The 57671-nt window shown below is 46.0% G+C and carries 39 protein-coding genes and 1 tRNA gene (1 of these 40 running past the window's edge); 16 read left to right on the top strand and 24 right to left on the bottom strand.

The genetic code is table 11. The features are described 5' to 3' along the window. The 4 genes from F0364_RS08990 to F0364_RS08975 form a co-directional block, all read right to left on the bottom strand. Nucleotides 1-1602, bottom strand: the 5' portion of a protein-coding gene (locus tag F0364_RS08990) for a hypothetical protein (protein ID WP_153797441.1). It extends 1785 nt beyond the left edge of the window; the window shows 1602 of its 3387 coding nt (coding positions 1-1602); its start codon is at nt 1600-1602; its stop codon lies beyond the left edge, outside the window. 21 nt (nt 1603-1623) lie between these two features. Continuing rightward, nucleotides 1624-2976 (bottom strand): hypothetical protein, encoded by a 1353-nt coding sequence (locus F0364_RS08985; RefSeq protein ID WP_153797440.1) that lies wholly within the window; start codon nt 2974-2976, stop codon nt 1624-1626. Between the two features lie 48 nt (nt 2977-3024). Further along, nucleotides 3025-4296: a hypothetical protein gene (locus F0364_RS08980; RefSeq protein ID WP_153797439.1), complete on the bottom strand. Its 1272-nt coding sequence runs from the start codon at nt 4294-4296 to the stop codon at nt 3025-3027. A gap of 566 nt (nt 4297-4862) precedes the next feature. Further along, a complete protein-coding gene (locus tag F0364_RS08975; RefSeq protein WP_153797438.1) occupies nt 4863-5585 on the bottom strand; it encodes a hypothetical protein in 723 nt (240 codons plus the stop codon). A 433-nt stretch (nt 5586-6018) separates the two neighbouring features. Here F0364_RS08975 and F0364_RS08970 point away from each other — a divergent pair, with 433 nt between their 5' ends. Beyond that, complete coding sequence (locus F0364_RS08970; protein WP_153797437.1) at nt 6019-6378, top strand: hypothetical protein; 360 nt, start codon at nt 6019-6021, stop codon at nt 6376-6378. A gap of 342 nt (nt 6379-6720) precedes the next feature. Next, a complete protein-coding gene (locus tag F0364_RS08965; protein ID WP_153797436.1) occupies nt 6721-7995 on the top strand; it encodes an amidohydrolase family protein in 1275 nt (424 codons plus the stop codon). 55 nt (nt 7996-8050) lie between these two features. Here the strand turns inward: F0364_RS08965 and F0364_RS08960 are convergent, their stop codons facing one another. Further along, nucleotides 8051-8347: a protease inhibitor I42 family protein gene (locus tag F0364_RS08960; protein WP_153797435.1), complete on the bottom strand. Its 297-nt coding sequence runs from the start codon at nt 8345-8347 to the stop codon at nt 8051-8053. 160 nt (nt 8348-8507) lie between these two features. Then, on the bottom strand, nt 8508-9413 hold the full coding sequence (locus F0364_RS08955; RefSeq protein ID WP_153797434.1) for a C1 family peptidase: 906 nt from the start codon (nt 9411-9413) through the stop codon (nt 8508-8510). 304 nt (nt 9414-9717) lie between these two features. Between F0364_RS08955 and F0364_RS08950 the strand changes: the two genes are divergently transcribed. From F0364_RS08950 to F0364_RS08930, 5 genes are all read left to right on the top strand, one after another. Further along, complete coding sequence (locus F0364_RS08950; protein WP_153797433.1) at nt 9718-10107, top strand: hypothetical protein; 390 nt, start codon at nt 9718-9720, stop codon at nt 10105-10107. A gap of 349 nt (nt 10108-10456) precedes the next feature. Beyond that, the gene (locus F0364_RS08945; protein WP_153797432.1) at nt 10457-11749 is read left to right on the top strand and encodes a TolC family protein; all 1293 of its coding nucleotides are present in this window, start codon (nt 10457-10459) and stop codon (nt 11747-11749) included. 25 nt (nt 11750-11774) lie between these two features. Next, nucleotides 11775-12875: an efflux RND transporter periplasmic adaptor subunit gene (locus F0364_RS08940; RefSeq protein ID WP_153797431.1), complete on the top strand. Its 1101-nt coding sequence runs from the start codon at nt 11775-11777 to the stop codon at nt 12873-12875. Nucleotides 12876-13170: 295 nt separating this feature from the next. Continuing rightward, nucleotides 13171-16296 (top strand): efflux RND transporter permease subunit, encoded by a 3126-nt coding sequence (locus tag F0364_RS08935; RefSeq protein WP_153797430.1) that lies wholly within the window; start codon nt 13171-13173, stop codon nt 16294-16296. 390 nt (nt 16297-16686) lie between these two features. Then, a complete protein-coding gene (locus F0364_RS08930; RefSeq protein WP_153797429.1) occupies nt 16687-18006 on the top strand; it encodes a carbohydrate porin in 1320 nt (439 codons plus the stop codon). A gap of 211 nt (nt 18007-18217) precedes the next feature. Here the strand turns inward: F0364_RS08930 and porU2 are convergent, their stop codons facing one another. Beyond that, complete coding sequence (porU2, locus tag F0364_RS08925) at nt 18218-23125, bottom strand: putative type IX secretion system sortase PorU2 (RefSeq protein ID WP_153797428.1); 4908 nt, start codon at nt 23123-23125, stop codon at nt 18218-18220. Between the two features lie 174 nt (nt 23126-23299). Between porU2 and tyrS the strand changes: the two genes are divergently transcribed. Together tyrS and F0364_RS29425 are read left to right on the top strand one after the other, a co-directional pair. Beyond that, the gene (gene tyrS, locus F0364_RS08920) at nt 23300-24577 is read left to right on the top strand and encodes a tyrosine--tRNA ligase (RefSeq protein ID WP_153797427.1); all 1278 of its coding nucleotides are present in this window, start codon (nt 23300-23302) and stop codon (nt 24575-24577) included. Between the two features lie 946 nt (nt 24578-25523). Continuing rightward, on the top strand, nt 25524-25658 hold the full coding sequence (locus tag F0364_RS29425; protein ID WP_153797458.1) for a glycerophosphodiester phosphodiesterase family protein: 135 nt from the start codon (nt 25524-25526) through the stop codon (nt 25656-25658). A gap of 63 nt (nt 25659-25721) precedes the next feature. Here the strand turns inward: F0364_RS29425 and F0364_RS08910 are convergent, their stop codons facing one another. Then, nucleotides 25722-26102, bottom strand: a complete 381-nt coding sequence (locus F0364_RS08910; RefSeq protein ID WP_153797426.1) for a VOC family protein — start codon at nt 26100-26102, stop codon at nt 25722-25724. Between the two features lie 22 nt (nt 26103-26124). Continuing rightward, nucleotides 26125-26373 (bottom strand): hypothetical protein, encoded by a 249-nt coding sequence (locus F0364_RS08905; RefSeq protein WP_153797425.1) that lies wholly within the window; start codon nt 26371-26373, stop codon nt 26125-26127. 634 nt (nt 26374-27007) lie between these two features. Here F0364_RS08905 and F0364_RS08900 point away from each other — a divergent pair. Further along, nucleotides 27008-27448 (top strand): hypothetical protein, encoded by a 441-nt coding sequence (locus F0364_RS08900; RefSeq protein ID WP_153797424.1) that lies wholly within the window; start codon nt 27008-27010, stop codon nt 27446-27448. Between the two features lie 76 nt (nt 27449-27524). Here the strand turns inward: F0364_RS08900 and F0364_RS08895 are convergent, their stop codons facing one another. From F0364_RS08895 to F0364_RS08870, 6 genes are all read right to left on the bottom strand, one after another. Continuing rightward, nucleotides 27525-29765, bottom strand: coding sequence for a Tex family protein (locus F0364_RS08895; protein ID WP_153797423.1), 2241 nt, complete (start codon nt 29763-29765; stop codon nt 27525-27527). Nucleotides 29766-29923: 158 nt separating this feature from the next. Further along, nucleotides 29924-30610, bottom strand: coding sequence for a zinc metallopeptidase (locus F0364_RS08890; protein WP_153797422.1), 687 nt, complete (start codon nt 30608-30610; stop codon nt 29924-29926). Between the two features lie 856 nt (nt 30611-31466). Then, nucleotides 31467-33098: an NADP-dependent glyceraldehyde-3-phosphate dehydrogenase gene (locus F0364_RS08885; protein WP_153797421.1), complete on the bottom strand. Its 1632-nt coding sequence runs from the start codon at nt 33096-33098 to the stop codon at nt 31467-31469. Nucleotides 33099-33365: 267 nt separating this feature from the next. Beyond that, on the bottom strand, nt 33366-34292 hold the full coding sequence (locus F0364_RS08880; RefSeq protein ID WP_153797420.1) for a sugar phosphate isomerase/epimerase family protein: 927 nt from the start codon (nt 34290-34292) through the stop codon (nt 33366-33368). A 709-nt stretch (nt 34293-35001) separates the two neighbouring features. Beyond that, on the bottom strand, nt 35002-37236 hold the full coding sequence (locus F0364_RS08875; protein WP_153797419.1) for an outer membrane protein assembly factor BamB family protein: 2235 nt from the start codon (nt 37234-37236) through the stop codon (nt 35002-35004). Between the two features lie 440 nt (nt 37237-37676). Beyond that, entirely contained in the window at nt 37677-38405 is a 729-nt protein-coding gene (locus F0364_RS08870; protein ID WP_153797418.1) for an SDR family NAD(P)-dependent oxidoreductase, read from the bottom strand. A gap of 124 nt (nt 38406-38529) precedes the next feature. On the opposite strand from F0364_RS08870, the gene F0364_RS08865 reads away from it, so the two are divergent. Beyond that, a complete protein-coding gene (locus tag F0364_RS08865) occupies nt 38530-38727 on the top strand; it encodes a hypothetical protein (RefSeq protein WP_153797417.1) in 198 nt (65 codons plus the stop codon). Between the two features lie 413 nt (nt 38728-39140). On the opposite strand, the gene F0364_RS08860 is transcribed toward F0364_RS08865, so the two are convergent. The 4 genes from F0364_RS08860 to F0364_RS08845 all read right to left on the bottom strand — a co-directional run bounded on the left by F0364_RS08860 (nt 39141) and on the right by F0364_RS08845 (nt 43399). Beyond that, entirely contained in the window at nt 39141-39866 is a 726-nt protein-coding gene (locus F0364_RS08860) for a pyridoxine 5'-phosphate synthase (protein WP_153797416.1), read from the bottom strand. Nucleotides 39867-39940: 74 nt separating this feature from the next. Further along, nucleotides 39941-41041 carry an endo-1,4-beta-xylanase gene (locus tag F0364_RS08855; RefSeq protein WP_153797415.1) on the bottom strand — a complete coding sequence of 367 codons (1101 nt, stop codon included), beginning with the start codon at nt 41039-41041 and terminating at the stop codon, nt 39941-39943. A gap of 416 nt (nt 41042-41457) precedes the next feature. Then, the gene (locus tag F0364_RS08850) at nt 41458-42969 is read right to left on the bottom strand and encodes a glycoside hydrolase (protein WP_207632581.1); all 1512 of its coding nucleotides are present in this window, start codon (nt 42967-42969) and stop codon (nt 41458-41460) included. A gap of 356 nt (nt 42970-43325) precedes the next feature. Further along, nucleotides 43326-43399: transfer RNA gene (locus F0364_RS08845), tRNA-Arg, on the bottom strand. A gap of 253 nt (nt 43400-43652) precedes the next feature. Here F0364_RS08845 and F0364_RS08840 point away from each other — a divergent pair. From F0364_RS08840 to F0364_RS08825, 4 genes are all read left to right on the top strand, one after another. Next, entirely contained in the window at nt 43653-46787 is a 3135-nt protein-coding gene (locus F0364_RS08840) for a SusC/RagA family TonB-linked outer membrane protein (protein WP_153797413.1), read from the top strand. A gap of 11 nt (nt 46788-46798) precedes the next feature. After that, complete coding sequence (locus tag F0364_RS08835) at nt 46799-48214, top strand: SusD/RagB family nutrient-binding outer membrane lipoprotein (RefSeq protein WP_153797412.1); 1416 nt, start codon at nt 46799-46801, stop codon at nt 48212-48214. A gap of 443 nt (nt 48215-48657) precedes the next feature. Then, complete coding sequence (locus tag F0364_RS08830) at nt 48658-49110, top strand: DUF6934 family protein (protein ID WP_207632580.1); 453 nt, start codon at nt 48658-48660, stop codon at nt 49108-49110. Between the two features lie 686 nt (nt 49111-49796). Continuing rightward, nucleotides 49797-50192, top strand: coding sequence for a hypothetical protein (locus tag F0364_RS08825; RefSeq protein ID WP_153797411.1), 396 nt, complete (start codon nt 49797-49799; stop codon nt 50190-50192). A gap of 58 nt (nt 50193-50250) precedes the next feature. Here F0364_RS08825 and F0364_RS08820 read toward each other — a convergent pair whose 3' ends face one another. The 3 genes from F0364_RS08820 to F0364_RS08810 form a co-directional block, all read right to left on the bottom strand. Next, a complete protein-coding gene (locus F0364_RS08820; protein WP_153797410.1) occupies nt 50251-51366 on the bottom strand; it encodes a Gfo/Idh/MocA family protein in 1116 nt (371 codons plus the stop codon). Between the two features lie 247 nt (nt 51367-51613). After that, nucleotides 51614-52249, bottom strand: a complete 636-nt coding sequence (locus tag F0364_RS08815) for a gluconate 2-dehydrogenase subunit 3 family protein (RefSeq protein ID WP_153797409.1) — start codon at nt 52247-52249, stop codon at nt 51614-51616. A gap of 24 nt (nt 52250-52273) precedes the next feature. Beyond that, the gene (locus F0364_RS08810) at nt 52274-54013 is read right to left on the bottom strand and encodes a GMC oxidoreductase (protein ID WP_153797408.1); all 1740 of its coding nucleotides are present in this window, start codon (nt 54011-54013) and stop codon (nt 52274-52276) included. 362 nt (nt 54014-54375) lie between these two features. Here F0364_RS08810 and F0364_RS08805 point away from each other — a divergent pair, with 362 nt between their 5' ends. Beyond that, nucleotides 54376-54861, top strand: coding sequence for a hypothetical protein (locus tag F0364_RS08805; RefSeq protein ID WP_153797407.1), 486 nt, complete (start codon nt 54376-54378; stop codon nt 54859-54861). 135 nt (nt 54862-54996) lie between these two features. Here the strand turns inward: F0364_RS08805 and F0364_RS08800 are convergent, their stop codons facing one another. Together F0364_RS08800 and F0364_RS08795 are read right to left on the bottom strand one after the other, a co-directional pair. Next, nucleotides 54997-56265, bottom strand: a complete 1269-nt coding sequence (locus tag F0364_RS08800; RefSeq protein ID WP_153797406.1) for an MFS transporter — start codon at nt 56263-56265, stop codon at nt 54997-54999. A gap of 68 nt (nt 56266-56333) precedes the next feature. Beyond that, the gene (locus tag F0364_RS08795; protein WP_153797405.1) at nt 56334-56924 is read right to left on the bottom strand and encodes a TetR/AcrR family transcriptional regulator; all 591 of its coding nucleotides are present in this window, start codon (nt 56922-56924) and stop codon (nt 56334-56336) included. Between the last annotated feature and the right edge of the window lie 747 nt (nt 56925-57671).

The raw sequence follows: 57671 nt of genomic DNA, 5'->3' as shown, positions 1-57671 counted from the left end.
TGTTGGAACCATAGTGGACTGATGAGGCTCATACTCAAAAGTTGTGCGGCCACCGGTAGGATAAACAACACCTGTCAATATCATGGCTTGAACTGATGTAGCACTGCACTCCCTGTTAAAGCCAATCTGGTTGATATTTAAAGACGAGGATGGAATGGCATTACCTACACCACCAAGGCCGGAATAAGGGATCAGGTGGCTAAAGGAATAGCCATTGGTATGATTGGATACATCGTTATAATACCCCCAATGATCCTGGCCATAAGAATACTTATCCGGAACAACCGTATTATAGTTAAACCGGTAAGGAGGCTGATATGTATCCAGGTTAGCACTTACTGAATCCAGCCTGAGCCTGCTGTTGGAGCATGCAAGGTAACCGCTGGTTGTAAGCGGTGACGGCAAATTGTAAAACAAACCTGCTAAGTAAGTACTCCAGGGCTTGAAACTGGTTTGAAAATAACTGTAATTAAAAGTTGTTGTTTTCTTTACAGCCGAGGTAATTTTATCCGATACCTTTATCTGGGATATCTTCCTGGCGCCGGGACCATATAAATCTGTTCTGGTACTGAGCAGAAAATCAACGACCGCATCAGCGCTTTCAACCCGTGTTAGATAGTACGTAGATTGAAGTACTACATTTTGTGTATAATCATTGGCAACATTGGCAGGACCTCCCGTTGCCAGCCAGTTTACCGAACTACTCATCGTAAAGGCAGGCACTATATAGCCATAATTATTGTAAGTAAACTGGATATAATCTCCCGTTGGGTGTTCTGCTTTTGTGAGTAGCCAAGCGGTTGTTGTGGTAGCCGGCACAACGGGATTACCGGATAATGTGTTGGTGGAGGTTTCTGCCTGGTTGAAATAATATTTAACACCACTGTTGTCTGTTATTGTCCAACCGGTAATATTATTGTTTGCGTCAAGGGTATACACGATCTGTGCCAGGCTTTTCTCCCCAATAAATTTTATCGTGTTGGATACTTTGTCAACATAATACGTTAATGAGTGCCCCATGAAGTTTGCGCGGAAAATATCCGGCTCCCCAGTCCCATACTGCGTCATTTCCTGAACCGCCGCAAGATGATCAAAACTGGTATTAGTAGAACATTCCGGCTGGCCGCTTTCGCAAAGTGTAGAAGGTGTTAATACAGCGTTCTCACCATTGGAGCCTACCCTTGTAAAAATCCGTTGCATACCGGTAGCCAGGTTTGCCGGACTGGTAAGTCCGCGGGTAGTTCCATTAAAATCAGCGCATCCTCTTGTTTCCACGGTTATACGTCCCCCGGCATTTAAATCCCAGCCCAGCCCAACCCACGAAGCTTCTTGGTTTACACGTATGCCTGTTGCCTGGTACGATAGAGTTATGGGCAATTCCAAAAACCTGCTTTTCAGCGTATAAATGGGTATAGCAATATTGGTAGCACCGGTAAATTCATTCACCTGGGTGGCGCCATACTTTTCAAAGCCTGCGGATTCCGGTGATCTCGGCGTATTTACATTAATATAGCTTTGATTGGGGTCTATATTGGTATGCTGCGAATAACCGGCACAGGCGAAAAACACAAAAAGAGAAGATAAAACTATCCTGGTCATCATAATAAATTAAATGGGTACGGCTTATCTTTTGTTTCCTTTAAGTTCATCCAGTTGCTGTTGTTGCTGTTCCAGTAACTTCCTGATGGATAAAATAGCAGCATCCTGTCCTTCCTTGTTTTTCAGGTCCGTCTTTAGCTGGCTGATTACTTTATCCTGGTCAATGATATATAAGGTCAGTTCCTCTATCTTTTTAAGCAGGACTGCCTGCGTATCTCCCAGGTCAACACCACTGTTATTTACGTCCTGTGCAGAAGGCACACCCGGCAAATGTTTGTTTTGAAGAATAAAGGCTTCTACCTTGTTAAGCGGCATCAGATTATATCCTTTTTCAAAAACATAATCAGGCCACCAGTTAGCATAAGCCCTTACAACAGCTTTGGTAAATAAAGCAGTGCCATTAACAGCGAGTTTGTAATCAGACAGATCTCCGGGATTACTGATTGTTCCGATTAAGACCTGCCCAGTAGCAAGCATATTACCACTTACGTGAAGTTTTTGAGTGGGCGAAGTTGTCCCTATCCCAACATTTCCAGCACCTGTCACTCTAAAAGCAGCTGCAAAAGGAGTAGTTGCATCAACTGTACCAATCAGGAAATTACCTGCCGGCGCTATTCCCAGGCTAAGGGAACCGTCAGAAAAAATTTCATTTCCATCCATAATCATATTTCCACCCATGCTAATCCTGAACGCTGCTTTGGAAGCATCATATAAACCTCCCAATGTACCAGAACCATTCACTTGTAGTTTACTCACCGGATCAGTAGTGCCAACCCCTATTTTTCCTTCGGTTGTAAAAACTGTAGGTTTCGCATTGGAATACCCGCCGGGATAGATGAAGAAATCGCCGCTGTTGGTACCAATATCTGCTATTCCAGTTGAACTTCCGGTACGCTCAAATCTTTGCTGTATGGTCGCGTTGTATGCCGCCACATGAAGTCTTATAGCTGGGGTGGTTGTACCAATACCAACATTCCCGTTATTATCAATGCGCATTCTTTCAGCCAGTGTAGTTGTACCATTGGCTACCGTTTCAAAACCCAATGCAGCGCCTCTGGCCGTTAATACATCCCATGGTTCGGTTGTACGCAAACGGATAAGCGCTCCTTCATACCTGGGACCGCTTCCTGTTGCATAAGAACCAAAATAGATGCCGCCGGCTGTTGTACCTACGGTAGAAATATTGCCACCGGTTGCAGTTCGCAATAGACTAAGGGTGTATGCATTGGAGGAAGCGACACTTAATGGCTCTGTAGGTACTACAGATGTTCCAGTACCAATACCCACATTACCAGTAGGGTTAAGATTGTTCTGGGCATTAACGTTAAAAAACGCACCCGTAATAAACAATAGGGACAGAAATGACGCTTTTTTCATTTTATTTGTTTTGATATGCTTAGTTGATTTTTGCTTATTGTTACATTTTTACAACCCCCAACCCACCCTAAACTTCAGCGCCTGCCCCCTCGGCACCTGTTGACCAGCTAATACGTCAAAAAGCAACTGTATACGCCCCTCTTTCTTTTTGCCTATCTTATACTTTTTCGTGATGCCGAATAAAGCGCTCCGTTGCCAGAGGTCCAGGTTTTTTATCTGCCGGAAGTTTTCAAACTCTTTCAGGTACTGGTATTCAAAGCCGCCGCTTAACCACAGACCTCCCCCGGCCCCTCCAAAGGAGGGGAGTTTGGCATCCAGGTACGAACGCAGGCTTATCCCCTGGTGGCTAAGGCTGATATGGTTCCAGCCACGGCCCAGGCCCAGCTTGTAACCACCGCCTACGCCAAAGGATATCTTATCACTTAGTTTGTAGCCCACCATTAACGCTATGTCCATAGTGGCAGGCAGGTAATTGGTAGTACCGCTGGTTTGTATGCTCAGTTGGTGTTCTATGCGCTTGAGGAAGCTTTTAGTCTTTTGACCGTTGGGCTTAAAATCCGGCATGGCATCATCGCTGCTGCCGCCCCCCAGTTTGTTAAGTTTGTCTTTTAACTTGTTAAGCTGGCCTTGTGCGGCCTGTACCTGTTGTTGCAGTAGTTGCTCAGTACCTCCCCCAACCCCTCCAACGGAGGAGAGAGAAGTTCCCAATACCTGTTGTAGCTGTTGCTGCACCTGGGCACGGGTTTGGAGACCCCCTCCAACTCCCCCCGCTGTGGGGAGGGTTGAACCCGGCAAACGGAACAACTGCGACAGGTAACTGTTTTTCTGGAAAAATGATTTGAAGGCGGGTATCTCCCTTATGGCGGCGATGGCTTTCTCTTCCAGTTTTTTGCGGTCTTTGATGAGGGCTTTGTATTCTTTCAGCCTTTCGCTGTAGTAGAATACTTCCTTATTGATGCCTTTGAGGTTTTTTGCCAGGTTTGTATATTGCGAAAGTTGCTCTTGTAGTTGTTGCTGCCTTTGACGGATAAAGTCTTTTATCTCGCTGGCTTTCTGCAGCTTGCCCTGTAACTCTTTTAGCTGGTTGCTTACAGCGGCTACCTTTTTCAGCTTGTCTGCAGGCAGGCCGGGTATCTTTTCCAGGTAGTTCATCGCAGTGCCAAGCGAATCCATTCCAGGCAAGTACTCTTTGAGAGGATAGGAAATGGATTTATCCAGTGGCGCCTGTAACCTGTTTTGCAGTTGCTGGTATTGCTCCTGTGTGCCGCTGAACAGTTCCACGGCTTTAGCGCTGTCTTTGGCTGCGAGCTTTTTACGCAACTTCTCTTCCTGCCTTTGCAGGCGGCGTAATAATTTGGAAGACTGTTTATCTACAGAGGAAGTAAGGCCGGCATATTTGCCTTCGATGGCATTTAATGACTTTGCTGAAATATTTTCCGGTGGAATATGTTGGGAAGAATCTGTGCCCTGGCTGTAAGCAGGTACTGCAATGGAAAGCAGAATAACAATTACAGTTATTACTGCCGCAGGAAAAGGATTACAGTTAGAATTTTTCAGACAAATTGATTTAGTGGTTGCTGTTTTCTAATGGTACTAATCGCTGATAAAGTAAATTGAAATTTTTAAACTTTCCAAAATTGCTGTTTTAATTTTTCATTTTTAATTCCGGCATGCTTTTTAAGAAAGGCCATTTTCTTAAAGAACCAGTGCCAGGCTGAGTGTATTCCTGTGTCAGGTTTAGCTTGTCGAATGCCAGGCTGAGTGTATTCCTATGCCAGGCTGAGCTTGTCGAATGCCAGGCTGAGCTTGTCGAAACCGGACCAGGTAATATAACCTTACTACCCCGCATCCGACAAGCTCAGGCTGACACATCTTAACAACTGTTATCAAATGCTTTCCTTACCCCCTGTTTCACTATCACCAGAGGAACCTTTGCCCCTTTTTCTTACAGGCGGGTACAGTAAGGTAAAATCGAAGAATGCCATACACTGTTCTTCATCCCCGCCGAATTGCTGGGCTACCTCATGCACAATGCTGTTTAATATTTTTTCCACGTTTTCACGGGCGCCCCTGCGGTTAATGCCCGATTCGCTTACAGAGGCTTTTACTTTGGAAACATCGCCCGTAGCATCCCGCCATTGCTGGTCAAATACCTGTAATTGTGTGGCCAGCTCCTGCCCCAGTTGTGCAATGTAAATGGACGATTCTTCATTTACGCGTTTTACCAGGCCGGCCATTTTTGTAATGGTGGCCTTGCTGTACTCAGATACGCCATTGGGATAGAAAGACAGGTAGCCAGGTGATGCAAAACCGCCCAGCAAATGCGCCAGCAAACCTTCTTTTTCACTCATTAAAACTTTAAAGCGCTGTATTATTTCCCTGCGCTGCTGGGTTTTGCCTTTACGGCTGTTTACCGCATTGTCTGTGCTCCTTAACTCCGCCCCAAGGTTAAGCAACGCTGCCTCAAGTTGCGCCGTGTGCGCAGCATAAGCGCTGCTGTTGTCTGAATTTTGCAGCCGGATAACCACATCGTTACCAAAATTGTACAAGCGGGTTTCTGTGATTCTTGTACTGGAAAATAAATTACCGAAAACATTCTTTTTTTTCATTTGAATGGATTTAAACATTGATTACAAATAAAAAGTTGATTGCCCGGCAGAGGATGGATGGATAAAACAGGTACGATTGGTTGAGGGTTAAGGTATAGATTTGAAGCTAAGCTACCACTAATTATTTTTCTACCGGATGCGGTTGATTTTTTTTAAGCTTAAATAAATAAAGTCTCAGTATTTTTTGGGGTACTTGTACAATAAATTATTGACTGCCAATATTCCTCAAAAAATACACCCTTCTTAAAAAAAGCTTAGCAATTAGCCCAACCTGGTTTTACAACAATTTAGTGACTACAGCAGTAAATATGTTTACGGGTTGCCGCGTTACACTCCGGCTGTCCGCCGGTAATTTTCATCCAGGGCTTTTTATTAAACAGGTTGGTATAACCAGGGCAGGTACTGTAATTTTTACCGCGGCCTTGCAAAAACTTTGTTTTGCAGCATTGCACAAATAAACAATGGCATAAATACAAGTTTTTACGGCATTGTTGCAACAAACAATGCTATAAATACAAGTTTTTATGCCATTGTACAAATGAACAATGCTACAAATACAAGTTTTTACGGCATTGTTACAACGAACAATGCTATAAATAAAAGTTTTTGTGCCATTGTACAAATGAACAATGCTACAAATACAAGTTTTTATGACATTGTTACAATGAACAATGCTATAAATAAAAGTTTTTATGACATTGTTACAATAAACAATACAGAAACAGGCAAAGTAAGTGCATTATACACCCTGTGGTGCGGCGAATACTTTGTGAGTGGAATATCTACAACTTAAAACATTGCCCGCAGATAATTTTTCGTTTGCCTTAATACTAATCCCATTTAAAACAACAGGGCCGGTTAAAACCGGCCCGTTTTTGTTCAATCAAAACAATAATTCTTCTGATGTATGCTTTATGATAATTAGTACGCTGCCGCACTTTGCGCCAGGGATAGGAGCAAGTACCCCGCAAAGCCCGTCCTGCAAGGCGGGCTGCGGAGTACTGCGGATAGCCCGGCCCTTCGGGGGCGCCCTTATTGTGGCGCCCGGCCCATAAATCTCTCTGTCTTTACAATGCCAGGCATTTCTTACCCTACTATCCATAGTTTTGTATAGCAACACCAGCACAACACAATTATGATAAAAATATCTTTCTTACTGCTTTCAGTTATCTTATTGCATATCACATTAAACAGTAATGGCCAGCAGGCTTACACAGCTTTTACCGGCGCTACCATTATTGACGGTACAGGCAACCAGCCTGTAACCAACGGCACGCTGCTGGTACAGCATGGGCGTATCATCGCCATCGGTAAAGCAGGAGAAGTTAAGATTCCGCAGGGGGCTGTTGTAAAAAATGTACAGGGCAAAACCATTATGCCCGGCATCATTAACGGTCATGGCCATGTGGGGGAATCGAAAGGTATTGACGGCGGGCATTATAACTACGCCAACATTGTTGATAACCTGGCTATTTATGCCCGCTACGGCATAACAAGTGTGGTTAGCCTGGGTGGCGATAAAAAAGAGGCCGAGCCTTTGCGTGCCATACATGATTCTGCCGCTACCGGCAGGGCAAGGTTATTTATTGCCGGTGAAATTATCAACGGCAATAACGTACAGGAAGCGCTAACCGTTGTTGACGCTAATAACAGCATGGGTGTTGACATTATGAAAATACGGGTGGATGACCAGCTTGGCACATCGCCTAAAATGCCGGCGGCTATTTACTGGCCTGTTATAAGAAGGGCACATGCATTGGGCTATAAAATCGCCTCTCACCTTTACTACCTGGAAGATGCCCGTGACCTGTTGAATGCGGGTACGGATATGCTGGCGCACAGTGTTCGCGACAAGCCGGTTGACGATGCGTTTATCGCACTGCTGAAAGTAAAAAAAGCCAGCTACTGCCCTACCCTTACACGGGAGCTGTCCACCTTTGTGTATGGCGATACTGCGGCATTTTTTGCAGACCCTTTTTTCCAAAAAGAATATGCCGCGGCTATAATACAACCTTTACTCAACCCCGCACGCCAGCAGCAAATACGCAACAGTAAGGCAGCCATTACCTACAAACAACAATTGCCTGTTGCCTTGGCCAACTTAAAAAAACTGCAGGACAATGACATACCCATTGTGTTTGGTACAGACAGTGGCGTACCTACCCGCTTTATGGGTTACTTTGAACATGTTGAAATGCAGATGATGGCAGAAGCAGGGCTTACGCCCATCCAAATCATTGTATCGGCTACAAAAAATGCCGCGGAGAACCTGGGGTTAAAAGGTTTGGGCATGCTGGCACCCGGCAATTGGGCTGATTTTTTGGTATTGGACGCAAACCCGCTAGACGATATTAAGAATACTAAGCAAATTGCAGCGGTGTATGTAAATGGGGTGGAGGTGAAGAGATAGCCAGCCTTACAGATAAAAGTTAACCTAAACTGTTCTACGGTATTGCAAATAAACTCTATTCAATCACTTTAACCTTGATGCTTTCCTGTTTCAAAGGCTTTGCTTTTGATTCCCATGGGCGTTTATACTCAAATGTAATAGTCGCGGTTCCGCATTTTTCACCTTCAACCGAAAATGTAAATATAGCGGGCGAACCTGCAATATTAGTCTCACTCGCTTTTGCTTCAATACTGTTAGAAACAGCAACAATGCCAGGCGGTTGAGTAGTTGCCACCCAGGCAAATCCAGAAGAAGCATTGCCTTGTAAATTGATAGTAAACTGTTCACCTTGCTTTATTGTGCGATTGTTCATGCGCAATTAATTAAGCTCAAAAGTCAACAATTGCCATTACATATGCAAATACCCCGGCAAACATTATTCATTTGCCGGGAATGTTATTTAATGCACTGTAAGAAATTTTCTTACCTGTCTTTACGGGGTTAAGCTGACAGCATTAAGAAACGGCATTAAACTATAATTGATCGAGCCTGAAATTGCCTGTATCCAGAAAATCCGCAGATATAATAGACCAGAAATCTTCTGCCAGGCCTCTTAAAACATACTCATAGGGCAAATATCCATACCCACTTTCCCCCCAGGATATTCCCCATGAATTTCTGATCAAAAATGCTCCGGTGGTTTTATTGTTTCCGTTCTGAATTTCTATTGCATCATCATACCCTACCACCATTACGGCGTGTCCTCCAACCCTTGACTCTCCTATATTGGGATATGGAATTTTTCCGGTTGCGCCAGCGCTATAAATGGAGCTGTAAACAGAAAAGCCGAACATGGATGGTAAACCGGAAGCAGCATACTTTTTAATATTCTCGAGTATCGCGGGTTTATCAAGTTCAGGGGTATCTAACCTAAAGTATTTTATGGATTTATAGTTGGCTGCAAAAGCATAACAAAAACTGGAAGGCTCAATTTCAAACGGATCAGAGGGGATGCCGTTTTCTCCGGTTCTATAATCTGAATAAGGCCAATATTCTTCAGGGCAAATACCAAAGCCGGCAAGTGTTTTCATAGCTGTACGCAGGTACGCCCCAGTGTCGCCTGCCCACCTGAGTAGGTTTCGTGTTACCTTGTAAACAAACAAAGCAGACCCATCCAGGTATGTATTGAAAGCCCGCTTTTGAAAGTATTCAATCATGCCTACCGCGGCCTGGGCGGTACACGACCCAATTTGCCCCTGGTCTTCAACAGGCGAACAATACTCTCTTAAATCTACCGAGGTGGCTAATTTAAAAGCTTTTGCTTTGGCACTCTTTTTTAGTGAACTGGTTATTAGTTTCACTTCAGGGGTTTCGGGTGTAAAATCCCTGAAATCAGGCAGGTCTGGAATCCATCCAAACGAAAGTTTTTTACGTTCCATTTTTTATAGTTGTTTAGTAATAAATAAATCAAATGCACTTGCATGATGTAAATCAGTGCATTCCCCTGTCAAAGGGCCCTGTGTGGGAATATTTAGATTTACAGTAACAAAATTGGCTTTTGGAAAAGGCGGAGACAACAGTGCTTTAGCGGTTTCTAAAAGGAGTATTTAGGTTAACTTAACCTGGGAAAACACGCTTTTAAATATCAGTTGGTTATTAACGTTAAAGATTCCCTATCGTTTAACAACATCTTAAACATTCGCAATCAAATTTCATCTGTACTTTGCACTCGCAAAACTGGACATGAATAAACTGGCAACATATTGCGGCAGGTTCCTGGTTATCATAGTAGCCATGCAAATCATCAACATCGGCCTGTATGCGCAGGACTTTAAGCCGATGACCGCTGCAACGCCGGGCGAAGAGACCAACATCATCAATTCCATCACAGAATACATTGCCGAATCCGTTTTACAAAAAGCCAACAGCTTCCCGGAAAAACGCAATGGCCCCCATAACCAAAGCCACAAACATCACTTAAGCATCAAGCAACACAACATAAAACTAATTAACAGGGAAAACCACTTACAACCCATTCAATCCCTATCGGTTGCCGTTGCTGTTTCCGCCAATGCACAAACACCTTATCACAATTTTGTGCGTGATATAACTCCTCCCCCTCCCAAGGCTTAACGCTTCTTCTCTATCGTAAGGAATGCGTGTAAGCAGCATTTGGCACTTAGCTGAATTACTACTATTAAGCTTCGTTGAGCAATTTGCGTGACAAAGCAGCAAATTGGAACACTTGTACTGTAACGCTTTACTGAGCAACAAATACAGTATCCGGCATTAAAATGTAATTCGGTTATGGCTGTCAGCCTGAGCTTGTCGAAGGCGGATTCATAAAAACAGGGTTTAATAAACCGGTTTCGACAATGCTTCGATAAACTCAGCAGGACAAGCTCGACCTGACATTGTTTCCAGGGCCCCGCATTCCGCATTTGGACAGACTTCATCACGTTATCTCTAAATTTTTCAGGACATGAAACAGTTCTTGCATCAGCCTGCCATACGCAGGGTACTGATGGTGCTGATGCTGGCGGCGGCATACTGCAGCGCTTCAGCGCAAACAGACACATCCATACTTAAACTTAGCGAGGTTGAGAAAATATTTTTAGACAGCAATCTTAGTGTATTGGCAGCCCACTATAATGTTGACGCTAACAAAGCCTATATACAACAGGCCAAATTGTGGGATAACCCCATACTTACTACCGATCAGAACATCTATGCTGACGGTAAATTTTTTGAGCACGGTAAAAATGCAGCAGGCCAACCTGCAGGCCAGTTTTTTGTACAGGTACAGCAACTGATAAAAACAGCAGGCAAACGCAGTAAATTAGTTGACCTGGCCACAACCAATGCAAAACTCAGTGAACTGCAACTGCAGCAAGTTCTTCATAATCTCAGGTACCAGCTTCGCCAGGACTATTATACGCTGGTACAGCAACTGGCAGATAAAGCCTTGTACAACAGCCAGCTTGAGCAGCTAACCCGTTTGCAGACTGCCATGAAAGCACAACTGCAAAATGGCAACATTGCACAGAAAGACTACCTGCGCATACAGGCAGTGGTGATAGCATTGCAGCAGGATATTACAGACCTCAACAGATCCATACTGGATGCGGAAGCTGATTTAAAAACGCTGCTGCGTTTTAATACTGCCGGCTTTATTGTACCGGCGGATACCACACAACCGGAACCGCAACTGGCGGGCAGCATAGAAGAAACGGTTGCCTCCGCCAAACAAAACAATCCCGGTTACCTGTTGCAGCAAACCCAATTGCTTTACCAGCAACAGAACCTGGTGTACCAAAAAGCACTGCGTTCCCCGGACCTTACTGTTGGCCCGGAGTATGACCATAACTCCAATTATGCGCCGCATTATGTAGGCCTCACCATATCACTTCCGCTTCCTTTATTCAACAAAAACCAGGGAAATATAAAAGCAGCAGAATACAGCATCAAGCAGCAGGAAGCTGTTACATCTGAAGCGGAAAACATTTTAAGCAATAACATAAGCAACGCCTGGCAAAAGCTGCAACTAAGCATTCAGCAAAACAATGCCACACAAAAAGAATTCTACGGCAGCTACGGCAACATATTCAACAATATGCTGCAGAGCTACCGGCAGAAACAAATAAGCCTGCTGGAATTTCTTGACTTTTTTGATGCGTACAAAGAAGCACAGTTAAGGCTTCAGCAGCAGCAGCTAAACCTGCGGCTGGCCAAAGAAGAATTAAACTACCAGGCAGGAACAGATATTATACCATAACAAACCCTTATTTAAAAGAACAATTATGAAAGCGATAAATATATTTCCAGGTTTGGTTCTTTTGCTGCTCTGCTTTGCATCCTGCAAAGAGCCCGAGCCTGCGCCGGAAGAAAAAAAACAATTCTGTTTAAGCGATACCATGCAGCACATGATTGCCATTGATTCGGTAAGGATGTGCCGCATTGATGATGAAATACAATTAAGCGGTGAAGTAAGTTTTGATGAAAACAAAGTGGTAAAAATATTCCCCCGCAGCAGCGGCCAGGTGGTTGAATGTAAAGTAACACTTGGCGATAAAGTACAGGCCGGCCAGGTATTGGCCATCATTAAAAGCGCGGATGTTGCCGGCAATTATGCGGATATGAGCAGCGCGGATGCAGATGTGGCCATCGCCAAAAGGCAGATGGACAACCAGGAATCCTTATACAAAGGCGGCATCGCCAGCGAAAGGGAATACACGGAGGCCAAACAGAATTACGGGAAGGCACTGGCAGCAAAAAGAAAGATAGAATCCCTCATCAACATCAACGGCGGCAGGGGGGCACAGCCCGGCGGCAATTACATCATCACCTCTCCCATTACCGGCTACATTGTTGAGAAGAAAGTAAATGCCGGCAACTTCATCCGCCAGGATGAAAGCGATAACCTGTTCACCATTTCCGATTTGAAAGAAGTATGGGTGATGGCCAATGTTTTTGAAACTGATATACCAAGGGTAAAGGACGGCATGCCTGTTAAGGTAACTACACTGGCTTACCCCGACAAAGTGTTTACCGGCACGGTGGATAAAAGCAGCGAAGTACTTGACCCCGTTAACAAAGTAATGAAAGTGCGTGTAAGGCTAAGCAACGATGCACTTGTATTAAAACCGGAAATGTTTACCACCGTTACCGTAACCAATGAGCAGGAAGGTTCGGCATTATGCGTGCCATCAGGCGGCATTGTGGAAGAAAGCGGCAAGACTTACCTGGTGATCTACAAAAACAATTGCGACCTGAGTGTAAAAGAAGTGAGCGTATTAAAAGTCGTGGGTGATAAAACTTACCTGTCTGATGGTGTTCAGGCCGGCGAAAAAATCATTACCAGGAACGCTTTGCTGATTTATGATGAGTTCACTGATAATTAGCCTTCGACAAGCTCAGGCTGACATGGCCTTCGACAAGCTTAAGCAGACAGCTTGTTTACAGGTTGCTGCACAATGGGGAGTAAAGAACAGAACCCTTCGTTAGCTCAGGGCAGGCTACTGCGGCAATTGGTGAAGAGAATTGCCGCAGTACAAGAGTGCGACGCAAGAAAAGCATCATAGTAGTAAGTCAGCCGGGCCCATAAAAATTATTCAACATGTATTCATTGAATACCATTATTCACCGCTTCATGCCTTTGCTGAGTTGGCAGGTGCAGGAAGCTCAACATAAAGCTTTATGGTAAAGCTTATCAAGCAAATCATTCATTTTTCACTGCGGCACAGGTACCTGGTATTTTTTTTAACCGCGGTGCTGGCGGTTATTGGTTTTGTGAGTTACGAGAACACACCGATAGAAACTTTTCCGGATGTAACCAATACGCAAATCATCATCATCTCGCAGTGGCCGGGCAGAAGCGCTGAAGAGGTGGAGAAATTCATTACCATTCCGCTGGAAACATCCCTGAACAGCGTACAGAAGAAAGTAAACCTGCGCACAACCTCCGCATTTGGCCTGAGCTACATACGCATCATTTTCGACGATGATGTTGACGATGCGTTTGCCCGGCAGCAAGTGTTAAGCAGGCTAGGCAATGCAGACCTGCCGGATGGCGTAAAGCCAGATGTGCAGCCGCCGTATGGCCCTACAGGGGAAATATACCGCTACACGCTGAAGAGCAAAACAAAAAGCATACGCGACCTTAACACCATTCAGCAATGGGTGCTTGACAGGCAGTTTAAATCCATACCCGGCGTGGCGGATGTAAACAGCTTTGGCGGCGAAGAAAAAAGTTATGAAGTAAGCGTTAACCCCGAATACCTGATCAAGTACGGGCTTACCTCCCTTGATGTTTACAATGCGGTAGCAAAAAGCAATGTTAATGTTGGCGGCGATGTAATAGAAAAGAATGGCCAGGCCTATGTTGTACGTGGTATTGGCCTGCTGAATAATATTGATGAGATTAACAGCATAATCGTTACCAAAATAAATGGCGTACCTATTCTTATACGCAATGTTGCCACGGTAAGAGAAACCGGCAAGCCACGGCTGGGGCAGGTTTCAAGGGATAACCAGGAAGATGTGATTGAAGGCATTATTGTAATGCGCAAGGGAGAAAACCCTGCGCCGGTACTGGCAGCGATTGAAGCGAAAGTAAAAGACCTGAATGAAAATGTACTGCCGCAGGGTGTAAAGATTGACACGTTTTATGACCGTACCAACCTGATGGATTTTTGTACGGAAACAGTTATTCATAACCTGCTGGAAGGCATTGTACTGGTTACGGTTATCGTGTTCCTTTTCATGGCCGACTGGCGCACTACACTTACCGTTAGTATCATTATTCCGCTGTCGCTGCTGTTTGCTTTTATGTGCATGCGCTTAAAGGGCATGACGGCCAACCTGCTCTCCATGGGTGCTGTTGACTTTGGTATTATCATAGACGGCGCCGTTGTAATGGTGGAAGGCTTGTTTGTAGCGCTTGACCACCGCGCCAAAGAAGTAGGCATGGAGAAGTTTAACAAGCTGGCAAAGTTGGGGTTGTTTAAACAGGTGGGCACCGAAATGGGTAAGGCAATATTTTTCTCCAAGCTCATTATACTTACCTGCCTGATACCCATTTTTTCTTTCCAGAAAGTAGAAGGCAAAATGTTTTCTCCGCTGGCGTATACATTGGGTTTCGCTTTATTGGGCGCACTCATTTTTACGCTTACGCTGGTGCCTGCTTTATCCAGCATACTGCTTAAGAAAAATGTAAGGGAAAAGCATAACCCGGTTGTACTGTTTTTTGAAAGAGGCATTACCAGGCTATTTAATAAAACATACAGATACCCCGTTACAAGCCTTGTGGTGGCGCTATGCATCATGGCAGTTACTTTCTTTTCCGCCAGGTTTTTAGGCACTGAATTTTTGCCCGACCTGGATGAAGGCGCCCTTTGGGTGGAAAGTGAACTGCCCATGAGTGCCAGCCTGCCGCAGGCAGTAGAGATTTCCAACAAGATGATACAGATCATCCGTGAGTTCCCGGAAGTGAAACAAACACTCTCGCAAATGGGCCGCACCAACGACGGAACTGACCCGAAGGGCTTCTTTAATGTACAGGTACAGGTGGACTTAAAGCCCCGCAAAGAATGGCGAAGCGGATTATCGGAGGAAGCCTTGATTGACAGCATGGATATGCAGCTACGAAAAATTCCGGGTGTGATATACAACTATTCACAGCCCATACGCGATAACGTGGAAGAAGCTGTTGCCGGTGTTAACGCGGCTATGGCCGTTAAGATTTTCGGCCCTGATTTTAACACACTGGACAGCCTTGCAGACAAAGTAAAGGATGCCATTAAAGATGTACGCGGCATTGAGGATCTGGGTATTCTGCGCAACCTGGGCCAGCCGGAATTCCGTATTGCATTAGACCAGCAGAAGATGGCGTTATACGGCGTTAATACAGCCGATGCACAGGCTGTGATAGAAATGGCGATTGGCGGTAAAGCAGCATCGCAATTGTATGAAGGGGAACGGAAATTTGACATCCGCGTACGTTACCAGAAAGATTTCCGGGACACGGAGGAGAAGATCAACCGCCTGATGGTGCCGACACAGGATGGTTCTAAAGTTCCCATCAGCGAAATAGCGGGTATTAAAACACTTACCGGCCCCGCCTTCATTTACCGCGATAACAACAGCCGTTATATCGCCGTAAAATTTTCAGTGCGTGAAAGAGACCTGGGCAGCACCATTGCCGAAGCGCAGCAAAAAATGCAGCAGAAAATAAAGCTGCCCAAAGGTTACAGCGCCACATGGAACGGCCAGTTTGAAAACCAGCAGCGTGCCACCAAAACACTTGCACGTGTGGTACCGCTTTGCCTGCTCGGCATCTTCCTTATCCTGTTTGTAACATTTGGTAATGTAAAAGATGCGGTACTAACCATCATGAACGTGCCTTTCGCTTTAATCGGCGGCATCCTCGCATTGCATATAACAGGCATCAACTTCAGCATCAGCGCGGGCATCGGTTTCATTGCGCTGTTTGGTGTTTGCATTCAGAATGGTGTAATACTTATCAGCGTGTTCCGCAAAAACCTGGAGGCAAAAATCCCGTTGCACGAAGCCATACTTGAAGGTGTACGTTCACGCATACGCCCCGTGGTAATGACGGCCCTGATGGCTGCAATAGGCTTACTGCCTGCGGCGCTCAGTCATGGCATCGGCAGCGAAACGCAAAAACCGTTGGCGGTTGTGGTAATTGGTGGTTTGATTACTTCCACCATCCTCACGCTGCTGATACTGCCCATCATTTATTCACTAGTGTTTCGCTTTGTGCATAAAAGAGAAAACATGAAGTTGTTGAAAAAGATAAACTGAAGAAAGTTATGAAGTCAGGAATTCAATAAGACATAAAGACAATAAGGAGAAACAATTCTTGCCGGTTGATTTCGCGGCTCAATCGCTCCTTGACTTCCTGACTCCCTGACTTTTTTGACTCTTTGAGTTTTTGACTTATTGTCTCTTTGACTTAATGACCTTATTAAAAATACTGGTGCGTCCTATGCATCAGAGTCATGTCCAAAGGCGGGGCGATTCTTCGTCCTGCCGATTTTTACCATCAGGGATTTGCTTTTAGGTAGTTAGGGTTGTCCCAACGTTCGGGACTACTATTAAGCGCCGGTTGTGTCACTCACTTGTACGCTTTGTCCGCTATGCAGCAATGTGCAACCGGTTTTGTTTAAACAATATTCATTAAATGCATCTGCAATGAAAGCCATAGTTAGTTTCTTTATTACTATCAGCCTGGCAGCAACATGCGCAGCCCAGCAGGATTCAGCGGTTAATAAAAAATTTTCCATTCACTGGCAGGCTACTGCCATACCGCAATATCATTTCGGCTTTAAATCTCCCTACAGCGGGTTAAACAGCCTGCAGGCATCAGAACCATTAAAAACATCTTTTACTACAACACTATACCTGGCTTATAAACCGTTTCGCAGCACCTACCTGGTATTCGATCCCGAAGCTGCGGGTGGTAAAGGTTTAAGCAAAACGCTCGGTGTGGCTGGCTTTCCCAACGGAGAAATATACCGTGTAGGAGATCCGGCTCCTAAGCCTTATATAGCACGGCTGTATGTCGAGCAACGCTTTCCGTTATCGGATAAAAAAGAAGCTGTAGAGGGCGGTTTAAATGCCATCCAGGAAACAACCAACAAAGAGTATATATCTGTATTGGCCGGCAAATTCAGCCTTACAGACTTTTTTGATAATGGCGCCATCAGCCACGACCCCCGCACCCAATACCTCAACTGGGGCTTAATGGGCAGCGGCGCATGGGATTACCCGGCCAATGTGCGTGGCTATACACTGGGGCTTGTAATCCAGGCTTTGTATCATGATTTTGCGTTGCGTTATGCCATTACCAGCATGCCCACCGAAGCCAACGGCGCCAGCCTGCAATGGAAGTACAATAAAGCCATGGGCCAGGTGCTGGAACTGGAGAAAGAACATCTCTGGCAAAAAGATGACACACATTTCGGCACGTTACACGCCGGTGTTTTTTGGAATAAAGCAAGAATGGGCAATTACGAAACATCCATAAAAAACAGCTTGCCATCGTACGCCCCGGATATTACCGACAGCCGCGTATATGGCCGCGATAAATTTGGTTTTTATGGCAGCATAGACAATCATTTTGGCAAATTCCATCATTTCATCAAAGCCAGTTGGAACGACGGCAAAAACGAAACCTGGGCCTTCACTGAAATTGACAGAAGCTTTGCTACCGGCGTAAGCCTGGATGGTTCCCTGTGGAAAAGAAACAACGACCATTTCGGCATGGCTATTTTGGCCAACCGTTTATCCAAACCTCACCGGGATTACATTGCTGCAGGCGGTTACGGATTTCTTATTGGCGACGGCAAACTAAATTATGCGCCGGAAGAAATAGCGGAGTGTTATTACTCTTTCAACTTTTTTAAGTGGCTGTACATCAGCCCTGACTATCAATTCATTCTTCACCCGGCCTATAATAAAGACAGAGGCCCGGTTAATGTTGCAGGGTTAAGGGTGCATGTGGAGATCTAATCCAGCACGGGGAGAGAAAGATGATATGTTCTTAGATTTTTTTCCTGTGGGTAGGCTGTTGAGTAGTATTCCTGACGTACAAGTGACACAAGGGACGCTTAATAGTAGTCCCGACGTTCGGGACAGCTAAGTACAAAAAGATTCGTAACAAAAGACCGGCCTGCATTACTGCAGCCGGCCTTTTTGTTTCACCCTAAAAACATATTTTAACTTAATAATGGTGTTTTTGCACTTTGAATGTTTTTATCTCGTTCCCGTCATCCACCTGTACAATATAAGTTCCCGAAGCAAGATTGGCTACGTTTAAAGAGACATTGTTAACAAAGGTTTGCTGCCGCAGCATTTGTCCCTGCACGTTGAACAGCCTTACAACAGACCTGCCGTTATCCTGCCTGGCCACTGAAACATTCAGGTATTGGCTGAATGGATTAGGATAAGCCATTGTTGCAGTTACCTGGCCCAGGCTTACTATTTCGATGTTGGAGTAAGTGGTCATGCCATCCTTATCAACCATTTTAAGACGGTAGTAATTTTTGCCGCTTACAGGGCTGGTATGCAGAAGGCTGTATGCATACTTTCCGGCCACATTGTTGTGTTCAGCGTTTACTGTTCCGATAGCGGAGAATGATCTTCCGTTGCTGCTAAAGAGAACCTCGTAATGGTCAAGGTTTTTCTCGTCAGTTACTTCCCACTTCACCTGAACATTTTTACCTGCGGGAACAGCTTTGAAACTTGCAAGCTTAACAGGAAGTGTATAGTCTCTTTCAATTTTTACATACTGGTACAGGTAATTATTGAAATAATACTGCTCAGCTTCGGCTTTATCGGGGTTTACATGCAGGTAAAGATTGTATACACCTTCAAGCGCAGATATATCTATTGCAAAGGAGATAAGCGCAGTGTCGCCTGCAGCCAGCACCCTGGTTGGCTTTACGACATATTCAATCGCGTTGCCCAGGCTGTCGTACAGTACCAGTTTTACTTTAAGCTGGCTTGTAAAGTTTGCATCGCTGATATTTTTGAAAGCAACCACACCCTTCAAAGTATCCTTCATTTTGTTAATACCGTGATTGTAATGTATCAATGAAGGAATATCGAATGCCAGGTTAGGTGCAATAGCGCCTTCCGGGTATGGCTGGTATTCAACCGACCATTTTTCCAACTGGTATGGTGTTGCTTTAACGCCATCAGCATTTTTCATCCTGAGCTTAAGATATGGATAAGCAGAAGCATCTATGGATGAAATATCAAATTCCCTGGTATCGCCATCAACAGTATAAAGTACGTTGGTTTCGCCATTAGCCTTAACACCTGTTATTTCATAAGCAATGGAATCAACACCATCAAGCGCGGGGCCATCCCATTTAAACTTGCTGAACGCTTTACCGGGGCCAAATAGTGGGGAAGTTATATAGCCGATCGTGTCTGAAGCAGGGATGTTAACAGATAGGTTTACACGGTCGTACAGACCTTCTGAAAATTGTACAACAGGAGCAAAACGATTGCCGTCATTCTTTTTATATACCGCAACAAATGTTCTTGGATAAGTATAAGGATCAAGGTTAACGCCTTGCTGCTTAAACCTGTGATACAGTGAATTACCCGCTCCATACAAGGCTGTGTCTGATGCCCAATCCGTAGGAGCCCAATCGGCATTACCAGCGTCGTAAATACGTTTTGCAATTACGTAAGAACCGTTTGGAACGGCATCCAGGAAGTCCATAGCATTTTTCCTTGCTTCCGGGTAAGTGCTATAGAATTCAAAATTGTTTAACCGCAGTGGCGAACAAACCCATGCCGAATTAAATGCCTGTGATGGATTTGGCATGGGCTTGAGGCTTAAAGAATCAAGCACATGAAATATCATTGAATTGCCGATACATGCGCTGGCTGCAATTACGGTACCATTAACCTGCGTACTGAAGTGGAATTCCTCTGTACCGCTGTATGGATAAATGGATTGCTGCACAAAAACATTCGATAAGGTGTGGGCAAAACTATACTTGCGTGAAGCGCTATCCAGCAATAACCCATCCAATATAGATTTGGTATGCTGGTAAAAATGCGCCTGCATAAAGCCTTTGTTGCCACCCTGGATATGTGTGAATGATGATACATTCCAATTGGGCTCACTGTCGTTGGCCGCAATGCGCCAGTAATATACAGTATTGTTGAGTGTAAGTGCAACAGTGCCGGCTTCAACCAATCCCCCGGCTGTAGTTTTATAAATCGTTTGCTTGAAAGGGGAATTGAAGAGAGCTGTTGTATCCATTTCAATAATGTAATCCTGCTCCTTCTCAAGCGCATCAGCGGTTGAACCTATCAGTTGAACGGAATTGCCCGTTACAATTGAATAATTATAAGGATAAACAGGCTTTACATCACTACCGATAATCTTGAAGGAAGCTGTAGCCACATTGTTATTCTCTGTTACTTCAGCCAATTTATTTTCTTCATCAATAAATACCGTGATGAAGCCAATCCCTTTATCCCTGTTAGCAATAATGGGCAATTTCACCTCAATTGAAGCCGAAGATGCTACCGGTCTCATTTTTTTGCTGAAGATGAAAACGCTGTCGCCTGAAGGAAACTTTCTGTAGAAATTCAATGTTACAGAATCAGCAGAAATACGCCCCAGGTTATACACGCTAACTTTTACCGGCAAAACTTCATCTGCTACTGATATGGATTTAGCTATCTGTATGCGGCTTGAATCTATCGCGTAATCAGGCAAATCAAAACTATTCATTTTTAAAGCCGGGTCGCCATGAAATTCGTATTGTTCTGCGTGAATACGGGCGAAGAAATCAAAGATGCCCAGTTGGCTTAAGGTTTGAGAAATGGCCTCCTGCGAAATTTCACTAACCGGTTTGCCATATTTGGTTTTGGCTATGGCTGTATAATAATTTTTAGTGAACGCGTCAAGATAGGGCACAGCACCAAAACTGGTGGTCGCAATATAGCCGATGGCACCTCTGGCCGGCTCAAAAACAAATTTTTCCGAAGTTGTTGAACGAATATTAAGCCTTTCCTGCTCAAAGCCAAAAATGTTTCCGGCTAAACACCCATTCACTATAAAAAGAGGGTATTTACCTTTATTGTTGTATTCGTTCGGGTTACTTAAGCTAAAGTCGAGGCTGGTTTGAGACGAGTGGCCAAAATATTCTACAAGGCTGGCCCCTTGTTCGTAAACAGACTTAAAGTTTATGATTGCTTTAGGATAGCTGGCAGGATCGGCGGTTTTGCTAAAGCTGGTTACCACACCGCCAAACAGTGTGTCGCTGATAATTTTTTTGTAGTTATCATTATACGCGTCAAGCGTGGAGCCTAAAACAGCATCGCTTGCGCCCGTTAAATGTAATACATTACGCATCCAGGCTTTTTCATCAATAGTGTTGGGGCCACTGCTTTGAGATGCTTCATACTCCATAATCTTTTTCAGGTAATTACCTACTTCTGCGGGCGTAGCAGCCGAAAGCCTGCCTACCGGTGTAGCAACCACCGGGTTCATATCTTCAGAACACATCAGGTTGTCAGACCCTGGATACCCCCAGGTGGGTACAAGGTTCGTCTTGTCGGCCACAGCATTACTCTCATTCTTCCGGTAGCTGGCATAATCAACACCTTTACCAAGCAGGAAAACCATCCTGGGAGCTTCAGAAAAATTTTTCCTGGCGTAACGGAGAAAATTCTTGATGGCAAGAGGGTGCTTTTTAATACCATATGCAAACTGGTCGGTAAGTTCGTTTACATCTATCAATTTGGCGTTAAAGCCACCGCCTGCGTCAGAACTGCGGTATGCCCTGTATTGTTCAACGTAGTTATCCGATCCGGTTCCGTAAAGAATCGGATTGCTGATAATAAGGTAGTCACCCTGGCTGCTGGCTTTCTGATAATTTACAAATTTGCGGGTTTCAAACCCTGTTGCCGCCTGTGCCGCGGAGCCATCACTTCTTACCATTACAAGCTTATAATCAACAGAAGACGCATTCAGTAAGAACCGCCATGTACTTCCAGACCCTGCCACTGCTACATATCTCTTTCCATTGGCCATATCCAATAAAACCGGTAGCCCCGAGGTATTGCTAAAATTGCTTACACTAATTAACCTGCCGGTATCAGATGCCGGTAATGAAAATTCAAAGCTGCTGGCGCCGCCGAAATCAAATAGACGGGGATAGGTTAGTTCAACAGTAGCCACATTCATAAGGTCACTGGTTCCGCCGCTTAAATTTTCAATCACCACCGTTGCCTGGTCGTTCTGTATTTTTGAAACAGCTATATTCTTTATTTCGGGAGATGAGGTATTGAAGTAATTCATGGTAAACTGGCTAACCTCGTCCCCATTAATGCTCACTTTTACTTTACGCGGATTTAAGGCTGCACCAACGGCGTTTATTTTCAATGTCATTGCAGCGCCATTTGCATCCGCATGTAAATCTAGAAAACTTTGTGGTATAGGACCCTGGCCGCATCCACAAGCTACAGGCCTGGTGGGCCTGCTAACCCACATTTCACCACGGTCGTATGATGAAGAGTAAAGGTTTGTGCTGGCTACCGCGGCAAGCCCGGGATTAATATCAAACCTGTAATAGCGGCCAATTTTATACATGAAGTTTGCTTCGGGCTGTATGCTGGCTGTGGCCGCATTGTTGGCAGCATTTGTGTACCGCTTATTGTTACCGGAAGTATTAACAGTAAAAAAATAGGCTGCGGTATCGGTTTGCATGCTCCAGTAATCGGATAACTGGTAATCCGGTTGCCTGTATAAATCCCGGTCTATTTTGCCGTCATTTATTTCTCCCCAGAATTCTATGTAATCGCCGGCACCAGGCACACCTGCAGGTTTGGATGTATAGAGCATTACTTCCTCGCCGTTATGCCATAGCTGCAACTGCTCAAATGGTATATAGCCAATACCAGCGGAGGTAAGAGAAGCCTGGGAAATACGAACAACCCCTTTTTTTACAGGTGCATTCACTATATCAAAACCAAATGGGCCTATCTTGAACTTATAGTAGGTCTTGTTGAAGTCTATCCACTCGTTACGGTATGATTGAGAATACGCAGAGCAGTAACAGAGGGCAAGCAGCAGGACGGCTAATAATCTTCGTGGCATTTTCTTAGAGTTTGAGGATATTAGACATGGATTTTTTTGTGATAATAGAATACAAAATTGCGCTCTTTTATTTTAACACTCATCAACCAAGCCATTAATTAAGGATTAAAAAGAAGTTGCTTTACACTGTGAGCATACCTGCCAAGTACTTACTTTTGCGCAAAATTTCATGCAATGAACCTGGTTGAAGAGTTACGCTGGAGAGGTATGATACAGGATATAATGCCTGGTACAGAAGAACAGTTAAACAAAGAAATGACGGCAGCTTACATTGGCTTTGACCCTACTGCTGACAGCCTGCATATTGGAAGCCTGGTGCCAATATTACTATTGGTGCACCTGCAACGGGCTGGCCACAAGCCTTTTGCACTGGTAGGCGGCGCCACCGGCATGATTGGCGACCCGAGCGGCAGAAGTGATGAACGCAATTTGCTGAACGAAGAACAGTTGAACAAAAATCTTGACGGCATCAAAAAACAGCTTTCCCGCTATCTTGATTTTGACACAGTCAAACCCAATGCCGCTGTTATGGTAAACAACTATGACTGGTTTAAAGGCATATCCTTCATTGATTTTTTACGCGATACCGGCAAACACATTACCGTTAATTACATGATGGCAAAAGACAGTGTGAAAAAAAGGATCGAAGGAGAAACCGGCATCAGCTATACTGAGTTTGCTTACCAGCTTATGCAGGGTTACGACTTTTACTGGCTGTACCAGCACCATAACTGCAAGCTGCAAATGGGCGGCAGCGACCAGTGGGGAAACATTACTACCGGTACAGAATTGATACGCCGTAAAGCAGGCGGACAAGCCTTTGCCTTTACCTGCCCTTTGCTTACCAAAAGCGATGGTGGCAAATTCGGTAAAACCGAGCAGGGCAATGTTTGGCTTGATCCGGAAAAAACTCATGCTTTTAAATTTTACCAGTTTTGGTTAACTGCTACAGATGAAGATGCCAAAAAGTGGATTAAGATTTTCACCTTTTTAGGCAAAGGGGAAATTGATGAGCTGATTACAGCACATGAAAAAGATGCTTCTCAGCGCATTCTGCAAAAAACGCTGGCAAAAGCCATTACCATTTTTGTTCATGGAGAGGATGAGTATTTGAAAGCAACAGAAACAACTGAAAAAATATTCGCCAACAAAACCGCCCCGGCAGAAAGCCTTAGCGTGGAAGACCTGGAAGGGATGGAAGGCGTTGAGAAATTTGATTTTCCACGCACTAAAATAAAGGAAGGCATAGATATCGTAAGTTTCCTGGCCGAAACGGGTATTCTTGCCAGTAAAGGCGAAGCAAGAAAGATGTTGCAAAATGGGGGTATCAGCATTAACAGGATAAAAGTTGACAGTGTGCAGGAAATAATTAACGAATCAAAGTTGCTGCACCAACAGTACATCCTGGTGCAGAAAGGCAGGCGTAATCCCTATCTTGTTAAAATAGCCTGAACAACCTCTTTTACAACCTGCTTTTAGCTGTGTAAAACCTGCATATAAAGTGCGTAACGGGTGTAAAACAAACAGTTGATTTTTTTGGATTCCCGCTATAGGTAAACGTATCTTCAATGTACAATTGAGGAGCAGAATATCTGTAAAAAGATTGAATGCATCTTGAGGTGGAAATGCCTGTAAAAAGGCAATGAAGCCACGGAAGCATCGGGTTAGGAAAAGTATCGGAATAAGCAATTAGGAAGATACTGAACCAAACTTGGTGCTTTCTTTTTTATTTATGCTTATGTACCCATATCTCCCCCCTGTAACTATAAGAAGTCGTTTCAAAGACAATTCTTTTGGATACCAGCAGCGGTTTTTCATGGCATCGCCTCTTGCGTCGCAATCCTTTCATCGTTCGGCTATAATGGCGGCTCTGGTTTTATGCAAAATCTTCAAAACTAAATTTAAACAGTTCTCAGGCTGTGTACCCCATCATTTTTCTATTGCAAAATAGCTTAGAAATATGCCTTATGCCGAATGGCCAAACCATTAATACCCCCAGACGAATTCCCGGTGTGATCTTCACACTTGTTTCAGTGGGCAGCTATCCAGGCCACAAACAAACTTTAAACAACTAAAGCCTGTTGTACTATGGGGAATAGAGAACAAGGCGTTAACGAGTGCGACGCAACGACGCCTCATAGTGGCTCCTCCTGCCGGGCCCATAACCACTCTTCTGCCCCATGCATGAAATGCATGGCTACACATAACCCGCAATTAATATTTTGTTTACCCGGGAAGCATAACTTTACCGCCACACGCTAACGCATAAAAAAGCTTTTTTTCATTTGCGCACTCGCAATTACCGGGTATAGCGCTGCGCAAACTACCGTTAATAAAACTGCTTACTATCTTATTGCCCACCGTGGTGGCGTGGTGGACAGTATAAACGCGGAACGGCCTGCCGGCTTTGCAACAGGCTATTGAGCGTGGTTATAAAATGATTGAAATTGATGTACGCCTGACTAAAGACTGTGTACTGATTACCCAGCACGACGCTGCTGCATTCGCGGCCAGGTTTTCTAAAAGAAAATAAACTGCGACAGCCTTGTGGGTGAAGCCATCGCCAGTGTAGCGCATCATTAAAGTAGGGTTGGCATTATTCCTGTTCAATAGCTTCCGCTACGCGGATGTAATACCCATTGATATCAATAAAAGCAAATTCCTTAAGCTGGTAAGGATGTGTTCTTAATTCTTCGGCTAATTCAATTTGGCGTTGCTTAAACTCAGCAAATACCTGCTCTATGTTTTCAACAAACCATAGCAGCGGCAGCCGGTGGCGGCTGTTATTGATATTACTGGCGAAAGCGGGGTCTTCGGCAAAAAGAAGCCGCAGGCTGTCCCTTCTTATACCGCCGTCTTTTTCACCAAAGACCCATTCATCTGTAAAGCCCAGTTTATCCCGGTAATAATCAAGTGTTGCACGCAGGTTTTGTACCGGCAAATGCGGGCCGCTATTAATGAATTGTACTATGCTCATTTTATTGTTTTAGTGGTGCAAATCACTTGCATTCTTTTTGATAGATACCCCATACGCAATTCGAAAATTCTCCTGCGGCAAATTGTATCCTGCGCCGCTCATTTTGAATTTCATAAATGGTAAAACGATGAGTTTGCCCATACAACGGGTCTTTAACCTCAACACTTTCGCCAGTACTTTCCCATTTGCAATTCCAGATGTTTAATCCGCTTATTTCAAAGTATTCGCCATCCGGAATTGTTTTCACATGCTTCCATAAATCATCTACCATAAATAGTTTTGATATTAGTATTACTTACCAACAAGTTAAGCATTAAAATAAAGTGGAGCATAGTGGCTTTGGTTGTTCCATGTTCATTTGTTAAAGTTTACTATTAGCAGCGGGTATTGAAGAGCTTTTGCACTGTATCATTCAAACAAATCATAAGCCTTTTAAACTTCAACAGACTGGCAACCAGCAACTGGCAACCGGTAACTGTTGAATGAGCTTCTTCACTTCATCGTTCAAACAAATTATAAGACTTTTAAACTTCAACAGACCGGCATCCTGCAACCGGTAACCTGCAACCGGCTGTTGGGTGAGGGATTGAAGCGGTTACCCCGCTGAAGCCTTCGCAGCCGGGCTTTGTGGCGGAGTATGAGCGGAAAGCCCGGCCCCTTGCGCAGCTTGGGGACACCCCCTGAAATAAATATTCTCAAAATAGATTTTATACGCCGCGCAATTGTATCAAAACCGTCCGCAGTGAACGGATTTTGTTTCATTACCGGACACATATATAGTTGTTAATAGATTGTAAACAGAATGATTTTCATGTAGTTATACCGGCTGGCACGTTTTGGCACCACGTTGGACTTATACTATGCATCAAACGAAAATTATCTAACTCAATTTTAAAACAACATTTATGAAAAGGTTTTTTATCACTTCAGCTCTCATCATCAGTTTAGCAACCAGCGTAATGGCAAACGGTAACAAAGTTTACGGATTTACCGGCGCCAACGCATTCAGCAAGGCCTTTCCTGAAGCCACCAATGTAACAGTAAAAACTGTTGACCAGCTTACCAAGATAAGCTTTACATCCGGCAACCAAAACATGGAAGTATACTACTCTACAGAAGGTGAAATGGTAGCCCAAAGCAGGCATATTAAACTCAGCGAACTACCGGCAGGTTCCTCTGAAACCATCAGCAAAGAATACGGCGGCTGGACTATTACCGAAGCCATTGAATTTACCGACGAAGCAGACAACAGTGTACATTACTATGTTGGCCTTGGCATTAACAATAAGAGCATGATACTGGAGGTTAACAAGAACGGCGAAATAAGCACTTTTAAAAAGAAATAATTGCCCTCCTGAAAGCAAAAGAGATGCTGTAAGAATAAATACAGCATCTCTTTTTTATTACAGGAAAGAAAACTACTTACTTACCAAACTTTTTCTTTAAAGCAGCCAGGGCATCGTTAACACTCATGGCGCTCAGGTCTTTTTCTGCATTGTTTTTACGTGCAAGCTGTGGCCTGTTGCCACCCGGCCTTTTTGCGGGTGCTTCCTGGGTTTGTTTGATGGATAAGGCAATACGCTTACGGGGCATGTCAACCTCCAGCACTTTAACCTGCACTTTGTCATTAAGTTTCAGTACTTCGTTGGGGTCTGTAATGTATTGATGCGCTATTTCGCTCACGTGCACCAGGCCGTCCTGCTTAACGCCAATATCCACAAAAGCGCCAAAGCGGGTAATATTGGTAACAACGCCTGGTACTACCATGCCCACCTGCACATCCTCAATGGCATAAATGCCGGCAAACTCAAACTGCTCCAGTTCGCTGCGTGGGTCGAGGCCAGGTTTTTTCAACTCGTTCAATATATCCCTAACCGTAAGTTCGCCAAACTGCTCTGTTATATATTTTTTTGCATCAACCTGTTTAATAAGCGCTTCGTTGCCTATTAAAGCTTTCACTTCAACACCGGCATCAGCAGCCATCTTTTCAACAAGGTTGTAAGCTTCCGGGTGCACGGCGCTGGCATCCAGCACATTCTCTCCACCGTTAATGCGCAGAAACCCTGCGCATTGTTCAAATGCCTTACCGCCCAGCCGCGGCACTTTCAATAATTGGTTACGATGCGTAAAGCGCCCTATTTCGGTACGGTGTTTAATGATATTTTCAGCAAGGGTTGCCCCTATGCCGCTTACATAACCCAACAGATGTTTACTTGCCGTATTAAGGTTAACACCCACCGCGTTTACGCAGCTTACAACAGTCTGGTCAAGCCGCTCTTTAAGCCTGAACTGGTTTACATCGTGCTGGTACTGGCCAACGCCAATGCTCTTGGGATCAATCTTCACCAGCTCGGCCAGCGGGTCCATCAGCCTGCGGCCGATGCTTACCGCGCCACGCACCGTAATATCTTCGTTCGGAAATTCTTCTCTTGCCGTTTCACTGGCGGAATAAACGGATGCGCCATCCTCATTTACCAGGAACACGGGAAGGTTTAACTGCAGCTTTTTAATAAACTGCTCTGTTTCCCTGCCCGCCGTGCCATCCCCTACTGCTATCGCCTGCACATTGTATTGCGCTACCAGCTCACGAATTTTATGCTCGCTTTCGTGCATGCGGTTGTTTTCATGAATAAAAATGAGCCCCGTTTTCTGCAGGCCGCCATTTTCATCCAGGCAAACAATTTTGCAGCCGGTACGGTAGCCAGGGTCTATCGCCAACAGCCGTTTGCCGCCCAATGGCGAGCTTAATAATAACTGGCGCAGGTTTTCCGCAAATACATTAATGGCTTCTTCATCCGCCTTTGCCTTAAGCGCTGTTCTAAACTCCGTTTCCAGGCTGGGCTGTAAAAGGCGGCGGTAAGCATCTTTGATGGCTTTTTTAACATGCTCGCCGGAAGACGACATGCCTTTTATATATAACTTTTCAATAGACTCCATCGCCTCTTCTTCCACAGGGGCTATACCCATGCGCAGGTAGCCTTCTAAAAAACCGCGCAGCACCGCCAGTATACGGTGCGACGGTATTTTGGAAACCGGCTCACTAAACGCAAAGTAATCTTTGTACTTGGCCGCTTCGGTTTCTTTTTCCGGCAACACTTTGCTTTCAAAAGTGGCGGTATCCTCAAACAGCTTACGCATTTTGGAACGTACCTGTGCATCTTCATTTACTATTTCCGCAATAATATCCCTTGCGCCCTGCAGGGCATCATCGGCGGATTTAACGGCTTCCGTAACATATCTGGCAGCCTCTTCCGCAACCGGGGCATCCGTTTGTTCCAGCAACAGCATGGCAAGTGGTTCCAGGCCGTTCTCCCGGGCTGTTTGTGCTTTTGTTTTGCGTTTGGGCTTGTAGGGCAGGTAGATATCTTCCAGCTCAGCAAGGGTGGCCGCTTTGTTCAGTTTATCCTGCAAAGCGTCCGTCATTTTGTTTTGCTCGGTAATGGTTTTTTCTATAAATGCTTTGCGTTCGGTAAACTCTTTCAGTTGTTTGGCCTCATCCTGTATCTGCTGTATCTGCACTTCATCAAGTGCGCCGGTTTTATCTTTACGGTAACGGGCAATAAAAGGTATGGTTGCCCCTTCTGCCAATAAATCGAGCACGGCCTGCACCTGGGTTGTTTTCAGGTTAAGCTTTAGCGCTACAGGTTGCGAAAATTCTGTCATAATAGGCTGGTTTTACACAGTTTCTTTTTAAAGGGCAGCGAATGTAAGGCCTATCGGCAAAAGAAAAAATTGGTTTTGTGGCAGGCTGACAGGTGTAAATGCGTTGGGGCACGATGTATCGTGCCCCAACGGTATATTATTAATTAATTATTAGCCGGTTAATTCCTGTTCCTGCTTCCGAGGAATATCATTATATACTGTACCAGGGTGGCAATGGAAGCCAGTGCAGCAACAACATAAGTAAGTGCGGCCCATTTCAGGGCATCTTTTGCCTTGGTTTGCTCTTCGCCACGGGTTACGTTGGTTCTTTCCAGCCAGGCAAGCGCCCTGTTGCTGGCATCAAATTCCACAGGCAATGTTACAACAGAGAAAATGGTGGTTAGCGCAAAAAGAACAATACCACCCAATAGAAGTGCAGGGAACGTGTTGATCATCAATATGCCGGCCAGCAGTACCCATTGAATGATGCTGCTGCTGAACTGTACAACCGGCACCAGCCTGCTGCGTATCATGAGCCAGCTATAGGCTGTTGCATGCTGAACAGCGTGCCCGCATTCGTGGGCGGCTATGGCTGCGGAGGCAATACTGTTGCCATTGTACACTTCCGGGCTAAGGTTAACGGTCTTTTCCAGCGGGTTATAATGGTCTGTAAGAAAACCATCTACAGATATAACTTTTACATCATAAATACCGTTTTCCCTTAGCATTTTCTCAGCCACTTCCCTACCCGTAAGCCCAGACAACAATGGCATTTGGCTATACTGGTTAAACCGGCTTTTTAATACCCCTGATACAAGCATGCTAATGCCTACAAACAACAGGGAAACTAATAAGATTGAGTTCATTTTAATGGTTTTAAATTGTCATTGCAAATTAGTAACCAATTCAAAAACAAGTAGTTAAATGTTATATTTGACATTTAAAATAGCCAGAATGGCATGGCAAAGCAACCTTAGGTGCCAAAATGCTGCAATCGCATTCAAAATTAAGCCCTAAATGGGCCTGAAAGTTATCAACAAGACCAAAAAATAATTTTGTAATGTGCCCCATTATTGTAATTTAGTGGCAGAATTTAATGGGTTAGTAAGTAAAGGGCCGGTATTTTTACCGGCTCTTTTTTTGTGCCGTAATAATACCCTTCAAAAGCCGGCAGAACAGGAATAACCCGTCATTTTTATCAAGCCAGATATGTACACAATCCCTAAGATATATTCTAAATCGTTATGGCGCCGACGACAGTACTGCTATGAGGCTTGGGTTGTTTCCAATGCTGCTGCTTCGTCAGGCAACATTGCTCACTTGTACGTCTGGTAATTCTATGCGGCAATTCCGGGTTAGCTTATTCTTCTTTTCGCTATATAAACCTTTGTGACCTGCTATGGATGCTTTAAAATTCACCACAGGATTATCAATGTCCATTTAAAATTGTGGAAACCTTTAGCAACACAGCTATACAATAAAAATTCAGCAAGCTGCAATCGAAATACTTCTATGAATTTACATGAAGTATCGCGAATGAAAAAGCCAATCTATAATGCGGGGAAGCTGAAGAGAATTTCTACCGGTGAATGGCTGCCGGATTGAAGCGGAAAGCCCGCAACCACCGGAGCCTTAGCGAAGGTGGTGAGGACTTGCAGCGAAAAGCCGGGACTGCAGCACCAGCAATGTTACTAAAGCTTACAGCCCCAGGCCCAGGTTATCCTAAAATATAAAATCTGTACTCAAAAAATTAGAGTCGTGGTTGCGCACAATATCGTTGAATAACTGTTTGTTGGTCTCTGTCATTTTCGTAGTAACCAGCGAACGTATGGAGAATGACCGCAAGGCATCTGTTACAGACAAGGTGCCTTCAGCACTGTCTTTACGGCCGGTAAAGGGAAAGGCATCCGGGCCACGCTGGCTTTGGCTGTTAATGTTTACCCGGCTTACCAGGTTTACCAGCGGGTCTATCAGTTCGCTTACTTCTTTGGCATCATTGCTGAACACGCTTATCTGCTGCCCGTGAGGGGACTCAATGAGGTAGTCAATCACTTCTTCCAGGTTGTTGTATGGCACTACGGGTATTACCGGCCCAAACTGTTCCTCCCGGTATAACTTCATTTTGCTGTTAACCGGGTACACCACCGCCGGGTACACAAAAGACGCGTTGGATGCACCGCCATTTTCATTAACCACAGTTGCGCCGTTGGCAATGGCATCATCAATACAATCCTTCAGGTATGTGGGTTTGCCCGGCTCTGCTACAGGTGTTAGCTGCACACCTTTTACCCATGGCAGGCCAAATTTCATTTGCGCAATGGTATTGCTCAGTTCCTCCAGGTATTTATCAGCCACATCTTTGTGTACAAAAAAAATCTTTAAAGCCGTGCACCGCTGCCCGTTGTAGGAAAGAGCCCCGAGAATGCTTTCGCTAACGGCCAGCTTTATATCCGCATGTGGGGTAATAACGGCTGCGTTTTTGGCATCCAGGCTTAACACGGCACGCAACCTGTTTATTTTGGGGTGGCGCTTCTTTAAATCGTTGGCCACTTTGCTGGAACCGATGAATGCCAGCACATTCACTTTACCGCTTTCCATCAGCGCTGGTGTAACATCCGCACCACGGCCATAAATGGTGTTCACCACACCTTTGGGGAAAGCTTCCTTAAACGCGTTCAATAACGGGTAGTGCAGCAATGTACCATGCTTGGGTGGTTTAAACAGCAAGGTGTTGCCCATAAGGATGGCTGGTATTAACGTAGTATAGGTTTCATTTAAAGGATAATTAAAAGGGCCCATGCACAACACCACCCCCAGTGGTGAGCGCCGTATTTGCGCCACTACCCCATCTTTTATTTCAAAGCGGCTGGACTGCCTGTCCACATCCTTTAGTGCATCTATGGTGCTGTTGATGTATTCAACGGTGCGGTCAAATTCCTTTGTTGAGTCGGCATAGGATTTACCAATCTCCCACATAATGAGTTTTACCACCAGCGCCCGTTGCTCAACCATTTTGTACACAAATTTTTCCATGCACTTAATGCGGCCGCTAACACTCATGGTAGGCCATTCGCCACGGCCATTGTCGTAGGCAGCAATGGCCGCGTCCAGCGCATCCATAGCTTCTTTAACCGTACCTATGGGGTAAGTACCAATCATTTTACGCTCCCAGCCTTCCTGTCCTGGTACAAGTATGGGAGAATACACTTTGCTCACCGGGCCATCCCAGGGTTTCAGTTCACCATTGCTCAGGTATTCCCGCTGGTGTATCTCTTCAATCCTGAATTCCTGGGGTATCTCTTCTTCGGCTGTGAAAAAGTTATGGAGGCTTTCCTGGAAAGTTGTGTTGCTCATAAGTTATTTGTTTACTTGCTATGCCGCTTCTAATATACATCAAACGTATTTATTGTTGTTAGAGCAAGGGGTTAAGTGTTTAATGTTTTTTGTTCAATGTTAGTGGCGACGACGCTGGCACATTCTATCGTCCACCACAAACTACGAAGGCGGAAGCGCTTTTTTATGTAAGGTGTTCGTGTGGGATGTACAGTGGGGATGTGGGTATAGCATACCCTCAAAAAAAGCCCCGGCGTTTCTTGCCGGGGCTTATAACATCTGCGCTTATTACGCTTGCAATATTTTTTGAATGTTGCCGTAGCTGGTGGTAATGCTGGCAAAGGGATCGGCCGGCATATCGTGCTCTATAAAAAAATGCTGCATGCCTGCGGTGGCGGCATTGGCGAAAATGCGTTTAAAATCTATTATTCCGGTGCCTACTGGTTGCGGCCCTGTCATAGCTTTATCGATGTCTTTAACATGCCACAAGGGAAAACGGCCCGGGTTTTTATTAAACAGTTCAACAGGGTCAACACCTGCTTTGGTAACCCAGCAAAGGTCCAGCTCCATTTTTACGGTATCCGCACCTGTATCCGCAAGCATGATGTCGTAAGGCTTTTTGCCATCCACCTCTTTAAATTCCATATCGTGATTGTGATAAGCAAAGCTGATACCCGCTTTTTTACAGGCTTCACCGGTTTTGTTCAGCACATCAACAGTGCTCTTTATTTCTTCTGTGGTGCCGGTGGGCGACATGGCGCATACCAGGTAAGGCACTCCGCCTTCCGCCGCTTCATCTACCAGTTGCTGCATGTTTTCCTTCAGGTTGCGCATGGGCGGAATTTCAATAGGCTTTCCGTCCGGCCCGGTGGGCGGTTTGGCGTTGGCGGGCAGTTTAAAGGGAGCCCCCAGTACGTGGTGAGATTTCCACGACATGCCCAGGCCGGCTACATAATCAGCAAATTCTTTTGGCTTCATGCCATAATAGCCGCCTTTTTTACTGAAGGCTGATTCTACTTCTTTAAACCCAATATCAGCCACTTTCTTTAAATTACCCTGCACATCATTATCAATGATATTGAACAAAGTGTATAGCTGCAAACCTACCGGATGCGCAGCCTGCGGCAGAAAGAATGCTTTCGCGTTTTGGGAAAGCGCTAAACCGCCCAGCACCAGTGCGCCGGAATTTTGTAGAAATTTTCTCCTTTTGTACATAGCAGTCTTGATTTATTTGGTGAGCAATTGTTTTAAACCATGTAAGACATGTAAGGACATGTTAGAATACATCAGCCGATGATCTGTTAACCTTTACAATGAACTCTTTTCTTTTAGCCACATAAGACATGTAAGGACATGTTAGAATACATTAGCCGATGATCTGTTAACCTTTACAGTGAACTCTTTTCTTTTAAACCATGTAAGACATGTAAGGACATGTTAGAATACATCAGCCGATGATCTGTTAACCTTTTCAGTGAACTCTTTTCTTTAACCACGTAAGACATGTAAGGACATGTTAGAATACATCAGCCGATGATCTGTTAACCTTTACAGTGAACTCTCTTCTTTAACCATGTAAGACATGTAAGGACATGTTAGAATACATCAGCCGCTGATCTGTTAACCTTTACAATGAACTCTTTTCTTTTAGCTACATAAGACATGTAAGGACATGTTAGAATACATCAGCCGATGATGTGCTGATCTTTACAATGAACTTTGTTCCTTTTAGCCACGTAAGACATGTAAGGACATGTTAGAATACATTAGCCGCTGATCTGTTAACCTTTTCAGTGAACTCTTTTCTTTTAGCCACATAAGACATGCAAGGACATGTTAGAATACATGAGCCGCTGATCTGTTAACCTTTACAGTGAACTCTTTTCTTTAGCCACGTAAGACATGTAAGGACGTGTTAGATACCCTACTTCGCATCCGGCAGGGCAAACGCTATATACTGGTCGCCGGATTTGCTGCCTATCTTACCCCCGCCGCAGGCTATCACTACGTATTGTTTGCCATTAACAACATAGGTAGCCGGTGTTGCATAACCCGGCACCGGCAGTTGTGCCTCCCACAACACTTTGCCTGTTACTTTATCAAAAGCCCGTATTTTGGCATCTTTGGAGGCAGCGATAAACACCACGCCGCCTTTGGTTACTACCGGGCCGCCATAGTTTTCTGTGCCGGTAGCAGGCATGCCCTGTTTCTTCAACTCTTCATACTCCCCAAGGGGTACTTTCCATAAAAGCTTTCCGTTGTTCAGGTCAACGGCGTTTAATGTACCCCAGGGTGGTTTGATTCCGGGGTAACCATCGGGGTCTAAAAAACGGTTGTAGCCGGTCATGTTGTATTCTACTTCATCCAGAATGTTTGAGGCCACGGCTGTTGTCTGCGAAGCCGGTTCTTTCACGGGCCCTGCACTACGGTTATCAGCAGCCGGTTCTTTTTCCGGAAGGTTTAACAAAAAAGTGAGCAGGGCATTCTTTTCGTTGTCGGGTATTTGTTTAAAGGCGGGCATCATATTCTTTCCATTGGAAATAACCTTCCAGGCCTGCTGCTCATTGTACTTCTTTTCCAGGTTAACCAGCGATGGAAAAGAACTGCCGTTACCCTTTAGCTCAGGTCCGTGGCAACTGATGCAATACCTGCCATACACAGTTTGGCCCAGGCCCCTAAGGGAGTTATCGCCATGCACCGCGTCTATCATGGTAAGCGACCAGGGCAGTTCGCTACTGTTAACATACATGATACCGGATTCAGGGTCAACCGCGGCGCCACCCCATTCGCCTCCACCGTCAAAACCGGGAAATATCCAGCTACCGTCTTTACCGGGTGGTGTAAACATGGCCTGGTGTTTTACCATGTTGAATTTATCCAGCATGTCTTTATGTACTTCCGGTGTACGGTCGGTAACATCTTCGGCACTTATTTTTTGCCGGGCAAAAGGTTCAGGCAAGGTAGGTATAGGTTGGGTTGGCCAGGCTTCTTCACCGGGCAGTGCTTCCGTTGACACAGGCTTCTCTTCTATCGGAAAAATGGGTTGGCCGTTGGTTCTGTCAAACAGGAATATATAACCGTGCTTGGTTATCTGCGCCACAGCATCTATCTCCTTGCCGTCTTTGTGCAGGGTAACGAGGTTGGGGTTGGCAGCCAGGTCGCGGTCCCACAGGTCGTGGTGCACCACCTGGAAATGCCAGAGGTATTTGCCGGTAGCGGCATCCAATGCCAGCAGCGAGTTGGCATAAAGGTTTTGGCCTTTTCGAAAGCTTCCGTAAAAATCGCCGCCAACAGAGCCTGTGGGCACATATACAATGCCCCTGTTTTCATCCAGCGACATACCGGCCCAGCTATTGGCACCCCCCAGCTTTTTCCAGGCCTCTTTGTCGGGCCAGGTTTCGTAACCTTTTTCGCCGGGGTGTGGTATGGTGTGGAATATCCATTTTCGCTGGCCTGTTACAATATCAAAAGCACGTACTGAGCCGGGGGCAGCATCTGCCGATTCTGCCACACGCATGCCCGTTATCAGTAGATTTTTAAAAACAACACCCGGTGTTGTGTTGGCAATAAACGGGTTAAAACTGCCGGCGTCCCTGTCAAGGTTTTCGGCAAGGTCAATATAGCCGTTCTTTCCAAAACTTCGTACCGGCTTACCATCAACGGCACTGATAGCATAGGTTTTATTGCCCACGCTGTAAATGATGCGTTTGTCTTTGCCGGCATCATCCTGCCAGTATATTACACCGCGGCTAACCTTAAAAAAAGCATAGGGGTCTTTACGGGCACTGGTATCTTCATCGGCGGGGTCAAACAACCATCGCTGCTGCCCGGTGGCGGCATCCAGCGCAAACAGTTTTAACCTGGGAGATGTGCCGTACAGCACACCATCTACCATAATAGGGTTGCATTGGTTCTGGCTATGGTTACCGGTGTCTTTGTCGTTGGTGCTGTACGTCCAGGCAACCTGCAGTTGTGTTACATTCTGTGTGTTAATTTGGTTGTTGGATGAATACCTGGCACCATCCCTGGAGCCGGCATAGGTCTTCCAGCCGCTGTAGTCAGCAGGTGGTGCTGATTGTTTGCAGGCGGCAGATAAGGTGAAGGCAATCAGTGCCGTTTTACATACGGCCGGCAAATTTTTCCGGAAGAGCTTTTCCATGCTGTTGGTGTTTTTGCAGCCCTGCAATGCAGGACTGCTGTATTCTCATTTTATCTTGTATATAACCTGCCCACAAAAGCAGCAGCGTGCTGCACCTTCGGGTGAGGGATTGAAGCGGTTACCCCGGTGAGGGCCATCGCAGCCGGGCTTTTGTGCCGGAGTAATAGCGGAAAGCCCGACCCCTTGCGATAGCTTGGGGACACCTCCTGAAACTTAGAAACGCACAAAGCAATGCGGCCACTTCTGTCCTTACTGTAAGGGTTGTTAAATGCTTACGCTAACCATCAAAAAATATTGCTGAAAAGGGCCCGGCTTTTGCAGGCCTGCATGTAAACGGTATTTCTACTTCAGGCAAATAATAAGCAAGCATAGGTTTTAACGACAAGGCATGAAATTATGTAAAAAGCAGCAGATAACACATGCCTTTTACGCTTTTCTGCTTAAGGCAGTTTAGCAACCAGTTGTTCCGGTAAAAGCTTTAAAATATAATAGATCATCTTCCATTTAAAGCCAGGCACAATGGTAAAACGTTTGGCTGGCTTTACCACTGCTTTGGCTATGAACAGCGGCTCCAGCATCAGTGATTCGGTAAGGTTAAGGCCCGCCGTCATTTTGCTGCGTATGTAGCCGGCCACAATAACATTTACAGTTATGTTACGGTGGGCAATATACTGTCGCAATCCGGCCAGGTATTGTGTAAAGGCAGATTTGGTGCTGCCATAAATAAAATTGCTTTTTCTGCCCCTTACACCGCTGAGCGATGAAAGCCCGATAATTCTTTCCAGGCCACTGTTGCCGGCATCCGCTATAATGATATTGATGATAGATACAGCGCCGCAATAATGCACTTTCATCATCCGGAAACACGCATCCCAATCCTGTATGGCATCTTCGTTGTTTTTAAGATAACCTGCGGCGTACAGCACAATGTTGGGTTTGGCAGGCAGGCTGTTATAAAAAAGCTGGTGCGTATCAAAAGCCACGGCATCAAAATACAGAATGGTTACCTGGCCGGTTGCCTGTATGTTTTGCTGTACAAATACTGCCAGTTCATCCGTACTGCGGGATGCTGCTATTACATGGCAGCCCTGTTCTGCATACAACTTAATGGCTTGTTTGGCTACATCAGAATTTGCGCCGAGTATCAATACAACCTTGCCGGTAATCATTTGTGTGGTTTTAGGTAATGCGGCAATGATAATGATTTTATCAGGATTTTTCAGGGGGGTGCCCCCAAGCTATCGCAAGGGGTCGGGCTTTCCGCTATTACTCCGGCACAGAAGCCGGGCTGCGATGGCCTCACCGGGGTATCCGCTTCAATCCCTCACCCGGAAGCAGGCTGCAGGTTGCTGGGCTGTTGATATAAAAACCCGGTTAGCCGTTAGCCACGATGGCTTCCTGGCGGAAGGTACTAAAGATGTGAGCCAGGGTGCCCCCCGCGACTTTATAGTGGCGGACGATTTTATTTACAGTGAGCCGGTGGCAGAATAGTTTAAGTACGGGTTACGAAGCACGAAGTACCTTTTCTATGTTAGGTGTATGATGTGGGATGTACGATGTAAAATTCGCACATCTAACACCCTACAAATAGCAGGATAAGCGCATTAAGCAAACTGCGTTCCTGCGGAACGCTTTGCGGGTAGAAGATAATAAGGCGATATCCACGTTCCAGAGGAACGTTTTGTGCTTTTATCCAAGAAGCTGTGCAAATTTAATCTTGAAGATTTTGCATAAACCTGAAGCCGCCATTATCACTGAAAGACGAAGTGATTTTGTTATAATTGGTTCTTTCACTGAAAGACCCAATTATAACAAAATCCTATTTGCAATGAAATCCCCCATGAAAAACCGCTGCTGGTATCGTAAGCCTTTGCGTTTATTATACCTAATCCTACGCCCCCACGTTATAAAAGCTGTCTTTTGTACATCTGTATGGTATTTTCAAAGCCGAGGTAAATGGCATCGCAAATTAGTGCATGGCCTATGGATACTTCATCCAGCCAGGGTATACTTTGCTTAAAGTACTGCAGGTTATCCAGGTCAAGGTCGTGGCCGGCGTTAAGGCCCAGGCCGGTCTCCCGTGCTTTTTCAGCGGCGGCTATATAAGGCGCTACTGCGGATGCTTTGTTGTTGTGGTATTCCCGGGCGTAGCCTTCGGTGTACAGCTCAATGCGGTCGGTACCGGTTGTAGCGGCTGCTTCCACCATTTCTACTACCGGGTCAACAAAAATACTCACCCTAATGCCCGCATTTTTAAATACCTCAATCATACCTTGCAGGTATTGCTGGTGCTCAATGGTATTCCACCCGTGGTTGCTGGTTACCTGGTTAAGCGCATCGGGCACCAATGTTACCTGGTGGGGCCTGGTTTCCAGCACCAGGTCAACGAATTTTTGCTCTGTGCAATTGCCTTCTATATTAAATTCGGTAGTGATGATTTTTTTAATCTCCCGCACATCGCTGTAACGTATATGCCTTTCGTCCGGCCGGGGGTGCACCGTAATACCGTCAGCGCCAAAGCGCTGTGCGTCCACAGCAGATTTTACCACATCAGGATTATTGCCGCCACGGCTGTTACGGAGCGTTGCCAGCTTATTGATATTTACGGAAAGTTTCGTTGTATGGCCCATAGGCAAATTTATAGGTAAGTTTGATTTTCTCAATTAAGAGGGAACATGAAGCGATGGGCCTGAATTGCCGCCTCCTAAAAATCCACCACTGCCCAATAAGCTTTTTTGGGCCGGAGCGTGGTATCAAACAGCAGCGGGTAATTCTTTCGGCCGGCCACGGGGTATACGTCCAGCCAGCTATACCTGTCTGATATATTCCAGAACGTTATACCGGTAATGTGTTGCCTGTATTTGCGGAATACTTCAAAAGCCATTTTGTATTTCTCCAATTGCTGCTGCTCTTTTTCCGCCGTAAAAGCATCATCGTCATCGGCCCTTTTTTGCCGGCGCTCTTTTTCCCATTTGTAAACAGATACATCCAGTTCTGTAAACTGTATTTTTAGACCCAACGAAGCGAATTTTTCTATCGCATACTCCAGCTCTTCGCGGGACGGCTCATAGATACTCCAATGCGCCTGCAGGCCAACGGCATGTACCGGCACGCCCTTTTCTTTCAGCATTTTCAGCAAACGGTAAATCCGGTCTGCTTTTTCCCTGCGTTCTGTATTGTAATCATTGTAAAAAAGGATGGCGTTAGGGTCTGCAGCGTGGGCATATTCAAAGGCTTTGGCAATAAAATCTTCCCCGCATATTTGATAGAAGAGTGAATTGCGCAGAAAATTGGCCGGGTTATCATCTATGGCTTCGTTTACTACATCCCAGGCGTATATTTTTCCTTTATACCGGCTTACAACGGCAGTAATGTGTTCCTTCAACCTCTGCAGCAATACCTGCTTTGTTGCCAGGTTTCCGGCAGTGTCTTTAAAAAACCAGGCGGGTGCCTGCTGGTGCCAGCAAAGCGTGTGGCCACGCACTTTAAGCCCATGCGCCTGTGCAAAAGCAACAATAGAATCTGCGCCTTTCCAGTTGTACTGGTTTTCAGCCGGGTGTATGGGCCCCATCTTCATGGCATTTTCCGGGGTAAGGCTATTGAAATGCTGCAACACCAAAGCTGACTCACCCGGCATACTCAAGGCCCGTGGAGAAACCGCTACGCCAATGGGAAAATACGTTTCGTAATAATCCTTTAAACCTTTGGTGCTATCTGTTGCCATGTACGCGGCTTCTGTATCCTTATGAAAAGTATAATGCCCCAGCGAGAGCAAAAAAGTAAGCGCGGTTAAGAGTAGTTTCATAAAACAATTTAGAAGAATATTTTAATACAAAAGTTGATGGTAATAAGTAATCCTGTTATTTACTTTTTTGTGCCGGAACAAGCCCGGTGGCAGGCTTGACACAAAAAGTCAAGAAAAAACAATATACGGCACTTTTCTTTCTAAGGCTCTGATTAAGCTTTTATGCTACTGTAACTTCAACTGCATGTCAGCAATCAACGGCCCCCTGCCGGGCATCCGACTAAAGTTGATTGATTGCACAACGTTTCAGTGTGCCCGCTATGCCTGCCGGGTAGTATTGTTTGGCTGAATGGCTGCCGGATTGAAGCGGAAAGCCCGCAACCACGAGGAACGAGTGGTGAGGACTTGCAGCGAAAAGCCGGGACTGAAGCCTGAACAAAGCTTAAAAAGCCGAAAGCCCCAACATTGCCATACTATTACTCCATCACTACCGTAACAATACTTTTAGCGGGCACGGAAAAGCTTGCATCTTTAAAAACCCCTTGCCTGGCCAGGTTAGCATCTGCGCTGGTTTTGTACAATGTAATTTTTTGATAGCGCCTGGAGCTACCCTTCGGCTGCAGTGAAATGTTTTTGTCCTGCTGGCCTTCGTTTACCAGTACCATTACCAGCTTGTCTTTTTTAGCATTGGCAAACCCGCAAACCAGCAAATCTTTCCCGTCTTTTGTTTGTACCTGCACCCTTTGCATACCGGGCCTTATAAAGCGGCTGTAATTGCCCAGCGCCCACAGCATTTTGCTGTCGGATACCTGGCCGTCGTTCTTGTTTTTATCTACATACACCAGTCCATCTTTGTAATCGTAGGCGGATACGGCTGTCCACCACTGCCAGGCCGAAGCATTGCCACCTACCAGGTCTTCATGAATTACCTTGGCTATATAAAGGGCGGGGTGCATGCCGAGATCTTTCCTGTTGCCTTCTATTTCGCCGGCGTTATCGCCCAATATGCAGTATTCTGATTGCCAGTAACGCAAACCCTTTACCTGTGCAACTGTGTCTCTTACCCGGTTGCGCAACTGCATGCCATCCGCAAATGGCGAAGTGCTGAAATAGCTGTGCGCCGCGATGGCAGGGTACACATTCGGCATGCCGCCAATATGCAACGGCGAAGATGCCTGGAACAAATCGGCCACCTGGTTGTCCTTATCCTGTTTATCCTCTGCGGTAAGCAGGTATTTAAGATGCCCTGACTCTGTAACCACTAATTGCGTGGCCAGCTTTTTTTGATTGAAACTACTGCTGAATGCCTTAACCAGCCCGCTGATTTCGGCATTGGTGTAGGGGCAACCTTCCTGGCCACCATCGCTCCAGTCCCACTGGGGTTCGTTAACAGGACTTATGTAAGTAAACGTTACCCCTGTAGCCTGGCTGATATGTTCAATGGCCTGTGCCGTGTAGCTGGCAAAAGCCTGGTAGCTGGCACTGGCTATATTGCTTTGTCCTTTGGTGGCATACGCCTTTCCATTTTTAGTAAACTGTACCGGTGGGCTGTTGTAGAAACCCAGAAACTGCTGTACGCCCCTTTTTTGGGCCGCCTTCAAAAACCAGTTTTGAGCCTGCACTTTTTCGCTATTGCCAAGCGTAAGGGCTGCACGGCGCCACTCATCTTTTATACCGCTTCCCTCCTGCTGCTCGGCACTGCCGGCGCCAAGATTGTAACGCCACAAACTTAACCCAATACCACGGGGGTTGCCATCGGGCAATGTATCCAGGCTAAACAGCCAATCAGCCACGGCATTCTTTTTTGCGTCGGGCCAATTACCAACAAACTGGCAGGCCCATGCATCGGAAGCGCCAAAGTTGTCTATAGTCTGGTAGGCATGGCTTTCATCAAAACTTATTACAACTGTTTGCGCCCGCTGGGCATTGGTAACCTGGGTTAGTAAAAGGCTGGTAATACAGCAGAAGATAAATATGGGTTTGTGCATGTTATTCATTGGTTTAATAGTTGTGGAAAAACAACTAACCGGCAATATACACCCCTGTAAAAAATTATGAACAGCTTTTTGCAAAAGATAGCAGCCTGAAAGTTTTTTGTAGCTGTACCCTTTAATTGGCCTGCAAAACTTGCAACAGGTTACACTTTTGGGTGAGGGATTGCAGCGAATACCCCGGTGAGGCCATGACAGCAGAGCTTTTGTGCCGGAGTATTAGCGGAAAGCCCGACCCCTTGCGCAGCTTGGGGGCACCCCCTGATTTACCTTTAACGCAGCAGTTGACTAAGGTTAGCCTTACACAACGTCCACAATAAAAAAACCGGCACATTTAACTTGTGCCGGCTTTGTGACCCGGATTGGATTCAAACCAATGACCTACTGCTTAGAAGGCAGTTGCTCTATTCAGCTGAGCTACCGGGTCTTTTTTTCAGAGGCGCAAAATAAAGGAAAATAGCCAGCCTGAGCAAATCATTTTTAAACGGTGTTACCACTGGTGTAAAAAATACGCAATACTGTACATGCCTTCATTAATTAATCACTATTTTCATTGCTTCTTGTAACATTAACTGCGGCTTTGTTGCTACTACAAACTACCAGCTTGTAACAACCCGCAGTTTGCCTTCTGCGCATCATACCTACCTCTGGACATTTTTTAACGCTCCAAATTTTAGCTTATGAGAAAACTCACCGCTTTCGTGTGTGCGCTGCTTTTCAGTTCAATCTGCGCCATAGCACAAAAAGGCAAGACCGTTACCGGAAAAATCACTTCATCAAACGACGGGCAGCCACTGGACAAAGTAGTTATTGAAGAAAAAGGGACTGCCACCAAATCCTTATCCGGCGAGGATGGCAGCTACAGCATTACGCTGCAAACAGACAACGCAGTACTGGTATTTTCTTTTGTAGGCTTTGCCACAACGGAAATACCGGTAAACAATGCCGCCGTGGTTGATGCGGCATTAACACCGTCTCAGGCCAGCCTTGATGAAGTGGTAGTTACCGCTTTTGGCATAAGGAAAGAAAAAAGGTCGCTGGGTTATACGGTGCAGCAGGTTGATGCTAAAGACCTTAACGCCAACCACCAGCCCAACGTGGTGAATGCCCTGCAGGGCAAGGTAGCCGGCGTACAGATATCCAGCTCCGGCGGCGCACCTGGCCAGGGGGCACGCATTATTATCCGGGGCATTAACTCCATTGACGCCGGAAGGAACAACCAGCCTTTGTTTATTGTAGATGGCGTAGAAATAGACAACAGCACTTATACCACCGGCGGGGCCGAAACACGTGGCATGAGCAACCGTGCCAGCGATATTAACCCGGATGATATAGAAAGCGTTTCTGTACTAAGAGGAGGCGCAGCTACAGCCCTGTATGGCATAAGGGCCGCCAACGGGGCCATACTGATTACCACAAAATCTGCCCGCAGTGGCAGGATGCAGGTTGGCTACAATGGCATGTATGGTATAGACAAGGTTAACAAAACGCCGGAAGTGCAGGATAAATTTACACAGGGCTATGTGGGCACCGTATCCCGCCTGCCTGAATACGACCCCATTAGTTTCTGGCCATCCTGGGGGCCCACCATTGCGGATGCCAAAGCCATTGACCCTACCCACCCAGACCAGATTTATGACAACTATAAACAAGCCTACAAAACCGGCAACCAAACCCGCCATACCGTTAATGTAACCGGCGGTACAGACAGGATGCAACTGATTGGATCTTTGTCTTACTTTAACCAGAACGGGGTAATACCTTTTAGCGATTACCGCAGCTATAATGCCCGGGTAAATGCACAGTTTACCATATCATCCAAAGTAAAGGCCGGCGCTTCTATTAACTTCATCAATTCCGGCGGTACCCGCATTAATGCAGACAGGTACGGTGAACAATTGATCTACTGGACACCGAGGCTGAACGTGATGGACTATATTAATGCCGACGGCACCCAAAAATCTTACGGCGCTACGGACAACCCGGTGTATACCCTGGCCACCAACAGGTTTGTGGACAATGTAAGCCGTACCATTGCCAGCACTTTTATTAACTATACGCCGGTAAAATGGCTTACCCTCTCTTACCGCATCGGCAACGATTTTTACAATGATGCCAGAACACATACCGCCCCCGGCCCCAAAGGCACTGTTGGCGAAATTGTTAACGGCGATAACGGCCAGGGCTTTGTAAACGAATACAACCTGCGCAACCGGGTACTTACTTCTACCGCCATGGCCAACATTACTACCAGCCTGGTGAATGATAACCTTACCCTGGATGTTAAACTGGGGCATGACTTACGTGACGTGAAAGTAAGACGCACCAGCGCTGAGGGCGATACCCTGGTTGTGCCAGACCTGTTTTTGCTGCAAAACACCAAAAGGGTACTGGGTAACAGTTACATAAGCGATTACCGCAACTACGGCGTATTCGCGGATGCCACCCTGGGCTGGAAGAACTACCTGTTCCTGAATGTTACCGGCCGTAAGGACTTTACTTCTACCCTGGCGCCGGGCAACAGGAGTTATTTTTACCCTTCTGCCAGTGTTAGCTACATTTTCAGCGACCACTTTAAAACACCAGCCTGGTGGAATTACGGCAAGCTGAAACTCTCTTATGCCAAGCTGGGAAAGGATGGAGACCCTTATGGCATTACCACTGGTTTTATTGCCGGCACCCCCATCGGCTCCGCTGTTCCTTTTACTGAAAGCAATTCACTGGGCAACCCCAACCTGCGGCCGGAGTTTACCAATACTTACGAAGCAGGCGCTGAATTCCGGTTTCTGCAAAGCAGGCTGGGGCTGGAATTGGTAGCTTATCTTTCAAAAAGCAAAGACCTGTTACTGCCTGCCAAAATATCCAACGCCACCGGGTATGACGCCGCCTACCTTAACGCCGGTGAAATTGAAAACAAAGGCCTGGAAATAACACTTTCCGCTGTTCCAGTTCAGTCAAAAAATTTTAGCTGGGATTTCCGCATCAATTTTTCCACCAACAAAAACCGTGTTATCAGGCTAAACGAGGATGTGTCTGAGATTATCATCGGTTCACAGTTTGGCTACCTTAGCTCCAATGTAACCACGAAGCTGGTACCGGGATACGCTTATGGCGCCATGTTTGGCACCAGCTATCGCAGGTATTACGGGGGTGTGGCTGATGATGGTATTAGCCTGTACAAAAACCTGCCTTACCAGTTGGATACCGCCGCTTTTCCTGTGGTGGATGCTACGCAACGCTACCTGGGTAGTTCCCTGCCCAAATGGATTGCCAGCACCATGCAGACTTTACGCTATAAGCAATTCTCCCTGTCTGTACTGTTCGATATACGCCAGGGCCAGTACCGCTACAACCAGTTCGCCAATTTCATGGCAGCGTTCGGCACAGCTAAGTTTACAGAGAACCGCACGGAAATGATTGTTATTCCCGGTGTGGATGCCGACGGCAAAACCAATACAAGGGCTGTATTTTTCGGCCAGGGCCGCGGGCCGGATGGTAAAGACTATGGTAATGGTTATTACCGCAATGTTTACCGTGGCTCCAGCGAAAACTTTATTGAAGATGCCTCATGGGTACGGCTAAGATCAGTTTCACTTTCTTACACGTTACCAAAAACATGGCTGGCTAAATCCAAAGTATTTACCGGCGCTACCGTTTCAGCCACTGGCAACAACCTTTGGTTAAAAACAGATTTTACAGGTTTCGACCCGGAATCCAGTTCTTCTCCTTCCGGGGATAATACTTCAGACAGTTTCTCCGGGTTCACTTATCCCGCTGTAAGAAGCTTTTTGTTCAGTGTAAACCTTCAATTCTAAAATCATTAACTATGCGAAACAACAATATATTTTTTCTTTTTATACTGGCACTTGTACTGGCTTCCTGCGGCAAAGACTACCTGGATATTAACCAGGCCAATCCCAACCAAACGCAAAACCCGCCTATCAATGCGTTATTAGCCAACGTAACTTATCAAACCGGTATTAATGTAAACAGGGCAGGCAACGTTACCGCTTATTATACGCAGCAGTTGGCCTCGCCCAACGCGTCAAGTGGTTCTGATGTATATGAAAATGTGGACAGGAGCGCTCTTTGGCTGAATATTTACGACATTATTGAAGACAGCCGCAAAATGGAAGCAATCGCCGTTGAAAGGAATGCCTATCAACACATAGGCGTGGCAAAAATTACCAATGCCATGAACATGAGCCTGCTGATAGATTTCTTTGGCAATGTGCCTTACAGCCAGGCCTGGAACCCCAATATTTTCAAGCCCGCTTACGATGATGCCCCGGCCGTTTATGATAGTTGCCTGCAACTGCTGGATGATGGTATAGCCGCCTTGCAACAGGCCAACCCCGGCATTGTATTAGACCCCGCTAACGACCTGGTGCATGGTGGCGCTACAGACGAAAAAGCTGCCTGGATAAAGACGGCCTATGCACTTAAGGCCCGCCTGCTAAACAGGCTGGGCAAGCTGCCTGCTTACGACCCCGCGGCTATACTGACAGCGCTGGGCAATGCCTACACTTCTAACAGCGATGATGCCCAGCTTACACGCTTTGTTAACCGCAGCCCCTGGAACCTGTCTGCCTATAACAATACGCAGAACCTGCTGGACGGCTGGATGAGCGCCACTTTTATAGACGCCCTCAATGGCACTACTTACGGCGTTTTCGACCCCCGTATTGCCTATATTACCGATACCACCAAACAAGGCACTTATAAGGGCACCCGTAATGGCGCAGGCCGTTCCGGTGGAGGCACCACCGGCGACGAGTCTTACCTTTCCCTCAACGGTTTTTATTCAAAAACAGGCGCCCCTCTATTACTGGTAACCTTTGCGGAAATGAAGTTTATAGAAGCCGAAGCCGCTTTTGCCACAGACAAAGCAAGGGCTTACCAGGCTTACCTTGACGGCATTAAAGCCAACATGGACAAGCTGGGTGTGCCGGAAGCAGACAGGGATGCCTACCTGGCCAACCCTGCTGTAGCCGTGGGGCAGGCCGCGTTTACCAAAGACCTTGTTTTTAAGGAAAAATACGTGGCCATGTTTCTGCACCCCGAAGCCTGGACTGATGCACGGCGGCACAACTACCAGTATAAGGATTTTGCCTTGCCCGCCAATGCGCTGCTCACCAGCTTTATCAGGCGGGTAGGTTACCCTACCACCGAAACCAGCCGCAATGCCGAAAACGTACCGCAGGTAGGCTCGCTGGCCGATAAGCTCTGGTGGGACCAATAAAGGCCCCGGTTACTGAAGAAGAGTTATTATGGGCCCGGCAGGAGGAACAAGCATTAAGCTTCCGTTGCGTCGCACTCTTGTACGTTCTGTACGCAATGGGGCTTTTATCGAAGCGTAGGCGGAGTAATTTTTAATGGGCAGTAGGCTGCCAGAAACCAGGCAAGGGATGGGTAATGACAGGACACAGTAGCTACCTGGCAGAAAGATATTTACAACACTCAGGCTAAAGCCATTAGCGCTTCTACTTTTAACCCAAGGCTTAAGCGTTGGGTTAATTGAAACCCGGCAACAGCTTTAGCCTTGGTTTAGCTACTGAAAACACCGGCCCGGATGGCCACATAGATGGGCACTATCTGTAGGCTTTATCAAATATGCATGTGGCGAACCAGCGATACCCGTATTCCGGCCCGCCAGGTAAGATAAAACGTTTAATTTAGCGGTTTATGTTAGATAACCGTTACTCATTTGAAAGCTCGCCAGACATGTTGACTTTTGAGTTTAATAGCACTGGCCCAAAAGGGACAATAACCAAGGTTGTACATTATACAGAAATCAATGTACGTGGATATTACAACTTAGGATTCGGCGATAAAGACCCCAAAACAGGATTTATAAGTGATCTTACCGTGACCAATAACAGCGACAGTAAAAAAGTGTTAGCGACTGTAGCGCAAACCTTATACTTTTTTACAGAGTGTTACCCCGGTGCGGTTGTTATTGCAACAGGCAGTACACTTGCACGAACAAGACTTTATAGAATTGGAGTTGCAAACAACCTTACAGATATTGAAAAGGACTTTATTATTTTAGGGTTGACTGATGAAGACTGGGAACCCTTCCGGAAAAACACAACTTACCATTCCTTTGCAGTGCGTAAAAAATATGTAGATTTGTGATAGTATGAAAACAGCACAAAAAGCAAATATCACCAAAAAAAGGCAGCGGAAGGCCGATAAAATCAACCCTTCACTTCAAGGCAAGTATAATGACCAGCCTTTGTTTCAGGACAAAGTAAACCGCGCCAATCATCTTCTTAAAACCGTAGGCATCCCCAAGTTCTAACTACCTAATTGCCCCACACTGTTGCCACCCTACTTTTTTTAGATTGAAAGGGCTTGCGCATTTAAGGTAAAACCAGCAAATCATAAGCTATCTTATCAGTAAATATTTTTTGTTGTATTCATAGGGTAATTACCTAACTCCAAACGCCTTCTCCTAAAATTAGTTTATTGAGGGCTTGCGGCGGGCATGAAAGGCCATGTTCAACTAGAAACGGGTATCCCGCAATATCTCCGGGATGGGTAATGTGTAGCTGCCTATAGCGGTGGCGTACAAGAGTGCGACGCAACAGCAGCCTCATAGCATTCCTGCCCCCTGGCTCAAAACCTGTTGTATTTAAAAACAAAGCATGGGCGGTACCGCCCATGCTTTGTTTTGGCATAAAACTTTTGTAACTTAATAGGTGTTTATGCCCGTTGCTGCCAGCTTAAGTTTACTACACAATCACAACTACGCAAAGGATAAGCCCGCTACCTGCATTACCGCATACACGCAATAAGCCCGTCATCAAAACATACCATATATGAAACCGGAACCTTTCATAAAGTGCATGCGCTTTACCGCTGCGGCACTGCTGTGCCTGCTGGCCGGTTGCCAGGCGGCCAACCCCATAACAGCGGCCTTTACCAACCAGGCGCCTGTGCCCTGCAACGGCAGTACAAGATTGCCTTTTACAGCCTCTCATGCCAACGGAAAAGCCATTACCATTACTTCTTTTGCAGCCGTTGCCACGGGACCTAATTCAGATTGCGCCAAAGCCACTTTACTGCCCGACACAGATAACAGGCCCGATGTGATTGACCTTGCCGTAATTGTTACCTGCGATTGCACACCCGGCCAAACCATTACCGTGGTTGTTACCGTTAGGGATAATATGGGCAATGTGATGGATGCCTGGGCTACCGTAACAACACCATAACACACAACTGCCCGCATGGAGCATCATGCGGGCAGTTACTTTACAGCAGGCCATGCAGCTATAATTGCAATGCTATCTTGTTGCCGGTTTTAACAGCCTCATAAATAGCATCAATAATCTTTAAATCTTTTAGCCCTTCTTCTCCGTCTACAGCCACCACCGGTTGCTTGCCCTGCAGGATGATACCTGCCATTTCATCCATCTGCACGGTTTGGTGTGTAACATGGGGCTGGGTTAACTCGCCTTTGTGGGTACGGCCCAAAATAGGGCCATAGCCGGTAGAGGGCTGCATTTCCGCAAACCCTTTCTCGCCGTTCAGGTAAAATTTGTCAAGGCCGTTCATGCTGTAGGTAGAAAGGCAGGAAGCTGTTGCGCCACCGGGAAAACCAAACTGGAACGTGATGGTTTCATCAACGCCTTCTTTAAACTTTACATGGTCGTTTTTGGTTTCCTGGGCGGTAACCCAAATGGGGTCTTCACCAATCATGTAACGGGCGCCGTTAACGGAGTAAATACCAATATCCATCATGGCGCCGCCACCGGCCAGTTGTTTGTTCAGCCGCCATTGGGTAGGGTCGCCAATCCTGAAACCGCTAAGCCCCTGGAAAAACAAAGGCTTTCCAAACTCCCCCGCATTGCGCATGCGTATCACCTCCAGCGTTTTGGCTTCAAAGTGCATGCGGTAACCTACCAGCAGTTTTACGTTGGCGGTCTTGCATGCATCTACCATCGCCTGGCCCTCAACCGCGTTTAGCGCCATAGGCTTTTCGCAAATAACATGCTTGCCGGCTTTGGCAACGCGTATGGCTTCATCCTTATGCAAAGCATTGGGCGTGGTTATATAAATAGCATCAATATCCGGGTTGTTTTTAACGGCGTCAAAATTTTCGTAGTTGTAGCAGTTCTTTTCGGGTACACCGTACTTAGCCTGCCAGTCCTTTATTTTAGACGGTGTTCCGCTAACCACACCGGTTAGCTTAGCCATTTTGCAATCCCGCATTGCGTCTGCAACACGGGTGCCATAACCGCCAAGGCCCATAATGGCTACACGCAATACCGGCCCCTGGTAAGGTTGTTTAACAGCTTCTTTTCTGGCGGCGCCATATAAAGGCACAAAAGGTAACGCAATGGTAGAGGCAGCTATCTTTTGCAAAAAGTCGCGGCGTGAATTCATGGTAAGTCAATTTGTTTGGTTATTGATAATGGCGGAGTGAGCTTAGCGTACCCGCAATATATTCATATCCCGTAATGTAACAACTGGCATGCCAGCTATTTCTTTTTAAAGCCGGTCAGGCGCTCATTCGGTGTTATCAATTTTACACTGCACATTACCAGGGCAAGTGGAGAGAGGAAATTTGCGTGTGGGATGCCAGCCACCATCCTCCTGGCCAGTTTTATTGTACACATTCAGCAATCATCAGCTACCCTAATTTCACGTTTTCAAGCCCGTATTGCTTAATAATGTCTTCCGGAACACCTTCCCATTTATTGGGTACATTGCCTACATAACCCAGGTCGTCAATACCCATTTTTGTGGTAAAAAATCCGGTGGCAGTAAGGCTGCGCATCCTGTCGAAAAAAGCAACGCCCTGCTGCATTTCGGGTTTGGCTTTGCCGGGGTAGGCAATTTCATCCACCAATTCAAGTTGCTGTTGCCGGGTGCAATCTTTAAACGCGTTGCTGTAGCGGTTCATGCACTGTACATCCAGCCAGCGCAGCCCGCCACGCATGGGCGTTTGATGCTCTGGCATATCTTTTACAATAAACTCTATAAACTCCGGCACTTTGGCGTCGCTGGCGCTGCCGGAATGTTCATCTTTAGGTATAATGATATCGCCGAGTATGGTAATGGTGGCCATTTCGTGCGGGGTAAAGAAGGTTTCGGCATGCAGCTTTTTGTCCCTTTCTATCTCTACCGGCTGCCTGTCGGCAGTATCCCCGGTATTGGCCGCGGCCTTTTCGGCCTGCTCTTTGGGCTTAGGCTTGCAGGCATCCAATAAAACACCTGCGGAGATGGTGGTTATACCAAGGGCTTTTAACGATTCGCGCCTGTCCATAAGTAAGTATGTTGAAAGAGTTGATTAAATGTTTTGTTTGCTGCGCTGGTCCAGTATGTATTCCGCCGTACGCATTGATAAGGCAAGTATAGTCCAGGTGGCATTCTTGTCAGACTGCTGCACATGAGACCCGCCATCCACTACAAACAGGTTTTTGCAGTCATGGCTCTGGCACCATTTGTTCAGTACAGATTTACGGCTGTCATTTCCCATCCTGGTAGTGCCTACTTCGTGAATAATGCGGCCGGGTGCTTCCAGCCCCCACATATCTTCAGGGCCATGCGGTTTGGAAATAGGTATGCCGCCCATTTCGTGTATAATGCGGCTAAAGGTTTCCTGCATGTGCCTGGCCTGGTTTATTTCGTCATTGTTCCATTTGTAGTTAAAGCGCAGTACAGGAATGCCGTATTTGTCTACCACGTTAGGGTCTATTTCGCAATAGTTATCATAGCGGGCCATGCCTACGCCGCGGCCAGCCATGCCGAACTGTATGCCATAAAACCTGCGGTAATCATCCTTAAGGGAAGCGCCATACCCCCCGGCCTCTTTCTTTTTGCCATCCCTGCCGGGCAGTACACCATTGTATTTGGGTACATAGCTGCCAAAGCCATAGCCGGGCATGCTCATGCCACCGCCAAACTCAATATGGTAACCACGGGGAAAATCCAGTTTCTTGTTATCCTGCAGCCAGGGGGCATAAATGTTAATGGTGCCTGTGGCATCTTCATTAAAACGTTTGCGGTCTAACAACTGCGGCAATATGCCGGATTGTGAAGACCCGGTTGAATCCTGCAGGTACCTGCCCACCAGGCCGCTGCTGTTACCAAGGCCGTTGGCATACACGGTAGATTTTGAATTGAGCATGATCCTGGCAGATTCGCAGGAGCTGGCCCCCAATATCACCGTTTTGGCGCTTACCTGGTATTCCTGCATATCATCTTTGCTTATGTAGGATACGCCGGTGGCCTGTCCATTTTTATCCGTTAACACTTCCCGCACCATGGCGTTGGAAATAAGCTCCAGGTTACCGGTTTTAAGTGCCGGTATCACCAGGCAGGAGGAGGAAGAAAAATCCGCATAAGCTTTACAGGCACGCCCACACTGCCCGCAATAGAAACAGGTGCCCCTTTCCTTATTGCCGGGTAAAGGCTCAGTAAGTACAGAACCCCTGCCCGGTATTACTTTAACACCGGCAGCGGCAGCGCCTTTTACTATAAAAAGCTCCGGTAACCGCGGCTTGGGTGGCTTCATAAAAATACCATCGGGCTCATTCTCCAGGCCTTCTACAGTGCCGAATATGCCCAGCAGGCGGTCAACCTTATCGTAGTAAGGTTTAACCTCGTCGTAAGTAATGGGCCAGCGTTCGCTAACGCCATCGTCTGGCTGAAAGTCTTTGGGGCCAAATCTTAAAGAAATTCTTCCCCAGTGGTTGGTACGGCCGCCCAGCATGCGGGAACGGAACCAGTCAAACTGCGTATTGTCTTTGGTGGTGTAAGGTTCTCCATCCAACTCCCAGGAACCGAAAGCCGCATCAAAATCGCCAAAGCCACGCTCTTTGGTACGGGCGCCCCGGCGTGGCGATTCGTAAGGAAACTTTAACTGCGAGGAATGTTTGGCTGGATCGAAGTAGGCGCCTGCCTCCAGCATCAGCACTTTTACACCGGCATGCGCCAGTACATAAGCGGCCATGCCCCCGCCTGCGCCAGAGCCTACCACAACGGCATCGTAAACCTTTGACGATTTCTTAATCTGAAAATCTCCCATAGCAATTTTGAGGGTATATATGTTTTAAAATATGAGCTTTTCAATAATGCCGGGCTGCACAATCAATAATCAATGTCGTATAGTTAATAAACCAATGTCAGGTTGAGTTCCGAAACTTTGGGATCGAAACCGTTTTATATCCGTTGCATTTCACGCACCCGCCTTCGACAGGCTCAGGCTGACATCCTTCTCTAAACGATATTGAATCAAGAATGGCCACAGCCGCATTTTACCTGGGCATTATGGAGATGTTGATGAAGAGATGGTTAATAAGCTTTGAAAAGGTTAGTGTTACAGCAATGGGGGTAAAAGTACCCAAATAAATAAATTGTTTATTTTATTTTTAAAATAAATCAAGCCTGATGAAACGTCTGAAACCCTGTAACGCCGGATGCTTATGTATCTTAACGATTTTACTTTTATTCACAAATTCCGATTGCCCGGGCCAACCTGCCCAGGCTAAGTCATTACCCGCTGCTTCCAAAGACAGCCAGGACAGCGTGCAATATGTAATCTTAAACAATCTTGCAAAAGATTTTTTTGATTCTGCCTGCAAGCCTGCAGCATTATCAGAAAGCGAAATTGCTGTTATTGACAGCCTGACCAAAGAACAGATGAAAACCGAAAGAGCATCCCGTGCATTTGATAGCTACAAAAGACAGTTTATTGTAGTAACAGACAGCCAAGGTGACAAACTTGTTTATGTAAACGGTTTTTGTAATTGGAAAAACCAAACATGGCTTTCTGTTTTTGTGCAGGTTGATGACGGAGGGAATTGCTTTTACCAAATGCGATTAAATCTTTCAAAAAAGAAAGTCTCCTTTTTTAGTTATAATGGATATGCCTGAAAAGCTAATCTAACCCGGGCTAAAAAGCCGCCCAATGAACCAACCGATGAAAGGATTGCGACGCAACAGGCGATGCTATGAAAAACCGAAAGCCGGTATCATAGCCTTTGCCAAATTATTGCGAAGCAATAATGATTATTCCATTACCACGCCACCCGCAACAGGGCTGGCGGTTTTTGCCTTATTGCTTAGCTGGCGGTTTACGTAGTACAACATAACAACAGTTACCAGCATGGCAGCTACCACCACATAACCAAGCGTATCGTAATGCCGCAGCGGGCCGTTGCCGTGCTGAACAACAATTAAGCCGGCAATAACGGAAGATATACCACCGGATACCTGCTGCACCGATGAATTAATACTCATAAAAGCGCCCCTGTCTTTGGGCTCGGGCACGGCAGTCATTAAAGCCGAGGCGGATATCATGCGGGAGGTGATTCCCGTAAACAACAGGATGTTGATGACGATGATTATCCACAGCGGGGTAATGCCAAGGCGTGTATAAATAAGCACCATTACAAGGGTGATAATAGTGCCCACGCAAAACATGTTAAACTTGCCGATGCTATCGCTAAGCTTGCCTGCCAGCGGGCCCAGCACCATTGAACAAAGGCCGGTAACCAGGTAGAGCAATGGCAGGTCTGAAAGCTGTATGCCAAGATTGTGTATGCTAAAGGCGCTGCCAAAAGGCATTAACATAAAACCGCCGGTTGCCAGCAGGGTGGTTGCCAAAAAGGCACGGAGATATGCCGGCTCAGCAATGGTTTTGCCCAGGTGTTCAAACGCGTTGCGTTGGGTTTGCAATGCAAGATGGCCTATTACCGGCCGCATATAAATTATAATAAGAACGCCTACAATAAGGCCAAAACCAGCAATGAGAAAGAAAGGCGAATGCCAGCCGAATTTATTGGCCAGGTAAAGACCTGTAGGCAGCCCCAACACCTGGCTGGCGGCAAAGGCCATTTGCACAAACCCCATTACGCGGCCACGTACCTGCATGGTAAAAAGGTCTGTTACAATGGCAAACCCTACAGCCCCTATAACACCGCCAAACAGCCCTGTTATAATGCGGGCCACGAGCAAAAAATGATAATTGGGGGCAAGACCGCAGAACAATGTACCTGCAAGGAAACCGGCGTAAAAAAAGAGCAGGAGCTTCTTGCGGTCAAATTTATCGGCAAAGCCAGCCGTTAACAGTCCCGATGCGCCGGCACTAAATGCATAAGCCGATACCACCAGCCCAAACTGGTGTGTGCTGATGCTGAGTTTATCCATTAAAATGGCGCCGAGCGGAGACAGTACCATAAAATCAAGGATTATGGTAAACTGTATAATGGCTATGATGGCAATAACAAAAACCTGGTAACGGGTAAATTTTGCTGATGTATTTTGTGTTGGCTGCATAAGTATGTATTAATCCGGCAACTCTTTGCAAAAAATGCCGGCATTGGTAGTAATGGTAATTATGTAAACTATGGTTTTAAAGCCTTCAGCACCAGTTGCAAGGTTTGTTCCATCATGGCTTCATCCAGGGTAAAGTTTTTACCTGTGTAGCTTTTACCCTGGGTATGAAACTTAATTAACTGGTAAAGCGGCGCAAAAGCCACCGACCAGTACACTTCAAAAGGCAATGGAACCAACTGGCTGTTGGCAATGGCTTTGTTAACAAAACGGCCCATGATTTCTTTAAAATTCTGGCCGAGCATTTCCCTTACTTTTTCATAAACGGGGGAATAGCGTACCTGTTCAATAAAAAGCATGTCCATGGGGTGCGCAATAAAAAAGTTGGCCCTGTTTTTCCATTGCAGCCTCATGCCTTCTTCAAAGTTCATATCAGGGCTAAAGTTCAGCAGGCTGCTTTCAAACAGGCGGTTAGCTATCTCAAGGCTAATGGTTACAATAAGGTCGTCGCGGTCTTTGTAATGTATGTATATAGTGGCCGGAGATACACCCGCAGCTTTTGCCAGTTTCTGCATGCTCAGGCCGTCAAAGCCATGGTGCACAATCATTTCTATGGCTTTGTTGCGGATGCGCTCTTTTTTGTTGTCGTCTTTAAGCCTCATACAGGAACAAATATAAATGAATATTCATTCTTTTATAAAACTATTCTTTCCCACAGCAGGAAGGTTTTTTTCCAGAAAAGAGAAAAGCAAAAGCACATCGGAAAATTAATTTACTGTATATCAATCAATTATGAAAGAATATATGCCTGGCATCAAATTGGAAATTATATGATCACAACCTTAAGCCACCAACTTTGCCCTAAGCCCAACCCATAACCCTCCCTTAGTTTCAACCCTTAACTATAGCCCCGGAAAGTCCTGCAAAAGCGGGACTTTATTTTTTATATGGGTACTAAGCAGAGATTTATCGGGGGGTGCCACTCGTCCCTCGGGCCGGGCAGAACTGCGTTTGCCACCTTCGTCAAAAGCAACATTCAGTTGCTTTTAACTCGGTTGTACTATTACCCCGGCACAAGGCCCGGTTGCGAAGGCTTCACCGGGGTAACCGCTTCAATCCTTCACCCAAAGTGTGACAGGCTTGCTATTTTGCAGGCAGGTTGTTGGGCTATTACATGGCACGCTAAGCGACAATCCAAAGACATCCAGTCGACAGGTTATCGGTAACCATTTAGCTACTTGAGGTTTTCTACTACATACAGTTCTCGGGAGTGTAATTTAAACTGTGTCAAGGTTATTTTTCACGTTCCTTTTTCCGGCCATGGCCGGAAAAAGGAACGTGAAAAATTTTTAGAAAATTGCGGCCATCCTCCCCTCGAACATAATGCTCAGTTGCTGTATGGTTAAGCT

This window comes from Foetidibacter luteolus, assembly GCF_009650435.1.
In the GTDB taxonomy this organism is placed as follows: Bacteria; Bacteroidota; Bacteroidia; order Chitinophagales; family Chitinophagaceae; genus Foetidibacter; species Foetidibacter luteolus.
Note: the sequence above shows the minus strand (reverse complement) of the source record. Positions and strands in the feature narration are given on the sequence as shown.

Bases quoted from the DNA above. Each gene is read 5' to 3' on its own strand.
- F0364_RS08890 (WP_153797422.1), bottom strand. From the start codon at position 30,610: ATGAACTCAATCTTATTAGTTTCCCTGTTGTTTGTAGGCATTAGCATG.
- F0364_RS08860 (WP_153797416.1), bottom strand. From the start codon at position 39,866: ATGGGCCATACAACGAAACTTTCCGTAAATATCAATAAGCTGGCAACG.
- F0364_RS08955 (WP_153797434.1), bottom strand. From the start codon at position 9,413: ATGGAACGTAAAAAACTTTCGTTTGGATGGATTCCAGACCTGCCTGAT.
- F0364_RS08930 (WP_153797429.1), top strand. From the start codon at position 16,687: ATGAAAGCCATAGTTAGTTTCTTTATTACTATCAGCCTGGCAGCAACA.
- F0364_RS08870 (WP_153797418.1), bottom strand. From the start codon at position 38,405: ATGATTACCGGCAAGGTTGTATTGATACTCGGCGCAAATTCTGATGTA.
- F0364_RS08795 (WP_153797405.1), bottom strand. From the start codon at position 56,924: ATGAGGCTTAAAGACGACAACAAAAAAGAGCGCATCCGCAACAAAGCC.
- F0364_RS08805 (WP_153797407.1), top strand. From the start codon at position 54,376: ATGAAACGTCTGAAACCCTGTAACGCCGGATGCTTATGTATCTTAACG.
- F0364_RS08960 (WP_153797435.1), bottom strand. From the start codon at position 8,347: ATGAACAATCGCACAATAAAGCAAGGTGAACAGTTTACTATCAATTTA.
- F0364_RS08950 (WP_153797433.1), top strand. From the start codon at position 9,718: ATGAATAAACTGGCAACATATTGCGGCAGGTTCCTGGTTATCATAGTA.
- F0364_RS08885 (WP_153797421.1), bottom strand. From the start codon at position 33,098: ATGAGCAACACAACTTTCCAGGAAAGCCTCCATAACTTTTTCACAGCC.
- F0364_RS08840 (WP_153797413.1), top strand. From the start codon at position 43,653: ATGAGAAAACTCACCGCTTTCGTGTGTGCGCTGCTTTTCAGTTCAATC.
- tyrS (WP_153797427.1), top strand. From the start codon at position 23,300: ATGAACCTGGTTGAAGAGTTACGCTGGAGAGGTATGATACAGGATATA.
- F0364_RS08910 (WP_153797426.1), bottom strand. From the start codon at position 26,102: ATGAGCATAGTACAATTCATTAATAGCGGCCCGCATTTGCCGGTACAA.
- F0364_RS08820 (WP_153797410.1), bottom strand. From the start codon at position 51,366: ATGAATTCACGCCGCGACTTTTTGCAAAAGATAGCTGCCTCTACCATT.
- F0364_RS08855 (WP_153797415.1), bottom strand. From the start codon at position 41,041: ATGAAACTACTCTTAACCGCGCTTACTTTTTTGCTCTCGCTGGGGCAT.
- F0364_RS08895 (WP_153797423.1), bottom strand. From the start codon at position 29,765: ATGACAGAATTTTCGCAACCTGTAGCGCTAAAGCTTAACCTGAAAACA.
- F0364_RS08940 (WP_153797431.1), top strand. From the start codon at position 11,775: ATGAAAGCGATAAATATATTTCCAGGTTTGGTTCTTTTGCTGCTCTGC.
- F0364_RS08875 (WP_153797419.1), bottom strand. From the start codon at position 37,236: ATGGAAAAGCTCTTCCGGAAAAATTTGCCGGCCGTATGTAAAACGGCA.
- F0364_RS08865 (WP_153797417.1), top strand. From the start codon at position 38,530: ATGGCCTCACCGGGGTATCCGCTTCAATCCCTCACCCGGAAGCAGGCT.
- F0364_RS08835 (WP_153797412.1), top strand. From the start codon at position 46,799: ATGCGAAACAACAATATATTTTTTCTTTTTATACTGGCACTTGTACTG.
- F0364_RS08880 (WP_153797420.1), bottom strand. From the start codon at position 34,292: ATGTACAAAAGGAGAAAATTTCTACAAAATTCCGGCGCACTGGTGCTG.
- F0364_RS08985 (WP_153797440.1), bottom strand. From the start codon at position 2,976: ATGAAAAAAGCGTCATTTCTGTCCCTATTGTTTATTACGGGTGCGTTT.
- F0364_RS08900 (WP_153797424.1), top strand. From the start codon at position 27,008: ATGAAAAGGTTTTTTATCACTTCAGCTCTCATCATCAGTTTAGCAACC.
- F0364_RS08905 (WP_153797425.1), bottom strand. From the start codon at position 26,373: ATGGTAGATGATTTATGGAAGCATGTGAAAACAATTCCGGATGGCGAA.
- F0364_RS08945 (WP_153797432.1), top strand. From the start codon at position 10,457: ATGAAACAGTTCTTGCATCAGCCTGCCATACGCAGGGTACTGATGGTG.
- porU2 (WP_153797428.1), bottom strand. From the start codon at position 23,125: ATGCCACGAAGATTATTAGCCGTCCTGCTGCTTGCCCTCTGTTACTGC.
- F0364_RS08830 (WP_207632580.1), top strand. From the start codon at position 48,658: ATGTTAGATAACCGTTACTCATTTGAAAGCTCGCCAGACATGTTGACT.
- F0364_RS08815 (WP_153797409.1), bottom strand. From the start codon at position 52,249: ATGGACAGGCGCGAATCGTTAAAAGCCCTTGGTATAACCACCATCTCC.
- F0364_RS08810 (WP_153797408.1), bottom strand. From the start codon at position 54,013: ATGGGAGATTTTCAGATTAAGAAATCGTCAAAGGTTTACGATGCCGTT.
- F0364_RS08965 (WP_153797436.1), top strand. From the start codon at position 6,721: ATGATAAAAATATCTTTCTTACTGCTTTCAGTTATCTTATTGCATATC.
- F0364_RS08975 (WP_153797438.1), bottom strand. From the start codon at position 5,585: ATGAAAAAAAAGAATGTTTTCGGTAATTTATTTTCCAGTACAAGAATC.
- F0364_RS08825 (WP_153797411.1), top strand. From the start codon at position 49,797: ATGAAACCGGAACCTTTCATAAAGTGCATGCGCTTTACCGCTGCGGCA.
- F0364_RS08800 (WP_153797406.1), bottom strand. From the start codon at position 56,265: ATGCAGCCAACACAAAATACATCAGCAAAATTTACCCGTTACCAGGTT.
- F0364_RS08935 (WP_153797430.1), top strand. From the start codon at position 13,171: ATGGTAAAGCTTATCAAGCAAATCATTCATTTTTCACTGCGGCACAGG.
- F0364_RS08850 (WP_207632581.1), bottom strand. From the start codon at position 42,969: ATGCACAAACCCATATTTATCTTCTGCTGTATTACCAGCCTTTTACTA.